The sequence below is a fragment of the Nocardia ninae NBRC 108245 genome, assembly GCF_007990755.1.
Classification (GTDB): domain Bacteria; phylum Actinomycetota; class Actinomycetes; order Mycobacteriales; family Mycobacteriaceae; genus Nocardia; species Nocardia ninae.
In genome coordinates this window covers 1-56,269 of the sequence record NZ_BJXA01000048.1, presented here as the reverse complement: position 1 = coordinate 56,269, position 56,269 = coordinate 1, and the positions used below count along the sequence as shown (strand labels likewise).

At 68.1% G+C, this 56,269-nt stretch carries 56 protein-coding genes and 1 other RNA gene; 27 read left to right on the top strand and 30 right to left on the bottom strand.

The genetic code is table 11. The annotated features are described in order from the left end of the window. Window positions 1–450 precede the first annotated feature (450 nt). Window positions 451–1,785 (top strand): guanine deaminase, encoded by a 1,335-nt coding sequence (gene guaD / locus NN4_RS28615; protein WP_147137994.1) that lies wholly within the window; start codon window positions 451–453, stop codon window positions 1,783–1,785. Between the two features lie 6 nt (window positions 1,786–1,791). On the opposite strand, the gene NN4_RS28610 is transcribed toward guaD, so the two are convergent. After that, window positions 1,792–2,025, bottom strand: coding sequence for a hypothetical protein (locus NN4_RS28610; protein ID WP_246181138.1), 234 nt, complete (start codon window positions 2,023–2,025; stop codon window positions 1,792–1,794). 90 nt (window positions 2,026–2,115) lie between these two features. On the opposite strand from NN4_RS28610, the gene NN4_RS28605 reads away from it, so the two are divergent. Then, window positions 2,116–2,640, top strand: coding sequence for a cupin domain-containing protein (locus NN4_RS28605; RefSeq protein ID WP_147137991.1), 525 nt, complete (start codon window positions 2,116–2,118; stop codon window positions 2,638–2,640). 230 nt (window positions 2,641–2,870) lie between these two features. Here the strand turns inward: NN4_RS28605 and glnA are convergent, their stop codons facing one another. Next, window positions 2,871–4,307 carry a type I glutamate--ammonia ligase gene (gene glnA / locus NN4_RS28600; RefSeq protein ID WP_107655077.1) on the bottom strand — a complete coding sequence of 479 codons (1,437 nt, stop codon included), beginning with the start codon at window positions 4,305–4,307 and terminating at the stop codon, window positions 2,871–2,873. A 251-nt stretch (window positions 4,308–4,558) separates the two neighbouring features. On the opposite strand from glnA, the gene NN4_RS28595 reads away from it, so the two are divergent. Together NN4_RS28595 and NN4_RS28590 are read left to right on the top strand one after the other, a co-directional pair. Further along, window positions 4,559–5,014: an RDD family protein gene (locus tag NN4_RS28595; RefSeq protein ID WP_107655076.1), complete on the top strand. Its 456-nt coding sequence runs from the start codon at window positions 4,559–4,561 to the stop codon at window positions 5,012–5,014. A gap of 324 nt (window positions 5,015–5,338) precedes the next feature. Beyond that, window positions 5,339–5,707 carry a YrdB family protein gene (locus NN4_RS28590; RefSeq protein WP_246181137.1) on the top strand — a complete coding sequence of 123 codons (369 nt, stop codon included), beginning with the start codon at window positions 5,339–5,341 and terminating at the stop codon, window positions 5,705–5,707. 156 nt (window positions 5,708–5,863) lie between these two features. On the opposite strand, the gene NN4_RS28585 is transcribed toward NN4_RS28590, so the two are convergent. Then, window positions 5,864–6,598 (bottom strand): DUF4191 domain-containing protein, encoded by a 735-nt coding sequence (locus NN4_RS28585; protein WP_135235807.1) that lies wholly within the window; start codon window positions 6,596–6,598, stop codon window positions 5,864–5,866. Window positions 6,599–6,675: 77 nt separating this feature from the next. After that, window positions 6,676–7,125: a TY-Chap domain-containing protein gene (locus NN4_RS28580; RefSeq protein ID WP_147137988.1), complete on the bottom strand. Its 450-nt coding sequence runs from the start codon at window positions 7,123–7,125 to the stop codon at window positions 6,676–6,678. A gap of 1,165 nt (window positions 7,126–8,290) precedes the next feature. On the opposite strand from NN4_RS28580, the gene NN4_RS28575 reads away from it, so the two are divergent. Further along, window positions 8,291–9,031 (top strand): DUF2334 domain-containing protein, encoded by a 741-nt coding sequence (locus NN4_RS28575; RefSeq protein ID WP_246181136.1) that lies wholly within the window; start codon window positions 8,291–8,293, stop codon window positions 9,029–9,031. After that, window positions 9,031–10,140, top strand: a complete 1,110-nt coding sequence (locus NN4_RS28570) for a glycosyltransferase (protein ID WP_147137981.1) — start codon at window positions 9,031–9,033, stop codon at window positions 10,138–10,140. The genes NN4_RS28575 and NN4_RS28570 overlap by 1 nt, the downstream gene beginning before the upstream one ends. 276 nt (window positions 10,141–10,416) lie before the next feature. On the opposite strand, the gene NN4_RS28565 is transcribed toward NN4_RS28570, so the two are convergent. Beyond that, window positions 10,417–11,343: a DMT family transporter gene (locus tag NN4_RS28565; protein ID WP_147137978.1), complete on the bottom strand. Its 927-nt coding sequence runs from the start codon at window positions 11,341–11,343 to the stop codon at window positions 10,417–10,419. Window positions 11,344–11,731: 388 nt separating this feature from the next. Here NN4_RS28565 and NN4_RS28560 point away from each other — a divergent pair, with 388 nt between their 5' ends. From NN4_RS28560 to NN4_RS28545, 4 genes are read left to right on the top strand one after another with little or no spacing between them, the layout of a single operon-like run. Next, window positions 11,732–13,402: a CocE/NonD family hydrolase gene (locus NN4_RS28560; RefSeq protein WP_147137975.1), complete on the top strand. Its 1,671-nt coding sequence runs from the start codon at window positions 11,732–11,734 to the stop codon at window positions 13,400–13,402. Continuing rightward, complete coding sequence (locus NN4_RS28555) at window positions 13,399–14,772, top strand: M20/M25/M40 family metallo-hydrolase (RefSeq protein WP_147137972.1); 1,374 nt, start codon at window positions 13,399–13,401, stop codon at window positions 14,770–14,772. Before NN4_RS28560 ends, NN4_RS28555 begins: the two co-directional genes overlap by 4 nt. After that, window positions 14,769–15,647, top strand: a complete 879-nt coding sequence (locus tag NN4_RS28550) for an alpha/beta hydrolase (RefSeq protein WP_147137970.1) — start codon at window positions 14,769–14,771, stop codon at window positions 15,645–15,647. The genes NN4_RS28555 and NN4_RS28550 overlap by 4 nt, the downstream gene beginning before the upstream one ends. A gap of 9 nt (window positions 15,648–15,656) precedes the next feature. After that, a complete protein-coding gene (locus tag NN4_RS28545) occupies window positions 15,657–16,109 on the top strand; it encodes a 6,7-dimethyl-8-ribityllumazine synthase (RefSeq protein ID WP_147137965.1) in 453 nt (150 codons plus the stop codon). 3 nt (window positions 16,110–16,112) lie between these two features. Here the strand turns inward: NN4_RS28545 and NN4_RS28540 are convergent, their stop codons facing one another. Both NN4_RS28540 and NN4_RS28535 read right to left on the bottom strand, forming a co-directional pair. Then, window positions 16,113–17,567 (bottom strand): neutral zinc metallopeptidase, encoded by a 1,455-nt coding sequence (locus tag NN4_RS28540; protein ID WP_186818674.1) that lies wholly within the window; start codon window positions 17,565–17,567, stop codon window positions 16,113–16,115. A gap of 166 nt (window positions 17,568–17,733) precedes the next feature. Next, window positions 17,734–18,678, bottom strand: coding sequence for an endonuclease/exonuclease/phosphatase family protein (locus NN4_RS28535; RefSeq protein ID WP_147137959.1), 945 nt, complete (start codon window positions 18,676–18,678; stop codon window positions 17,734–17,736). Between NN4_RS28535 and NN4_RS28530 the strand changes: the two genes are divergently transcribed. Further along, window positions 18,677–19,063: an HPr family phosphocarrier protein gene (locus NN4_RS28530; RefSeq protein ID WP_147137956.1), complete on the top strand. Its 387-nt coding sequence runs from the start codon at window positions 18,677–18,679 to the stop codon at window positions 19,061–19,063. The two genes, NN4_RS28535 and NN4_RS28530, sit on opposite strands and share 2 nt — an antisense overlap. A gap of 263 nt (window positions 19,064–19,326) precedes the next feature. Here the strand turns inward: NN4_RS28530 and NN4_RS28525 are convergent, their stop codons facing one another. From NN4_RS28525 to NN4_RS28505, 5 genes are all read right to left on the bottom strand, one after another. Continuing rightward, window positions 19,327–19,968, bottom strand: coding sequence for a cysteine hydrolase family protein (locus tag NN4_RS28525; protein ID WP_147137953.1), 642 nt, complete (start codon window positions 19,966–19,968; stop codon window positions 19,327–19,329). A gap of 10 nt (window positions 19,969–19,978) precedes the next feature. After that, window positions 19,979–20,269 carry a YciI family protein gene (locus NN4_RS28520; RefSeq protein WP_147137950.1) on the bottom strand — a complete coding sequence of 97 codons (291 nt, stop codon included), beginning with the start codon at window positions 20,267–20,269 and terminating at the stop codon, window positions 19,979–19,981. 174 nt (window positions 20,270–20,443) lie between these two features. Continuing rightward, a complete protein-coding gene (locus NN4_RS28515) occupies window positions 20,444–23,467 on the bottom strand; it encodes a bifunctional [glutamine synthetase] adenylyltransferase/[glutamine synthetase]-adenylyl-L-tyrosine phosphorylase (RefSeq protein WP_147137947.1) in 3,024 nt (1,007 codons plus the stop codon). 78 nt (window positions 23,468–23,545) lie between these two features. Next, a complete protein-coding gene (locus tag NN4_RS28510) occupies window positions 23,546–24,886 on the bottom strand; it encodes a glutamine synthetase family protein (protein WP_107655058.1) in 1,341 nt (446 codons plus the stop codon). A gap of 94 nt (window positions 24,887–24,980) precedes the next feature. Further along, window positions 24,981–26,510 (bottom strand): alpha/beta hydrolase, encoded by a 1,530-nt coding sequence (locus tag NN4_RS28505; RefSeq protein WP_147137944.1) that lies wholly within the window; start codon window positions 26,508–26,510, stop codon window positions 24,981–24,983. Window positions 26,511–26,715: 205 nt separating this feature from the next. On the opposite strand from NN4_RS28505, the gene panB reads away from it, so the two are divergent. The 5 genes from panB to NN4_RS28480 all read left to right on the top strand — a co-directional run bounded on the left by panB (window position 26,716) and on the right by NN4_RS28480 (window position 30,879). Beyond that, a complete protein-coding gene (panB, locus tag NN4_RS28500) occupies window positions 26,716–27,573 on the top strand; it encodes a 3-methyl-2-oxobutanoate hydroxymethyltransferase (protein WP_107655056.1) in 858 nt (285 codons plus the stop codon). A gap of 15 nt (window positions 27,574–27,588) precedes the next feature. Further along, complete coding sequence (locus NN4_RS28495) at window positions 27,589–28,449, top strand: phosphotransferase (protein ID WP_147137941.1); 861 nt, start codon at window positions 27,589–27,591, stop codon at window positions 28,447–28,449. A gap of 119 nt (window positions 28,450–28,568) precedes the next feature. Then, entirely contained in the window at window positions 28,569–29,018 is a 450-nt protein-coding gene (locus NN4_RS28490; protein ID WP_147137938.1) for a hypothetical protein, read from the top strand. Further along, a complete protein-coding gene (gene pip, locus NN4_RS28485; RefSeq protein ID WP_147137935.1) occupies window positions 29,018–29,995 on the top strand; it encodes a prolyl aminopeptidase in 978 nt (325 codons plus the stop codon). Before NN4_RS28490 ends, pip begins: the two co-directional genes overlap by 1 nt. Before the next feature lie 2 nt (window positions 29,996–29,997). After that, window positions 29,998–30,879 carry a CHAD domain-containing protein gene (locus NN4_RS28480; protein WP_147137932.1) on the top strand — a complete coding sequence of 294 codons (882 nt, stop codon included), beginning with the start codon at window positions 29,998–30,000 and terminating at the stop codon, window positions 30,877–30,879. Here NN4_RS28480 and NN4_RS28475 read toward each other — a convergent pair. Both NN4_RS28475 and NN4_RS28470 read right to left on the bottom strand, forming a co-directional pair. Then, window positions 30,836–32,329, bottom strand: coding sequence for an RNB domain-containing ribonuclease (locus NN4_RS28475; RefSeq protein ID WP_147137928.1), 1,494 nt, complete (start codon window positions 32,327–32,329; stop codon window positions 30,836–30,838). The genes NN4_RS28480 and NN4_RS28475 overlap by 44 nt on opposite strands. 16 nt (window positions 32,330–32,345) lie before the next feature. Next, a complete protein-coding gene (locus tag NN4_RS28470) occupies window positions 32,346–32,678 on the bottom strand; it encodes a hypothetical protein (RefSeq protein ID WP_107655050.1) in 333 nt (110 codons plus the stop codon). 428 nt (window positions 32,679–33,106) lie between these two features. Here NN4_RS28470 and NN4_RS28465 point away from each other — a divergent pair, with 428 nt between their 5' ends. Next, on the top strand, window positions 33,107–33,484 hold the full coding sequence (locus tag NN4_RS28465; RefSeq protein ID WP_135235786.1) for a hypothetical protein: 378 nt from the start codon (window positions 33,107–33,109) through the stop codon (window positions 33,482–33,484). 196 nt (window positions 33,485–33,680) lie between these two features. Here NN4_RS28465 and NN4_RS28460 read toward each other — a convergent pair whose 3' ends face one another. The 3 genes from NN4_RS28460 to rnpB form a co-directional block, all read right to left on the bottom strand. Further along, a complete protein-coding gene (locus NN4_RS28460; RefSeq protein ID WP_147137926.1) occupies window positions 33,681–34,589 on the bottom strand; it encodes a slipin family protein in 909 nt (302 codons plus the stop codon). Between the two features lie 103 nt (window positions 34,590–34,692). Continuing rightward, window positions 34,693–35,142 (bottom strand): hypothetical protein, encoded by a 450-nt coding sequence (locus NN4_RS28455; protein ID WP_147137922.1) that lies wholly within the window; start codon window positions 35,140–35,142, stop codon window positions 34,693–34,695. A 198-nt stretch (window positions 35,143–35,340) separates the two neighbouring features. Then, an RNA gene (gene rnpB / locus NN4_RS28450) (RNase P RNA component class A) lies at window positions 35,341–35,754 on the bottom strand. 76 nt (window positions 35,755–35,830) lie between these two features. Here rnpB and NN4_RS28445 point away from each other — a divergent pair. Continuing rightward, window positions 35,831–36,718 (top strand): alpha/beta hydrolase, encoded by an 888-nt coding sequence (locus NN4_RS28445; protein ID WP_147137917.1) that lies wholly within the window; start codon window positions 35,831–35,833, stop codon window positions 36,716–36,718. Window positions 36,719–36,896: 178 nt separating this feature from the next. Further along, window positions 36,897–37,415, top strand: a complete 519-nt coding sequence (locus NN4_RS28440) for a TrmH family RNA methyltransferase (RefSeq protein ID WP_147137914.1) — start codon at window positions 36,897–36,899, stop codon at window positions 37,413–37,415. A 16-nt stretch (window positions 37,416–37,431) separates the two neighbouring features. Here NN4_RS28440 and NN4_RS28435 read toward each other — a convergent pair whose 3' ends face one another. Continuing rightward, window positions 37,432–38,064, bottom strand: a complete 633-nt coding sequence (locus NN4_RS28435) for a TetR/AcrR family transcriptional regulator (protein WP_147137911.1) — start codon at window positions 38,062–38,064, stop codon at window positions 37,432–37,434. Between the two features lie 40 nt (window positions 38,065–38,104). Here NN4_RS28435 and NN4_RS28430 point away from each other — a divergent pair, with 40 nt between their 5' ends. Beyond that, window positions 38,105–38,806: a hypothetical protein gene (locus NN4_RS28430; RefSeq protein ID WP_147137908.1), complete on the top strand. Its 702-nt coding sequence runs from the start codon at window positions 38,105–38,107 to the stop codon at window positions 38,804–38,806. Between the two features lie 155 nt (window positions 38,807–38,961). Beyond that, window positions 38,962–39,519: an NUDIX hydrolase gene (locus NN4_RS28425; RefSeq protein WP_147137905.1), complete on the top strand. Its 558-nt coding sequence runs from the start codon at window positions 38,962–38,964 to the stop codon at window positions 39,517–39,519. A 253-nt stretch (window positions 39,520–39,772) separates the two neighbouring features. On the opposite strand, the gene NN4_RS28420 is transcribed toward NN4_RS28425, so the two are convergent. The 5 genes from NN4_RS28420 to NN4_RS28400 all read right to left on the bottom strand — a co-directional run bounded on the left by NN4_RS28420 (window position 39,773) and on the right by NN4_RS28400 (window position 42,796). Further along, window positions 39,773–40,240 (bottom strand): hypothetical protein, encoded by a 468-nt coding sequence (locus NN4_RS28420; protein ID WP_147137902.1) that lies wholly within the window; start codon window positions 40,238–40,240, stop codon window positions 39,773–39,775. Continuing rightward, window positions 40,237–41,283, bottom strand: a complete 1,047-nt coding sequence (locus NN4_RS28415) for a YihY/virulence factor BrkB family protein (protein ID WP_147137899.1) — start codon at window positions 41,281–41,283, stop codon at window positions 40,237–40,239. Before NN4_RS28415 ends, NN4_RS28420 begins: the two co-directional genes overlap by 4 nt. Before the next feature lie 60 nt (window positions 41,284–41,343). Further along, complete coding sequence (locus NN4_RS28410) at window positions 41,344–41,832, bottom strand: GNAT family N-acetyltransferase (RefSeq protein WP_147137896.1); 489 nt, start codon at window positions 41,830–41,832, stop codon at window positions 41,344–41,346. Between the two features lie 99 nt (window positions 41,833–41,931). Beyond that, window positions 41,932–42,375, bottom strand: coding sequence for an SgcJ/EcaC family oxidoreductase (locus NN4_RS28405; RefSeq protein WP_147137893.1), 444 nt, complete (start codon window positions 42,373–42,375; stop codon window positions 41,932–41,934). Between the two features lie 13 nt (window positions 42,376–42,388). After that, on the bottom strand, window positions 42,389–42,796 hold the full coding sequence (locus tag NN4_RS28400) for a hypothetical protein (RefSeq protein WP_147137890.1): 408 nt from the start codon (window positions 42,794–42,796) through the stop codon (window positions 42,389–42,391). 130 nt (window positions 42,797–42,926) lie between these two features. On the opposite strand from NN4_RS28400, the gene NN4_RS28395 reads away from it, so the two are divergent. Beyond that, the gene (locus NN4_RS28395) at window positions 42,927–43,847 is read left to right on the top strand and encodes a helix-turn-helix domain-containing protein (RefSeq protein ID WP_147137887.1); all 921 of its coding nucleotides are present in this window, start codon (window positions 42,927–42,929) and stop codon (window positions 43,845–43,847) included. On the opposite strand, the gene NN4_RS28390 is transcribed toward NN4_RS28395, so the two are convergent. The 4 genes from NN4_RS28390 to NN4_RS28375 form a co-directional block, all read right to left on the bottom strand. Beyond that, window positions 43,761–44,465 (bottom strand): S1 family peptidase, encoded by a 705-nt coding sequence (locus NN4_RS28390; protein WP_147137884.1) that lies wholly within the window; start codon window positions 44,463–44,465, stop codon window positions 43,761–43,763. The genes NN4_RS28395 and NN4_RS28390 overlap by 87 nt on opposite strands. A 471-nt stretch (window positions 44,466–44,936) precedes the next feature. Further along, window positions 44,937–46,079: a bifunctional RNase H/acid phosphatase gene (locus NN4_RS28385; protein WP_147137880.1), complete on the bottom strand. Its 1,143-nt coding sequence runs from the start codon at window positions 46,077–46,079 to the stop codon at window positions 44,937–44,939. A 25-nt stretch (window positions 46,080–46,104) separates the two neighbouring features. Then, entirely contained in the window at window positions 46,105–46,842 is a 738-nt protein-coding gene (locus tag NN4_RS28380) for a zinc ribbon domain-containing protein (RefSeq protein WP_135235772.1), read from the bottom strand. 115 nt (window positions 46,843–46,957) lie between these two features. Beyond that, entirely contained in the window at window positions 46,958–47,599 is a 642-nt protein-coding gene (locus NN4_RS28375) for a hypothetical protein (protein WP_147137877.1), read from the bottom strand. A gap of 138 nt (window positions 47,600–47,737) precedes the next feature. On the opposite strand from NN4_RS28375, the gene NN4_RS28370 reads away from it, so the two are divergent. Then, entirely contained in the window at window positions 47,738–48,040 is a 303-nt protein-coding gene (locus NN4_RS28370) for a zinc ribbon domain-containing protein (RefSeq protein WP_147137873.1), read from the top strand. 396 nt (window positions 48,041–48,436) lie between these two features. Here the strand turns inward: NN4_RS28370 and NN4_RS28365 are convergent, their stop codons facing one another. Both NN4_RS28365 and cobC read right to left on the bottom strand, forming a co-directional pair. Beyond that, window positions 48,437–49,558 (bottom strand): Nif3-like dinuclear metal center hexameric protein, encoded by a 1,122-nt coding sequence (locus NN4_RS28365; RefSeq protein WP_147137870.1) that lies wholly within the window; start codon window positions 49,556–49,558, stop codon window positions 48,437–48,439. A 184-nt stretch (window positions 49,559–49,742) separates the two neighbouring features. After that, window positions 49,743–50,783, bottom strand: a complete 1,041-nt coding sequence (gene cobC, locus NN4_RS28360) for an Rv2231c family histidinol phosphate aminotransferase CobC (RefSeq protein ID WP_147137867.1) — start codon at window positions 50,781–50,783, stop codon at window positions 49,743–49,745. A gap of 44 nt (window positions 50,784–50,827) precedes the next feature. Between cobC and NN4_RS28355 the strand changes: the two genes are divergently transcribed. The 3 genes from NN4_RS28355 to NN4_RS28345 all read left to right on the top strand — a co-directional run bounded on the left by NN4_RS28355 (window position 50,828) and on the right by NN4_RS28345 (window position 53,141). After that, the gene (locus NN4_RS28355; protein ID WP_147137865.1) at window positions 50,828–51,346 is read left to right on the top strand and encodes a low molecular weight protein-tyrosine-phosphatase; all 519 of its coding nucleotides are present in this window, start codon (window positions 50,828–50,830) and stop codon (window positions 51,344–51,346) included. Further along, window positions 51,346–52,248 carry an SURF1 family cytochrome oxidase biogenesis protein gene (locus tag NN4_RS28350; RefSeq protein ID WP_147137861.1) on the top strand — a complete coding sequence of 301 codons (903 nt, stop codon included), beginning with the start codon at window positions 51,346–51,348 and terminating at the stop codon, window positions 52,246–52,248. Before NN4_RS28355 ends, NN4_RS28350 begins: the two co-directional genes overlap by 1 nt. Window positions 52,249–52,391: 143 nt before the next feature. Beyond that, complete coding sequence (locus NN4_RS28345; RefSeq protein WP_147137859.1) at window positions 52,392–53,141, top strand: hypothetical protein; 750 nt, start codon at window positions 52,392–52,394, stop codon at window positions 53,139–53,141. Between the two features lie 112 nt (window positions 53,142–53,253). On the opposite strand, the gene NN4_RS28340 is transcribed toward NN4_RS28345, so the two are convergent. Then, on the bottom strand, window positions 53,254–54,171 hold the full coding sequence (locus tag NN4_RS28340) for a cobalamin biosynthesis protein (protein ID WP_147137856.1): 918 nt from the start codon (window positions 54,169–54,171) through the stop codon (window positions 53,254–53,256). Window positions 54,172–55,230: 1,059 nt separating this feature from the next. Here NN4_RS28340 and sigJ point away from each other — a divergent pair. Then, window positions 55,231–56,193 carry an RNA polymerase sigma factor SigJ gene (gene sigJ, locus NN4_RS28335; protein WP_147137852.1) on the top strand — a complete coding sequence of 321 codons (963 nt, stop codon included), beginning with the start codon at window positions 55,231–55,233 and terminating at the stop codon, window positions 56,191–56,193. Window positions 56,194–56,269: the final 76 nt, after the last annotated feature.

Sequence of the window (56,269 nt, the reverse complement as noted above, 5' to 3'; positions counted from 1 at the left end):
TATGCCGAATCGAACTGCGCGACAATTTCTTTTCGAGCTCGCGCACAGCCGACGAGAAACCCGCGGGGAGCGAGGGCGGCACCGCGTTCGCACACGAACCTTCCGCGGCAGGACGGACCACCGCGCGTCGACCACCGCGCGTCGATCACCGCGCGTCGGCCGGTGCGCGCGAACCCGCCGCGCACGCACCGAACAGTCGGCAACTTCACCCAGCACGCGAGAACGCATTGCGCTGCAAGCCCTATTCGTTTACGCCGGTGGCAGGGGCGCCGTTGCGCACCTCCCTGTGCGACCCTCAACCCCAGCGGCGGGACGGACACCGGCGGCAGGGGCAAGGGCCGTTCCGCACGTGCCTGTGCGACCGACTCCAGCGGCAGGCGATCTCCTAGCCCGCGACACACCCGCGCCAAGGCGTTGGTCCGGACGGTTGCGGGTCGATAGCGTCGAGGCATGGCTGAAGACACCCTGCCTGCCGTTTATCGCAGCACCGTGCTGCACTTCCTACGGGATCCCGGGGCCGACGACGATCCTGACGCTTGGGAGTTGTTCGAGGATGGGGCGCTGGCGGTCGGCGCCGACGGCAGGGTGCGTTGGGCGGGTGACTGGTCGGCGTTGCCGGAGCAGCATCGTGGCGAAGTCGTCGATCATCGGGGCAAGCTGATCGTGCCGGGTTTCGTGGACACCCACATCCACTACAGCCAGTACGACATGATCGCGAGCTTCGGCGCGCAACTTCAAGATTGGCTGCAGGAGTACGTCTTTCCGACCGAGCGCAAGTTCGCGGATCCCGATTACGCCGACCGGACAGCGGGGCTGTTCCTCGATACGTTGCTGGCTTGCGGGACCACCACCGCCAGTGTGTATCCCACCGTGCATCCGGCCTCGGTGGACGCATTCTTCGCGCAGGCGCATCGGCGCGGCATGCGGATGACGTGCGGCAAAGTCCTCATGGACAAACAACCGGACGCGCCGGACTTCCTCTCCGATGCCGGTGTGCCGCAGGCCGAGGAGCGGACCCGGCAGTTGATCGCCCGCTGGCACCGCAAAGACCGGCTGACCTACGCGATCACCCCACGATTCGCACCGTCATCCTCGGACGAACAGCTGGCCATGGCCGGTCGGCTGTTGCACGAGTTCCCGGACGTGACGTTGCAAACCCATGCCGCAGAGAGTCGCCCGGAGACTGCGAGCGTGCTGGCTCGTTTCACCGATGCCCGCTCGTACCTGGATGTCTACGACCAGGTGGGCATGCTCGGCCCCCGATCAATCTTCGCCCACTGCGTGCACATAGACGACCAGGACCGCTCACGACTGGCCACCACCGGCGCCGCCATCGCCTTCTGCCCCACCTCGAACCTGTTCCTCGGCAGCGGCCTCTTCGACCTCGCCGCCGCGCGCGACGCGGGCGTCCGAGTGGGCCTCGGCACCGATTGCGGTGCCGGAACCAGCTATTCGATGCTGCGCACCCTCAACGAGGCCTACAAGGTGGTCATGCTGAAGGAATTAACCAAACCACCCCACCGCCGCACCACCCTGTCCGCCCTACGCGGCTTCTACCTCGCCACCCTCGGCGGCGCCGAAGCCTTGCACCTGGACAACCACATCGGCAATTTCCGCCCGGGCAAGGAAGCCGACTTCATCGTCCTCAACTGGACTGCCACCCCCACCCTCGCCCACCGCACCGCCCTCGCCCGTACCTTCCAAGAACGCCTGTTCGCCCAAATGATCCTCGGCGACGACCGCTCCATAGCAGCCACCTACCTCATGGGCCGCCGCGTCCCGTAGCCCCGCCTATATCGACTGGCCCAGCGCACTATCGAACAAATCCCTGGCACGTTGCCGTTCTGCTTCGCCAAGCGATCCATTGCGCCGTTCATGATCCGCGAGGTATTCGTCGAGCAACATCCCGCGAAGTTCGCGCTCGACCGCCCGCCGTCGGTTTGCCTGGGCGGCGCCTTCCGGCAGCGTCGGAATCATCCGCATGGCGGGACCTTCGCCGATCCGATGCTCGGCCTCTTCACTCACTGCTCGAGACTATCAATTGAATCCAATTCTCAACCGCTCCAGTGGAACTCGGCGATCGATCTGTCGGACCTACTGCGTAAGGTCGGCGCGGTGGAGAATCTCGATATCCCAGCGCTGGTGGCCGTGCTGCCCGGCGAGGGGGAAACCGTTCATATTCCGGGCTTCGGCGCCACGTACAAGCTCTACGGCCAGCACACCAATGGGGTGATGTCGATTGTGGAGCATCCGTTCGACGTCGGCACGATCACTCCGCCGCACATGCACAGCAGGGAGGACGAGTACTCGATTGTGCTGGAGGGGCGGATCGGGTTTCGCTCCGACGACACCGAGGTCGTTCTCGACGCCGGCGGGTACATCATCAAGCCGCGTGGCGAGATGCATGCCATGTGGAACGCGAGTGATGTGCCGGGTCGCATTATCGAGATCATCATTCCCGGTGGTTTCGAAACCTACTTCCGCGACCTCGCGGCGCTCATTGCCGACGCCACCGCCACGGACGAGTCGTTCACCGCGCTGGCCACCCGGTACGGATTGACCTACGGACACCCCGACTGGCTCGACGATGTCATCGAGCGCTACCACCTCAACCCGCTCGTCCCCCGCGGCTCGCGCTAGGGCGATCCCCGTCGCCGAAGCGAATCGGGTTCCGCCAGTCCCGCATCGGTGTCGATCAGTCCCCAGCCCCGCGCCACTCCGTCGAACAGCTGCGCGCCGCCGACCAACAATCGTGCGCCACGCCAGTCACATTGGCGCGCGGCCTGTTCCGCATGCCCCCGAAAAACGGGCATCGGCCCACCCGCGGATCGCGGATGGGCCGATGCCGAACGACTCGAAGTACGAACGACTTACACGTCGTAGTACAGCTCGAACTCGTAGGGGTGCGGGCGCAGGTTCACCGGGGCGATTTCCTGTTCACGCTTGATGCTGATCCAGGTCTCGATCAGGTCATCGGTGAAGACGTTGCCTTCGGTCAGGTAGTCGTGATCCTGCTCGAGGCGGTCGATGACCGTGGCGAGGCTGGTGGGGGCCTGCGGAATGTTCTTGGCCTCCTCCGGCGGGAGCTCGTAGAGGTCCTTGTCGACCGGGGCCAGCGGCTCGATCTTGTTCTTGATGCCGTCCAGGCCTGCCATCATCATGGCGGCGAAGGCCAGGTACGGGTTGCCCGAGGAGTCCGGCGCGCGGAACTCGATGCGCTTGGCCTTCGGGTTGTTGCCGGTGACCGGGATACGCACGGCGGCGGACCGGTTGCGCTGCGAGTACACCAGGTTGATCGGCGCCTCGTAGCCGGGAACCAGGCGGTGGTAGGAGTTCACGGTCGGGTTGGTGAACGCCAGCAGCGACGGCGCGTGGTGCAGGATGCCGCCGATGTAGTGCCGTGCCAGATCCGAGAGGCCGCCGTAGCCCGCCTCGTCGTGGAACAGCGGCTTGCCGTCCTTCCACAACGACTGGTGCACGTGCATGCCCGAGCCGTTGTCACCGAAGAGCGGCTTCGGCATGAACGTGACGGACTTGCCCTCCTGCCACGCGGTGTTCTTCACGATGTACTTGAACAGCTGCAGGTCGTCGGCCGCACCGAGCAGCGTGCCGAACTTGTAGTTGATCTCGGCCTGACCGGCGGTGCCGACCTCGTGGTGGCCGCGCTCGAGCTCGAAGCCCGCGTTCTGCAGGTTGGTCGAGATCTTGTCGCGCAGGTCGACGTAGTGGTCGTACGGCGCGACCGGGAAGTAACCACCCTTGTTGCGAACCTTGTAACCGAGGTTCGGGGAGCCGTCCAGGTTCGTCTTCACGCCGGTGTTCCAGGAACCGGAGATCGAGTCGATCTCGTAGAACGAGCTGTTCATCTGCGAGCCGTAGCGGATCGAGTCGAAGATGTAGAACTCGGCCTCGGCACCGAAGTACGCGGTGTCGGCGATACCGGTCGAGCGCAGGTACTCCTCGGCCTTACGCGCGATGTTGCGCGGGTCGCGGCTGTAGGCCTCGCGGGTGAACGGGTCGTGCACGAAGAAGTTGAGGTTCAGCGTCTTGGCGGCGCGGAACGGGTCCAGGCGCGCGGTGCTGAAGTCGGGCAGCAGCAGCATGTCCGACTCGTCGATCGACTGGAAGCCACGGACGGAGGAGCCGTCGAACGCTAGCCCTTCCTCTGCGAGGTCGGTCGTGAAGGCCTTCGCCGGGATCGAGAAGTGCTGCTGCACACCGGGAAGATCACTGAACCGGATGTCGACGTATTCGACTTCTTCGTCAGCGAGATATTTGATGACCTCGTCGGCCGTGCTGAACGTCACTTGTTCTCCTTACGGATCGGTTCCCAGCGAGTGTCGATTGCGTGGGTTCGTCGCGTCCAGACGGTATGGACGCGGTGTTTCCCGGCGGTCAAGTTCGTGTTTCGCCAGTGTTACACGTACGGCTGGCCGGGTGACTAGGCCCACCCGGGCTCGAACAGCATGCTAATCCTGCCATCCGCGCCGAGACGCGCTGACGTGAACTCCCCTTATGCGGTGCCGAGCGGCCGGTCGGTCCCGCATATTGTGGGGGCATGGCACGCATGACGGGATCGTGGCTCTCCGGCCCTTCGGAGGGCTCCGGCGATCAGGCAAACCCCGAGTTCCCTGGCGAACACCTCGGGCTGCCGAAGTCGGGTGCGGGTTCGCTGTCCGGGATGGCGCGTCGGATCGCGGCGCTGTTCGTGGACTGGTTGATCGCGCTCGGCATCGCGGCGCTGATCGTGCGCGGCAGTTCGGCGTCGAGCCTGACGCTGCTGATCTGGTTCGTCATCGGGGTGGCCGCGGTGACGATGTTCGGGTTCACGCCCGGTCAGTACTTTCTGCGGTTGCGGACCGTGCGGATAGACGCGCCGGTGACCGTGGGGTTTGTTCGCGCGCTGGCCAGGCAGGCGTTGCTCGTGTTCGTGGTGCCCGCGCTGTTCACCGATGCCGATGGTCGCGGTATGCACGATCGTGCGACCGGTACTGCGCTCGTCCACTCGCGCTGAGATCGCGCCGGGTTTGTATCTGCGACCGGACACGCTCTACCGGCCGACACCCTGCGGAACATTCGACGCTGACACGCTCTGACCCCCGTCGACATCTAGCGGCGAGTGAACGTGTAGCCGGCACCACCCCGCCGCCACCAGCGCAGGGTTCGAACCTGCGACCGGACACGCACTGTTGCCGACACCAGCGCAGAGTTCGGATCTGCGACTCGGCACGTACCCGGTGCCGACACCCAGCGCAGGTATTGAGCCTGCGACCGGCACATCAACCCAGCGCATGGTTTCGAACCGCCCGCCTGCGTCCGCGCCGGTTACGCTCCGGCGGTGTCACTCAATCCGGCGATGCTCGCGATCCGGTTTCTGCTCGAGCTCGTCGCCATCTCTTCCTTCGGTATTTACGGTTGGCGAGCCTTCGATTCGCCTTGGAAGTTTCTGCTGGTAGTGCTGTTGCCGCTGGCCGCGGCGGCGCTGTGGGGCACCTTCGCGGTACCGGGTGATCCGAGTCGCAGCGGCGAAGCGCCCGTTTCGGTGCCTGGTGCGGTGCGCCTGGCGATCGAACTCGTGGTCTTCTTCGGCGGTGCCGCAGCCCTGTGGGCGGCCGGTCTGCCCAGGTGGGCGCTCATCTTCGGCGGGGTTCTCGTCGTCTACCAAGTCCTCGCCTACGACCGCGTCACCTGGCTCGTCAAGGCTTGACCAAGATCAAGGGGAACTGATGCTGGCATCCGCCGAGTAGCGAACAGCATCAGTTCCCCTTGATCATGAAACAAGCGGCTCCGTCCGGGGGCGCCGCGCCCCAAGCATGCAAAAAGGCCCGCATCCGGACCGGATGCGGGCCTTTTGCGTACGAGCTCAGCGCCTGCGGATGGTGCGCTGCACGCCGCGCATCTTGGCACCGGCGGGCATCGGGCCCTTCGGCAGCGCCGGGCCGGTGCGCGAACTGAGGGCGGTCAGCCTGCCCTCGATGAGGTCCATGCGCTTGGTGTCGATGTTGCGGGGCAGCTTGGTCAGGTAGCGCTGCAGTTCCTTCAGCGGCACCTGACCCTCGTCGTTGCCGATGACGATGTCGTAGATCGGGGTGTCGCCGATCAGCCGGGCGGTGCGCTTCTTCTCCTGCGCCAGCAGCGATTTCACCCGCTGCGGGGAGCCCTCGGCGACCAGCACCACGCCGGGCAGCCCGATGACGCGGTGCACCGCGTCGAGCTGGGTGGTCGCGGCGATGCCGTTGGACACCCGCCACTTGCCCTGCAGGTTGTCCAGCACCCAGGCCGCGGCACCGGCTTGGCCCTCGGCCTTGCCGTAGACGCTCTTCTGCACCCGGCGGCCGAAGATGATGAACGCGGCCAGCGCGCCGAGCACCACGCCGAGCGGGACGAGGAACCAGGTCAGGCCGAAAATCAGGCCGATGACCAGGAAGACAGCGGTGATGCCGAGCAGCGCGCCGATCATCAACGGCAGCAGCAGCTTGTCATCCTTGCGCTGCATCTGGAACGCCTGCCAGAGCTGCTGCCTGCGCTCTTTCGACTGCTGCTTGCGGGCCGCTTTCGCCGCGGCCTTCGCTTCTTTGGTGGGCTTACCTGCTGCCATGCCACTCAGGATAGTGCCCACGTCGTGCGGGTTCTGCCACGCCTGCCTCGGCGGCGTCCATTACCGTCGCGCCGGCGTCAATTCCAACCGCGCCTGGCCATCGATCCGAGCACGGTGAGATCCAGATCACCGGACGCCTCGGTCCACCCCATCGCCCGTAATTCGACCGGTGTCGCCACGCCGAGCGCATCACGGAAGCCGATGGCGACCGAGCGGGCGAATTCGATCAGGCTGCGCGGGGAGATCGGCCAGAACATGGTCCTGGTCCAGTTGTCGACCTCGCGGCGCAGCATCGGTTCGTTCCAGCCCAGCTCGCGTAGTTCCTGTGCGGCGGCGTCCGGAATGGGCTCTGTCAGATAATGATCACCCGCCAGCTCGGCCGACAATTTGATGTCGTACTGCATGAATTGGACGTACCGATTTCCGGGCGCCGCAATGATCAACGTTGCCCGCGAAGGTAGCTCAGACAGACACAGCGCCAGTGCTTGCACGAACTGCTCCCAGTCCGCGGTCACCGGCTCGTTCATTCTTCCCCCGGGCGCTCGCACTGGCCCGATCATACGCCGCCCCGCCTGAGACACCACGTGAATCATGTTGTACCCCCTGATACTTCGCGACGTTCATAGCGGAAGCGAATGGCTCATTGTTCGCTGGTACGAGCCATTTCGATGCGACGGTTACGGTTTACGCGCCGCCGACTCGGACTCGGTCTCCGCTCTCGGCCGCGGCGCTTCCCGAGCTCGACCCTCGTCCGCGATAGCGGGAACACCTGCACGACAAGCTTGCGGCTGGCCGGTTGCAGCGTTGGCCAGCACCGTCTTCGGCCGTAAGCCGGTACGCCGCGCAGGTATCGAACAGGACTTCACGGTGGCGACGCACCGGTCAGTACGCCGTGATGTCCCGTTCGGCGCACAACAAGACGGAACTACTCTCCCAGCGGGACAACGTGGCGACGAACCCCGAGTGAGTACGCCACGATGTCCCACTCGACGCACAGCCGGTCACGCAGCGGGACAACGCGGCGGCCAATCGCGAGTAAGCCCGCCATGGTCTCCCGCTCGGCGTGCAGCGGGGCCGAGCCGATCACCCAGCGGGACATAGCGGCGGCGAGCCGCAAGTGAGCACGCCATGACGTCCCACTCGACGCACAGCGAAGCCGAGCCGGTCACCCAGCGGGACAACGTGGCGGCGAACCCCGAATGAGCGCGCCGCGATGCCCCGCTCGACGCACAGCCGCTCACCCAGCGGGACACGGCGGCGGTCCATCGCGAGTAAGCCCGCCATGGTGTCCCACTCGACGCGCAGCGGGGTCGAACTGCTCACCGAGCGGGACATGGCAGCGACCACCTGCGGGTAAAGCACGCCGTGATGTTCGCTCGGCCGGCGGCGAGACGGAACCGATAACCCAGCGGAACAAAGTGGCGACGAATTGCGGGTGAGCGCGCCGCGATGTCCCACTTGACGCACAGCCGCTCACCCAGCGGGACACGCCGGCGGTCCATCGCGAGTAAGCCCGCCATGGTGTCCCGCTCGACGCGCAGCGGGGTCGAGTTGTTCTCCGAGCGGGAGGTGGTGGCGGTGAACCGCGAGTGAGCGCGCGGGGATGTCCCGCTGGGGCGGGGTGCTGATCCGTTGGGTTTCGGCGGTTTGCTGTTCAGCTGGTGGCTACCGGGTGGTGTTAGTTTGCGGTGCGTGGGTGCGCGGTTGGTGGTGAGCGTTCATGACGTCGCGCCTGCTAGTTCGGCGGAGACGGCGCGGTGGTGTGCGGATGCCGATGGGTTCGGGATTCCGGTGTCGCTGTTGGTTATTCCGGGTCCGTGGCGGGGTGCGGGGTTGGCCGAGCGGCCGGATTACGCGGATTTTTTGCGGGAACGGCGAGCCGGTGGGGACGAGATCATGGTGCATGGGTGGTCGCATCGGGCCGGGCCCGAGGGTGGGTGGCCGCGACGGGCGCTGGGCCGTGCGGTGGCGCGCGGCGCGGCAGAATTCGCCGCGCTCTCCACTGGCGAGGCGGCCGTCAAGCTCCAGGAAGCCAACGCGGTGATGGCTGAATCCGGCCTGTCGACAACGGGTTTCACTCCGCCCGGCTGGCTCGCCTCACCCGCAGCGGAACAAGCACTACGCGAGGCAGGCTTCTCGCACACCACGGACCACTTCGGCGCAAAGGACCTGCGAACCGGTCGCCGCCATTGTGGTTTCGCCCTCTCGCACCGCCCCGGCGGCGGCTGGTCCGAACGCTTCGGCGCCACCATGCTGGTCACCATGGCCCGCCGCAACGCGGCACGCGGCGGACTCGTGCGCCTCGCCTTACACCCGGACGACCTGCACTGCCCCGGCCTCCGCGACGCCACCTTGCGCGCCATCGACGCCGCCCTGCACGCGGGCGCTCGAGCAACCACCTACGCCGACTTGGTCAGAGCGGCGGACAGCTGATGCGAATCGTGCAGATCGCCAACTTCTACACCCCCGCCTCCGGGGGACTGCGGACCTGTCTCGATGAGATCGGTCGGGGGTATCTGGCTGCGGGGCATGATCGGGTGCTGGTGGTTCCGGGGCCGGCGGATGGCGATGAGTCGACGGTGTCGGGGCGGCGGATTACCGTGCACAGTCCGAAGTTCGGGGCGGGTGGGTATCACGTGCTGACTGCTCGGCGAACTCGGGCGATCCTGGATGGGTTGCGGCCGGATGTGCTGGAGTGCAGCGACAAGCTGAGTGTGCGGTGGCTTGCCCCGTGGGCGCGCGGTGTCGGTGTGCCGCTGGTGCTGTTCTCGCACGAACGTATCGACGCCATCCTGCGCACGCGCGTGCCACCTGGTTTCCCGTTGACCGCCGCCGCCGACCTCGCCAATCGCCGCCTCTGCGTGCGGGCCGAGAAGGTGGTGGTCACTTCGAGTTTCGCGACGGCGGAGTTCGCTCGGATCGGGGCCACCAATGTGCGTCGCGTCCCGCTGGGCGTCGACCTGACCACCTTCCGCCCCACCGAAACACCCTGGGCCGCTGGCGATCCGGTACGCCTGGTGCTGGTGAGCAGGCTGTCCAAGGAGAAGCGGGCCGAACGTGCGATCGAGGCGGTGCGGGTACTGGTCGAGTCCGGTCTGCGCTGCGAACTCGCGGTCATCGGCGACGGCCCGCTGCGGCCTCGGCTCGAGCGCCTGGCTATCGGGCTCCCGGTGGTCTTCCACGGTCACCTCACCGATCGCGCCACCATGGCAACCCTGGTGGCCAACGCCGATATCGCGATATTCCCCTCCCCCGCTGAGACTTTCGGCCTCGCGGTCCTGGAATCTCTCGCCTGCGGCACCCCCGTCGTAGTCCCCGACGCGGGCGCCGCGCGTGAACTCGTCGACGCCCGCGGTTCCGGCATCGTCTCCGATGGCACTCCGCAGGGCTTGGCCGGCGGCGTCCGCCAGCTCCTGACGATCCCCGCCCCGCAGCGCCGTCACGCCGCCCGCCTCGCGGCAGAACGTTTCCCGTGGTCAGCCACGGTCACAGGCATGCTCGCCCTGTACGCCGACTATGAATCCCCTGCCCGCTCAGCCTGACCACACAACCATGCTCAGGGGGACACGGCGGCGGCAAAGTCCGAGTAGACCCGCCGCCATGTCCACCCGTGCGGTTCCAGACTCGTCGTTCTCGAATCGGCGGCAGTCCTCCCCGAATCGCGGCGGTCCTCCCCGAATCGCGGCAGTCAGTCCTCCTCGAATCGCGGCGGTCCTTCTCGAAGCGCGGCAGTCAGTCCTTCCCGAATCGCGGCATCGGCGGCATGGTTGTGAATCGAATCTCGGTGCTGCCCTTGGACGCCCACACCGAAACTTCAACTACGAGACCCGTTCACACACCGGCTGATCCGACGGTGACGGGTCCAGTTCGTCATGCAACGTGGGTGAGTTCGCCAGCAACGCGATCCCGGCGATCACCAGCACAGCCGCCAGGATCAGTAGCACCGGACGCGGATGAACAGTCACCGCGAACAGAGTCAGACCTGCCGCGTAACTGAGCACCGGGTCGGTGATCGTCATCGCGGTGAGCGCGGTGGGCAGCGAACCTCTGGCGTACGCCTCCTGCGTGAGCAGTCCGCCAAGGACGGTCGACACCGGAATCCCCAGCAGCGGCCAACTCGGATCAGGGAGCACCGTCGTCGCGATGACCACCAGCACCGCCGTGGTCGAGAAGCAGCAACCCGCCGCCACCGCGACCAACGCCGACCGCAACTGCGTCGACTTCGTCAGACGCGACACGGCGACCAACACGACGATCCCCAGGAACACACCCACACCGACCCCGGGCAGCAACTCCGGCCGCACCTCCGCATGCCCCGGCGCACTCTGTCCGACCAGCAGAATCAACCCCGCACACACGAAAGCGGTCCCCGCCCAATCCCGCCCGAGCAACGCCCGCCTGCGCCGCGCCGCCGCGAACGGCAACGCGAACAGCAGCTGCACCACCAGCAGCGCCTGCACCACCGCGATCGCCCCGACCCGCAGCGCCACCGCATGCACCACGAACCCCGCCACATTCGCACCCTGCCCCGCCAACCACCGCCGATCGGTGACCAACCGACGAGCAATCCCCACGATCACCAGAAACCGACCTTGCCCGGCTTCGGTAGCAGCCTGCCGCGCCGCCCCCTGCTGCAACGCCGCCGACACCGCGAACAGCAACGCCGCGAACAGCGCGAGAGAAATTGTCCCCACCGCGACCACATCGACAGGGCCGCTGTCCTGCACGCCCACAGCCTCCGACATATGGCCCATGCTGGCGGCCCGGAGTGAACACGGCATGGCGCCCGCCCGGCGGATTGGCAACACCTCGGGCGCCGGCGCCAGAGGAGTGCCGACCCCAGCCAGCACGCCCACATCGTGCTTGCCGGCCGCCGAGACTCCAGCAGGCCACCCGAGGTAGCCCGGCATTCCGCAACCGCAACGCGCACAGCCCGACCGGCAACGCCACCCGGCGCGACCGTGTAGCTACTGAGACTCCGCCCCGGACCGAGGTGGCGACCTGGTGGACCGCCGCCCACAGCTGCACCGGCCATCCGACAAACCGCATCGGCTGCGCTCCTCGGGGACCCCCACCAACAGACCACCCCGGTTCCAGGGGCTGGACGGTCGTCCGGGCACACTCGATAGTCCTATGGTGAGCGAACGAACGGTCCTGGTGCGCGCCTTGTGCGGGCTGTTGCTGCTGTTGGCTGTGACCACGCCGGTGACGGCGGGGGCGGAGCCGCTGTCGGAGCCGTTCCAGTGGCGGCAGGCGTTTCTCGATGCGCCGGACGGCACTCGGCTGCACGCGGACATTCTGCGTCCGGCGGGCATCGCCGACGACGTGCGCACGCCAGTCGTCCTCACCGTCAGTCCGTACCGTGCCCACCTGGCGTATCTGAGTGAGCCCCGGCTGCGCGGCGGCCCGTCCACCGACAACCTGCAGGCGGACATGTTCCTGCGCGCCGGCTACACCTATGTGGTCGTCGATCTGCGCGGTTTCGGCGGCTCTACCGGCTGCCCGGATTTCGGCGGCCCCGGCGAACGATCCGACGTCGCGACCGCGGTGGAGTGGGCCGCGAACCAACCGTGGTCCACGGGCAAGGTCGGCATGTTCGGCGTCTCCTACGAGGCGTGGACCGGCTTGATGGGCCTGGCGACGAAGCCGAAGGGCTTGGCGGCGGTCGCGTCGTTCGAACCGGTGGTAGACCCATATTCGTACCTGTACATGCAGGGCATCTCGTGGAAGTTCTCGGGCAAGCCGATCACCGAGAACGGCGTACGCCCAGCCGATCTCGCCGGACTGGAGCACCTGCTGATCGCGTCGACCCCGGCCCGCCCGGAGGATCTACCCGAATACCAAGCCGCTGCGGCCCAACTGCCGATGCAGTGTTACCAGCAGTACCTGGCCGACATGACCAATCACGACGGCAACTCTTCCTTCTGGCGCGACCGCGATCTGGTGGGCCCGTTGCGCGGCAACACTATTCCCCTGTTCCTCGGTCAGGGCTTCGTCGACTACAACACCCGCGCCTACCGCGTGTTCGACCTGTGGAACGGCCTCGGCCCCGGCGACCACAAGGCGTGGTTCGGCCAGTGGGGCCACCGCACCTGCCACGACAAGTGCGGCACACCGCATTTCGATACCGAGCTGCTCGCCTTCTTCGACAAGCACGTCGCAGGCCGCGATGTGCAGGTGCCCGGCCCACGGATCACGGTGGGCCAGTTCGACGGCAACTGGCGCGCCGAAACCGCATGGCCGCCTGCTGATGCCGCCCGCATACCGGTCGAGCTGCGCCCCGGCGGCTACACCGACCGCGGCCTGCTGCCCGGCCCGGACCGCGAATTCTGGTCGGTCTCCGAACCTTTGGCCCAGGCCCAGCACCTGTCCGGCATGCCGTCGGCGTCGCTGCGGGTGAACGGTCCGGCCAATGCCACTGTCGCGGTGGAGCTCTACGACATCGCCCCCGACAACCAGGCCACCGTCATCACCCGCGGCATCGCACCCGTCGGCGGCGACACCGCCGAAGTCCGCCTGCTGGCCCAGGATTGGCCGATCGCGGCGGGCCACCGGATCGGCGTGCGCGTCACCGACGTCGTCGACGACGTCTGGTCACACACGCCCGCCTTCGCCCAGGTCACCGTCACCGAAGCGCGGATCGAGCTCCCCTTGCTGACGGGGACCCGCACGCCGGACCTCGTCGGCGGCATGACCGAGGGCATCGTGAAGTGGCGAAACGAGAAGACCATCCCGCTCGCCCCGGCCATGCTGAACAATGCGACGGTGTCCATGAATTTGCCGAACCGCACCGGTGCCCGATGACGGACCCCGTCGACCACCGCACCGCAGAGCGCCTCGCCGCCGCATTACGGTGCGTCACCGTGTCCACCGACGATCCGAAACACGTCGACGATGCGGCCTTCGTACAACTTTCCGCACACCTCGAGCAATCTTTTCCGCGGGTACACGCTGAGCTCGAGCTGGAGCGATTCGGCTACAGCAGGCTCTACCGCTGGCCCGGCGTCGAGCCCGAGCGCGTCTCCGCGATCCTGCTCGCCCACCAGGACGTGGTGCCGGTGGACGACCCCCAGCGCTGGACCCATCCGCCGTTCGCGGGCGTGATCGATGACGAATTCATCTGGGGCCGTGGCGCGATCGACGACAAGAGCAGGCTGCTGGCGATCCTGGAGGCGGTCGAGTCGGCGTTGGCGGCGGGAGTTCGCCCGCGGCACACCATCTTCCTGGCTTTCGGCCACGACGAAGAGGTGTTCGGCGACACCGGCGCGATGCACATGGCGGAGCGCCTTCGTCGCGACGGCGTACAGGCCGACCTGCTGCTCGACGAGGGCGGCATGATCACCGAGGGCGTCGCCGAGGGGGTCGAGCAACCGGTCGCCAGCATCATGCTCGGCGAGAAGGGTTATGCGACAGTGCAACTGTCGGTCAGCGAGGTCGGCGGACATTCGTCCATGCCGGGCAAGCAGACCGCGGTCGGCCGGATCGCGCGGGCGGTGAGCCGCATCCAGGATCATCCGATGCCGTTGCGGATGACGCCGGTGACCGCCGACATGCTGGCCAGGTTGCGGCACGCGATGCCCGCGTCGCGCAGCAGGCTGCTCGGCCTGGCCGGTCTCGCCGCACCGCTGGTCACCCGGGTGATGGCGATGCGGCCGCAGACCGAGGCGATGGTGCGCACCACCACCGCCCCCACGGTGATCCGCGGCGGCGTGAAGGCGAATGTGCTGCCCCAGCATGCCGAGGCCTTCGTCAATTTCCGCATCCTGCCCGGCGATTCGGTCCAGTCGGTGCTGGCGCATTGCCGGAAGGTGGTGCGCGACAAGGGTGTTCGGATCGAAGCGGAGGGCATGGCGTCCGAGCCGACGGTGCACGCCGCACCGGGGCCTGCGTTCGACGTGATCGCCGACATCGCGCGGGCCATCGTCCCCGGCGTCGTCGTCACCACCGGCATCGTGCCCGGCGCCACCGACTCACGGCACTACCACGACCTCGCGGGCACCCGCTGCAACTTCGCCCCGATCGTGCTCGGCGCACGCGATATCGCATCGATCCACGGAACCGACGAGCGCCTCTCCCTGGTCAACTACGCTCGACTCATCGAGTTCAACCGGCGGCTGATCGCGCAGTTCGCGCAGCCGTCGGGCCCCGCGCCGACCACAGGAGCCGATGCATGACGACCGAGCCGAAGGCCAGTGGCGACGCCGAACCGCAGATCCACACCCGGACCGGCCGATTCGACGGCACCGGCAGCGGCATCGCCTGGCGCGCCTGGCTCCCCGACACCCCCGCACGCGGCGTGATCGTCCTCGTGCACGGCGTCGCCGAACACTCCGGCCGCTACACCCATGTCGGCCGGCGCCTCGCCGCCGCCGAGTTCGCGGTCTACGCGCTCGACCACATCGGCCACGGCAAGTCCGCGGGCAGCAAGGCCAATATCGGTTCGCTGGACGGCGCCGCCGACAACGTGGCCGCCATGCTCGACATCGCGACCCGCGAACACCCCGGCGTCCCCCGCTTCCTGGTCGGCCACTCGATGGGCAGCCTGATCGTGCTGCACCTGGCCACCCGCAGGCCGATCGATGTGGCGGGCATCGTGGTTTCCGCACCGCCGCTGGACATCTCGGCGGGTAACCCCGCGCAACGCGCGCTCGCCCCGGTATTGACCCGATTGACCCCGAATCTCGGTGTGCTCAAACTGGATTCGTCGCAGATCAGCCGCGACCCCGAGGTGATCCGCGCCTACGACAACGACCCGCTGGTGTATCGGGGCAAGCTGCCCGCCCGCACCGCCGCCGAGATCCTGAACACCACGTTCCTCGTCAAAGAGCGGCTGCCGAAACTCACGGTGCCGGTCCTGGCGCTACACGGCACCGCGGACGCGATCGCCGCCCCGTCCAGCACCGATCTGATCGAGCGGGGCGCGGGCTCGAAGGATCTCACCGTGATCCGCTACGACGGCCTCTACCACGAGATCTTCAACGAACCCGAGAAGGACAAGGTGCTCGGCGACGTGGTGGACTGGCTGGAAGCGCACGTTACCGGTAAGTAAGATTCGGGGATGGGAACCACCGGATCCGTCGCGTTCATTCGCGCCAGCTGGCACAGCTCGATCGTCGGCAAGGCCTACGAGGGCTTCACCGCCGAGTACGCCGAGCTCGGCTACGACCCGGCCGCCGTCGAGATGTTCGAGGTGCCCGGCGCGTTCGAGATCCCGCTGCACGCCCAGCGTCTCGCGCGCTCGGGCAGGTACGCGGCGGTCGTCGCGGCCGCGCTGGTCGTGGACGGCGGCATCTACCGGCACGACTTCGTGGCGTCCGCGGTGATCGACGGACTGATGCGGGTGCAGCTGGACACCGACGTACCGGTGTTCTCGGTGGTGCTCACGCCGCACCACTTCCACGAGCACAGCGAGCACGTCACGTACTTCACCGAGCACTTCGTGACGAAGGGCGCCGAGGCGGCCCGCGCGGTGGCGACCACCCTGGCCGCGCTGCGATCGCTGCCGGTGTAGCGCTTACTTGTAGCGCGACAAGCAGGCCTTTTCACCTTCCAGCACGCCGGTGCGGAAGGCCTCCACCCGTTGATATCCGCTCGGTACCACCTTGCCGTTGACGTCGCTGGCGGTGCGTCCCTCGCTCAGCAGTTCGGAGACGGCCTCGTCGAGGTCGCCCGCCGACAGCCGCGGGTCGCTGCCCGGCTCGCTGAGCGCGGTGGTCACCACACCGGACAGGCAGGCGGTGCGCAGCCCCGCGGTCTCCGCGCCGGTCAAACCGAGCTTGCGATCGTGTTGCACCGCAAGGACATACCGCGACACGAAGATGACGAAGGCGTTGTAGTCGCCGTTCACCGCCGCCGAGAGCGGATCCAGGCCGTCCTTGGTCGGCGCACCGCGGCTGGCCAGGGCGGGCACCGCGGTGCCGATCGTGTTCGTGCCGGGACAGTACGAAACCGGTTCGGTGGGAGTGGCATTCGAGCAGTCCCGCACCACCCCCGAGTAGTCGAACCGAGGTGGCGTGCTGAGCGGGAAGATCCTGCTCAGGACCTGGCTCACGCTTTGCAGCGAGGGCACAGTAACCGGAAGCTGCGGCAGGAACTGCTCACCCGGCTCGAACGTGACGGGCAACTTGCCGCGGCGCTGCGCGATCTGCTGCGTGGTGAGCGTCTTACAGCCTTGCGCGCCATCGGAATAACCGATCTGCACGGCCGTCACCCGCTCGAACGCCGACCCGTGCGCATTGCTGGGATCGCTCGGATCCTGGTCCCGGATGGCTACCGTGGCACCGAGGACGGCGTTGAGTCCGTCGGTGGTGTTCAAGGTGAAGTGCGCCGAATCCCCTTCGGCCACATGGCGTAAGAAGACTCCGGCGAGGCAGTCGGCCTGCTGCTCCAGCACCAGCGTCGGTGTCCGCAGACCAGCGAGCCTGGCCTGCCGCTGAATGGCGTGGCCGTATTCGTGCGCGAGCACCATCACCACCGCCATCTCGCCGAACTTCTCCGCCACCGCCGGCATCAGCACGCCGCGGTCCCAGCCGATGGTGTGGTCCGCACTGCAATAGGCGGCGTTCACCACGTGATAGGTGCTCTCGCCGCAGAACTCGATCGCCTGCTGCCGGGGCGCCTTCGCGTCCCAGGAGTAGAACTCCGACACCGGGGTAAAGGCGCCCGGAAAGTTCTCCGGATACGCCGCCGTCCAGAACTCCTGCAGGTCGGCGAGGGAGTTGAGCGCGAGCTTGTCGTACCTGCCGCCGTCACCGTTGATCGCGGTGAGCGGCGCGTCCGGCACACCCTTGCGTGGGCCGTTCGGACCGGTGGCCGTCATCGAACCGGCTACTTCCCAGTCGGTTTCGGTGGATGGCGCAGTGGTGGTCGGGGTGGGCGGGATCTGCACGCCCTGCCCGCAGCCGGCCAGTACCGCGCCGAACAGCGCGAGCAGGGCGACCGCACCGAACCGCAGTCGTTGTGTACTCATCATCCACGGGCCTCCCCGAGTACCGTGCACGCCCGACGCGTGCGAGGGCCCGGAGCAGTACAGCTGTCGATACACCGAGCATTCTCACGATAATCGCCGAGTACCCCGCGCACGTAGCAACCAACGGCCGATCGTTACCCGATCGGCAGTACCCTTGCCCGCGAGCTCAATTCAACCGAGCGCGCACGAGCAAGGCGCGATGATCGGAGCCGGGGACGCTGAACGTCCGCACTTCCTGCGCCGTGGCGTCGGCGAGCAGGACGTGATCGATGCCGATGATCGGGCCCCACCGCCGGTCGTCCGGGAACGTCAGCAGCAGTCCGGCGCCCGCCTGATCGGCCGCGGCGGCGAAGCGACCGTGCAGCAGTTCGCGATACGCCGCGTGATCGCGGGTCGCGTTGAGATCCGCGCCGACGATCGCGGGTCCCTGTTGCGCGTCGAGGATTTCGCGGATCCGCCGCATCTCCGCCAGCCAGTCCGAGAAGTTCATCGGCGGCGGAATCGGGTGGAATGCGAACACCGCGATCGGTCCGCGATCGGGATGCTCCATCGTCGCGGACACCTGGTTCAGGATGAAGCCGTCGTATTTCTTGGTGTCGCGCAACGGGTATCGGCTGTAGATGCCGGTGCCGCCACCACCGTCGGCGGTCGGCTGCAGATACGAATATGGCAGCAGCGCACCGAGTTCCGCCGCGGCCAGCCGGTCTACGGCGGCGTTGGTCAGCTCGTTCACGGTCAGCACGTCGACGTTGTTGTCGCGCACCGCCCGCGCCACCGCGTCGACGTCCGCCTTCCCGAACAGCAGGTTGGACTGCAGCACCGTGACCTCGGGCCCGCTCGCCGCCCGCCCCGCAGGCAGGAACGCGGGTGCCAACGTCCACAGCACCACCCCCACCAGCACCCCGGCTATCCCTGCACTCCGCCAGCCCTTCGCGATCAGGAAGAACACCAGCGCGACGAGCGCGCCCACCATCAGATAGGACGCCCCCGACGCAACCAAGACCAGTAACTTTTGCTGCCAGGCCCCGAAATGCAGCACAACCCCGACGACTCCCGCCGTCAGCGCGCACCAACCCACCCCGAGCACCACCCGCTCCAACCATTTCGGCATGCCCCGACCCTATGCGGGACGTGTGGAGATGCTGTGTGCCGACCGTGCGGTTCTCGTGCGGTTCACGATCGACCGCATAAACTGGGCGCGAACGCTGGAGGGCCCCATGTACGTCGAAGAGTTTCGCATCGCAGGTCCACTCACGGCCGAGAGCGCCGAAGAGCTCCTCGCCGGGATGATCGGCTACACCTCTCGCATCACCGTCAGCTGCAATGGGCGCAGCGTGCATGCACCCTTACTGCCATCGTGCTGGGATGTGCTGCGACTGCGTGCGGGCAGCACGGTGACGGTGACCGCTGAGCACGGCCACCGTCCCGAGCTCGACGAAGACCGGCAGGCGATCCGCGTCTTCGTCGACCGGTTCCAGGAACTCACCAGCGCGTAACCCGCTCTCTGCTCGAGCGTTCCGACTGCTGATCGTGCCGCCGGTACCTCTCGCGCATTCCCCAGGCCACCAAGCCATATTGCGCACCGAGCGGTGCCACCACCGGGGTGCGCGCGATCGACAGCCGCTGGGTGCCGCCGACGACGGCAAGCAAGGGTTGTGTGGCGTTCAACCTGTGCTGGCGGCTAGCCGGCCGTACTTGCCGCGGAGCTGCCGGTCACCGCTCGAGATCAGCGGACGGCCCACGAGGGTGCGGCGGGCGGTCAGCGCGGCGTCATCAGCTCGACCAGGGCGGCGGTATCGGTGGTGAGCGAGCCGCCCGCGAATTCCAATGTCGCGTAGGCTCTTTCGGCCGCCTCGGGATGCCCGGCCCCGCACGCGTCGGTGACTATGATCGGCAGATACCCGAGGTCCAGGCTGTGCCGGACCGTGGGTTCGATGCCGACCTCCATGGCGATGCCCGCGATGGCGTAGCTGTCGATCCCGCAGTCGCGCAACGCGATATCGAGCGGTGTCGCCGCGAACGCGGACATGGTGATCTTGTCGAAGACCATCTCGTCGGCGTCGGGTGTCAGCTCCGGGATGAGCTGGTATTGCGGCGAGCCCTGCGGGAAGCTGGAGCGCAGCTCGTTCGGGTCGTCCACCCGCTGCCATTGCATGGCGGTCCGCAGCTGCGCGACGCCGGACGCGGCGATCGGCAGCGACATGTGCCGGGTGTAGAAGACCCGAAAACCACCGGCGCGCGCGGCATCTCGGAGTTGCACACAGGCGCGCACGATCTTGTCACCGTCGGCGATCTGTCCAACGATGCCCACCTGCATGTCGTAGATCACTACCGCGATCCGCCTGGGATCGCAGGCGTCGGCGACGGTTTGCGGAATGCTGAGGCCGAAGGCATTGCGCACGGCTGCGTCCTTACTTGGTCCGGTCGTAGGGCTCGGCGACGTCGACTTTCGGATCCATCAGCGCCTCCAGCGGCAGCGGCGCCTGGACCGGAACGTAGGTCCACTCCAGGTAACCCGCCTTGGTGAGCGGGAAGTCGGCGACATACTCTTGCGCTTCTTCGACGCTGTCCACCTCGAACACAATCACCACGCCGGGTTCGTCGGCGCGCGCGTAGTTCTCCCGCACGATGCCAGCCTTCCACAGCCGCCACACATTGGCGACCTCCTCGGGCAGGTACGGGTTGATCGTCTCGAGGGTCACGCCTGGCTTGAAACGGTCGAAAAACCGACGAAGGGTGGAGCCTGGTCCCCGCCTTGACCGCCCTCTACGAGTGGGGCGAAAAACGCGCCGAGCGAACAGGTCTGCGCATCGAGCCCGCGCCTTCGGTGCCGAACTAGCTCGCTGAATCCGCACCGATTTTCGGGATGCGCACCCTCATTCCCCGAAGACGCGCTCCACCACCGCTTTCGCCCGCCGCGTCACCCGCATGTAGTGATCGAGGAACTCGCTACCATCGTCGTTCGGCCAACCCGCCACCCGCGCAACAGCGGACAGCAGCCGCCCCGGACCGGGCAACTGATCGGCGGGCTTGCCGCGCACCAGCACCAAAGCGTTGCGCGCCTTGGTCGCGGTGAGCCAGGCGTCGCGCAGCAGCGCGACATCGGCGGCGTCGAGCAGTTCGGTCTGCTCGATGACGTTGAGCGACTCCAGCGTCGAGGTGTTGTGCAGTCCGATGACCTCGTGGGCGTGGCGCAGCTGCATCAGCTGGACCGTCCACTCGATGTCGGCGAGACCACCGCGGCCGAGCTTGGTGTGGGTGGCCGGGTTGGCGTTGCGGGGTAGTCGTTCGGCGTCGATCCGGGCCTTGATCCGCCGGATCTCACGCACCGCCTCGGTCGACACCCCGCCCTTCGGGTACCGCACCTTGTCGATGACGTGCAGGAAGCGCAGACCCAACTGCTGATCACCGGCGACCTGATGGGCCCGCAGCAGCGCCTGCACCTCCCACGGCTGCGCCCACGACTGGTAGTAGGCGGCATAGGCGGCCAGCGTACGGACCAGCGGGCCGTTGCGTCCCTCGGGCCGCAGCCCGGCATCCACCTGCAACGGCGGATCGGTGCTCGGGGCACCGAGCAGCTGCTGCACCTTGTCGGCGACGTGGATCGCCCACTTCACCGCCTTGGCCTCGTCCTCGCCCGGCCGGGGGTCGCAGACGAAGAGGACGTCGGCGTCGGACCCGTAACCGAGCTCCATACCGCCGAGCCGGCCCATGCCGATCACCGCGATATCGGCGGGCGCGGGGCCGCCCCGCTCGGCCTCGCTCGCCCGAATCACCGCTTTGAGTGAGGCTTCCAGCACCGCGACCCACACCGAGGACAGCGCCCGGCACACCTGTTTGACGTCGAGCATCCCGAGCAGATCCGCCGAGGCCACCCGGGCCAGCTCGTGCCTGCGCAGCGAACGTGCCGCGGCGACAGCGCGTTTCGGGTCGTCGTAGCGGGCGGCGGCCGTCATGATGCCGCGCGCGACGTCTTCGGCCTGCGGGCTGAGCAGCAGCGGACCACCGGGCCCGTCGGCATACATGCGGATGGTGTCCGGCGCGTTGATCAACAGATCGGGCAGGTACTCCGAGGAGCCGAGCACGATCATCAGCCGCTGCGCGATGGCGCCCTCGTCGCGCAGTTCGCGCAGGAACCAGATCTGGTCGTCGAGCCCCTCGGACACTCGGCGGTAGGCGAGCAGGCCCGCGTCGGGATTCGGTGTGTCGCCGAGCCATTCGAGCAGCGTCGGCAGCAGCAACGCCTGGATCCGGCCCTTGCGCGAGACCCCGCCGGTGAGGGCTTTGAGGTGTCCGAGGGCATGCTCGGGCGCCTGGTAACCCAGCGCGGCCAACTGCCGGATCGCCGCGTCGGGACTCAGCCGCAACGCGTCGGGCTCCAGCTTGACCACCGATTCCAGCAGCGGCCGGTAGAACAGCTTGGCGTGTAAGCGCCGCACCCGCACGGAGTTTCGCCGGATCTCGCTGGCGAGCACACCGACCGCGTCCTGCCTGCCGTCCGGCCGGATGTGCGCGGCGCGGGCCAGCCAGCGCATGCCCTCTTCGTCGTCCGTGGCGGGCAGGGTATGCGTGCGCCGCAACCGTTGCAGTTGCAGGCGATGTTCGAGCAGCCGCAAGAACTCATAGGAGGCAGTGAGATTCGCGGCATCGTCGCGGCCCACGTAACCGCCCGCAGCCAACGCGGTGAGCGCCTCGACGGTCCCCTGCACGTGCAGCGACTCGTCCACCCGGCCGTGCACCAATTGCAGGAGCTGGACGGCGAATTCGACGTCGCGCAGGCTGCCGTGGCCCAATTTCAGTTCACGCTCGCGCATGTCGGCGGGCACCAGGTCTTCCACCCGGCGGCGCATCGCCTGCACGTCGGCGACGAAGTCGGGTCGCTCGGAGGCGGCCCACACCATCGGCATCAGCGCGGCTCGGTACTGCTCGCCGAGCGCCAGGTCACCGGTCATCGGCCGGTTCTTCAGCAGCGCCTGGAATTCCCAGGTCCGGGCCCACCGCTTGTAATAGGCGACGTGCGACTCCAGCGTGCGCACCAGCGCGCCCGCCTTGCCCTCGGGCCGCAGCGCCGCGTCCACCTCGAAGAAGGCCGCGCTGGCGACGCTCATCATCTCGGCCGCCAACCGGGTCGCGGTGGCGTCGGCGGGTTCCGCGACGAACACCACGTCGACATCGCTGACGTAGTTCAGCTCGCACGCGCCGCTCTTACCCATGGCGATCACCGCGAGCCGCACCGGCACCGGGCCGTCCTTGCAGACCCTCGCCACCGCCACCGACAGTGCCGCGGTGAGCGCGGCGTCGGCGAGCGCGGTGAGATGACGGCCGACCACCTGGTACGGCAGCACCGGTTCGTTCTCGACGGTCGCCGCCAGATCGAGCGCCGCGAGCAACATCAGCTGATCGCGATACCGCTTCCGCAGCAACGCGACCACCTCGGGACCGGACTCGCCGGCTCGGAACAGCAGCGCCTCCGTCCCCGGCTCACCCACCGGCCCCTGCTCCGGCACCGCATGCACCGCGTCGAGCAGATCGGCGATCAACTCATCGCGCGTCGGTAGCCCCTTGCGCAGCAAGACGTGCCAGGCCGCGGGATCCACCACCAGATGATCGGCGAACGCACTGGACGAGCCGACCAGCGCGAACAGCCTGCCGCGCAACGCCGTGTCCGTGCGGATCGCCGAATCCAGTTCGTCCCAGTCGGTTTCGAGCCGCTCGCGCAGCTTGATCAGGGTGTTCAGCGCCAGGTCGGCGTCGGGCGCCCGCGACAACGCCCAGAGCACGGGAATAGCTTCGACGTTGTCCCAGCCCAATTCACGCAGCGAGGCAGCGGCGGTGGGCTCGAGCAATCCGAGCCGACCGACGCCGGGGACAGCGGAGCGGGCAGTCGGGGGCCGGACCATAGCTCTCAAATTACATGGTCAGGACCGACGACTCGCCCGCCGCCGGGCATACATTCGGTTGCGGAAACGCGGCCCTCGCTACAGACCGAGGTATTCCTTGAGTTCGTACGGCGTCACCTGGCTGCGGTAGTCCGCCCACTCCCGGCGCTTGTTGCGCAGGAAGAAGTCGAACACGTGCTCGCCGAGCGTCTCGGCGACCAGCTCGGAGCGCTCCATCGCCTGCAACGCCTCGTCCAGCGTGCCGGGCAGCTCGCGGAAGCCCATCGCGCGCCGCTCGGCGACGGTGAGCGACCAAACGTCGTCCTCGGCCTCCGGGGGCAGCGTGTAGCCCTTCTCGATGCCCCGCAGACCGGCCGCGAGCAGCACGGCGAAGGTCAGGTAGGGGTTGCAGGCCGAATCAGGGCTGCGGATCTCGACCCGGCGCGAGGAGGACTTGTTCGGCGTGTACATCGGCACCCGCACCAGCGCGGACCGGTTCGACCGGCCCCACGAGGCCGCGGTCGGCGCTTCGCCGCCGTGGATGAGCCGCTTGTAGGAGTTCACCCATTGGTTGGTGATCGCGCTGATCTCCGGCGCGTGCTCCAGGATGCCCGCGATGAAGGCGCGCGCAGTGCTCGACAGGTTGATCGGGTCGTCCGGATCGTGGAAGGCGTTGGCCTCGCCCTCGAACAGGCTCATGTGCGTGTGCATCGCCGAGCCCGGGTACTGGGCGAACGGCTTGGGCATGAACGTCGCGCGCACGCCCTCGTCGATGCCGACTTCCTTGATCAGGTAGCGGAAGGTCATCACGTTGTCGGCCATGGACAGCGCGTCGGCGTAGCGCAGGTCGATCTCCTGCTGACCCGGCGCGCCCTCGTGGTGGCTGAACTCCACCGAGATGCCCATCGACTCCAGCGCGTCGATCGCGTGCCGGCGGAAGTTCGGCGCCGAATCGTGCACGGCCTGGTCGAAGAAGCCGCCGGAGTCGGCCGGGATCGGCTGCGAGCCGTCCACCGGGCCGTTCTCCAGCAGGAAGAACTCGATCTCCGGGTGCACGTAGCAGCTGAACCCGACATCGGCGGCCTTGTTCAGCTGACGGCGCAGCACGTGGCGCGGGTCGGCCCAGGACGGCGAGCCGTCGGGCATGGTGATGTCGCAGAACATGCGCGCGGAGTGCTGGTGGCCCTTGCTGGTAGCCCACGGCAGCACCTGGAAGGTGGACGGATCGGGCCGGGCGACCATGTCGGCCTCCGACACCCTGGCGAAGCCTTCGATGGCCGAACCGTCGAAGCCGATACCCTCCTCGAACGCGCCCTCTAGCTCGGCGGGAGCAATCGCGACGGACTTCAGGTAACCCAAGACGTCGGTGAACCAGAGACGTACGAAGCGGATATCCCGCTCTTCGAGCGTCCGCAGCACGAATTCCTTCTGGCGATCCATGTCCGCGAGAGTAAGCACCCGGCGTTAAATCCGTGTTACATACACGCTGAGTGTGCTGTGCTTGTTGCTGGAAAAAGACTTCCGCGCCACTCGATCAGCAGGTGAGACCAGCCTCCGGCTCGGTGAGGTCGATCAGGTAGTCGATCACCGCGTCGTCCACGCAGGACGAGCCACCCGAGAGCGCGATGGTGTGCCTGCTGCCCTTGTAGGTCACCAGGGCGGCGCCCAACTGGTCCGCCAGGTCCACGCCCGCCTGGTACGGCGTCGCCGGGTCGTCGGTGGTCGACACGACCACCGTCTTCGGCAACCCGGCCACCGAGATCCGATGCGGCTCACTGGTGTTCGGCACCGGCCAGGCGGTGCACTGGTCCAGCGGGGCCGCACCGGTGCCGTGCCCGTCGTCCAGGAACGGCGCCGCCTTGCGGTATTCGGTGTCCTGCTTGCCGGTGATTTCCCGGTCGCTGATGCGCGGATCGTCCACGCAGCGGATCGCGGTGAACGCGTCGGTGGTGTTGCTGTAGCTGCCGTCGTCGCGCCGACCGTCGTACAAGTCGGCCAGTTGCAGCAGGGTGTCGCCGCGGCCGTCGCGCAGTTCGGACAGGCCGAGGGTGAGCACCGGCCACAGCTCGTTGGTGTAGAGCGCCTGGCGCACACCGGTGAGCGCGTCACCGTAGTTGAGTCCACGCGGGTCGGTGGTCGATACGGGCTTGTCCCACAACGGGTTCACCAGCGCGCGGAACCGATCCACCGCCTGCGCCTTGTCGGTGCCGAGCGGGCAGTCCGCCTTGCTGGTGCAGTTCGCGGCGTAGGCGTCGAACACCTTCTGGAAGCCCGCCGCCTGCCGCAGCGACTCCTGCACCGGGTCCTGCGAGGAGTCGATGGCGCCGTCCAAGACCAGCGCGCGGACGTGGTCCGGGAACTTCTCGGCGTACGCCGAACCGATCTTGGTGCCGTACGAGTAGCCCAGGTAGCTGAGCTTCGCGTCGCCCAGCGCCGCGCGCAGCACGTCCAGGTCCTGCACCACCTCGCGGGTGCCGACGTGCGCGAGGAAGTCCTTGCCGGTGCGTTCGGTGCAGCGGTCCGCGTACTCGCGGTTCTCGTGCTCCGCCGCGGCGATGCCCTCGGGCGTGTTGTCCTTCGGCGGCTCGGCGCGCTCGGCGTCCTGCTCCTGCGCGGTCTCGCAGACGATGGCGGGCGTCGACGAGCCGACCCCGCGCGGATCGAAGCCGACCCGGTCGAAGCGCTCGGCCAGCAGGGTCTTGTTGCCCAGTGCCGACATGGTCAGCCCGGACTCCCCCGGACCGCCGGGGTTCATCAGCAGCGAACCGATGCGTTTGCCGGTCGCCTTGATCCGCGAGACGGCGATCTGCGCGGTCGGCCCGTCCGGGGCGGCGTAATCGATCGGCACACTGATCCGCGCGCACTGCGTATTGGGCGCGAAACGATCATCCGGCGACCCGAACCCGGCACAGCCACCCCACTCCACGTTCTGCGTGTAGAACTTCGCCAACGCGGCAGGCGGCGTCGGCATCGGCCCCGTCGGATGGCCGTCGATCGTGCACCCCGCCGCCAACGCCAGCACCGCCACCATCAGCGCACCGCGCCCACTGCGAACCAAACCCATCCCCTGATAGTGGCAGCTCGAGTGCTCGGCGCGCGCAACGCACCGGTCAGCGGCCCGCGAATGTGGCGCCATGATCGCCCCGCTGTGACCAATTGCATCGGTCGAGACCCTTAATGCGGTCCGGTGACAGCTGGCACACTGGATTTCGTCAGACAACCCGGGGACCCGGATGGGCCCCGAGGCGACACAGACGAAAGGGACGAAGATGTCCGTATCCGATTCGGAAACCCCTGCCTACGGTGCGGCACCCACCGAGCCCAAGAAGGCTATGCGCAAGACCCGGGTGCACCACTTGCAGCAGATGAAGGCCAACGGCGAGCGCTGGTCCATGCTCACCGCGTACGACTACTCGACCGCCAGGCTGTTCGAAGAAGCGGGCATCCCCGTGCTCTTGGTCGGCGACTCCGCGGCCAACGTGGTCTACGGCTACGACACGACGGTCCCGATCACCGTGGACGAGCTGCTCCCGCTGGTCCGCGGCGTGGTGCGGGGCGCGCCGCACGCCCTCGTGGTGGCCGACCTGCCCTTCGGCACCTACGAGTCCTCGCCGCAGCAGGCGCTGGCCACCGCGACCCGGTTCATGAAGGAGGGCCAGGCGCAGGCGGTGAAGTTCGAGGGCGGTGAGCGGGTCGCCGAACAGATCGCCCTGATCACGTCGGCCGGTATTCCTGTGATGGCGCACATCGGGTTCACCCCGCAGAGCGTGAACACCCTGGGCGGATTCCGCGTGCAGGGCCGCGGCGACGGCGCCGAGCAGCTCATCGCCGACGCCATCGCGGTGCAGGAGGCGGGTGCGTTCGCCGTGGTCATGGAGATGGTCCCGGCCGAGCTGGCCGCCCAGGCCAGCCGCAAGCTGACCATTCCCACCGTCGGCATCGGCGCCGGCGTGGAGACCGACGCACAGGTACTGGTCTGGCAGGACATGGCCGGTTACACCAGCGGCAAGACCGCCAAGTTCGTCAAGCGCTTCGGCAATATCGGCGACGAGCTGCGTGCCGCCGCGACGGCCTACGCTGAGGAGGTACGCCTGGGCACCTACCCGGGCCCCGAGCACAGTTTTTAGTTCTATGGAGTGACGATGACCGGCCGAGCAGTGCACGCGCCAGCCGCGCTGCTCGGTCAACCGGCCGACGCGCTGATCGATTGGGCCGTCGGCGTCCTGAAAGCCCGGGAAGTCGAGATCACCGGCGCCCCGACGGAGATGCGGCGGCGCGCCTGGTCGTTGATCGTCCGCATCCCCACCGCGGCGGGCCCGATGTGGGCGAAAGCCAATGCGCGCGCCTTCGCCCACGAGGGCCCACTGCTCCAACTCCTCGCCCGTCTGCGTCCCGGCAGCGTGCTGGAACCCCTTGCGGTGCAACCTGATCACGGTTGGTTGCTCAGCCCGCACGGCGGCGACACCGCCCCCGACACCGATGCGGAATGGTCCGGACTGATCGGCTCCTACGTCGAGCTCCAGCATTCGCTCGCCCCGCACGTCGCCGACCTGCTCGCCACCGGCACTCCTTACCTGCCACCCAGCCGCCTCGGCACCATCTACCGGCACTTCGAGCCACGCATCCCGGGCCTCGGGCACCGCATCGAGGAGGCCGCCGCCGAACTGGCCGGCTACGGCAGGCTCAGCCTCGAGCACAACGACGTCCACCCCGGCAACGTCTTCGCCGGCGTCACGCCCGGCTCCGGCCGGTTCTTCGACTGGGGCGACGCGGTGATCACCCACCCGTTCCTCGCCCATCGCATTCTGCGCAGCCGGCACCGCGCCGAGTACTTCGCGCACTGGCGCCGGTTCGAGCCGATCACCGAGGCGGAGAGCACCCTGGCCGAGCAGCTCGCGCCGTTGATCGCCCTCAATCCCTGGCGCACGATCGACACCTCCACGCCCCGCTTCGCCCGTATCGTCGAAGCACTGCTCGACGAGCTGCGCACGAACTTCCGGTAGCCGCAGCAGGCGGCCGTGCCGCTGCCTCCCGCGTGCGGCCGCGACAACACGGCCGGGCCGTAGCGGCGAAACAATGGCAGACTCGATGCGGACATTCGCGATGAGAAGCAGAGGAACCGATGCCGCACAGCCGTTGGATTTCACGCAGCACCCTGCTGCTGGCGGGAGTTTTCGCCGCCGCAGCACTGACCGCATGCGGGACCGAGTCGAACCCGGCGCCGACCGGGAGCTCGGGCTCGACGACGGCATCGGCGACAACCACGCCGAGCGGCACACCCGGTACGAACAAGCCCGGCACCCCGGAGATCTCCGACGCCGCGGCCGCGCAGCTCTGCGACATGATCAGGCCGGAGCTGTCGAACTGGCGGGTGCAGGGTCCGACGCTCGGCAAGATCGGCCTCAACGCGATGGTGCACGAGTGGGCACTGCGCAACGGCGGCATCAACGGCGCGGTGCTGGCCGACAAGCCGGTCATCGACCGGCTCACCACCAAGAGCTGCCCCGACGTGCACAAGCAGGCAATCGAGGCGCTCGGCGTCCCCGATCTGGCCGCGGGCCTCGCATTCTGATGGGCGGCGCACAGTTGCGGACGCTGTACCCCGAGATCGACTGCCACGACTCCGGCAAGCTCGACGTGGGCGACGGTCAGTCGATGTACTGGGAGGTCAGCGGCAACCCCGACGGCAAGCCGGTGGTCCTGCTGCACGGCGGCCCCGGCGGCGGCGTCTCGCCGGTGCACCGGCAGTTCTTCGATCCGGCCGCGTACCGGATCGTGCTGCTCGATCAGCGTGGCTGCGGACGCTCCACCCCGCACGTCGCCGACGGAGCGAGCCTGGCAACCAACACCACTCAGCACCTGATCGCCGATATCGAGGCGCTGCGTACCCATCTCGGCATCGACCGCTGGCAGGTGTTCGGCGGCTCGTGGGGTTCGACCCTCGCGCTCGCCTACGCCGAGACGCACCCGGACCGGGTGACCGAGCTGGTGCTGCGCGGCATCTTCCTGTTGCGCCGCAAGGAGATCGACTGGTACTACAACGGCGCCGCGGGCTACGTGTACCCGGCCGAGTGGGAGAAGTTCCTCGCACCGGTGCCGGAGTCCGAGCGCGACCAAGACCTGGTCGAGGTCTATCACCGGCTGCTGCACTCCGCCGACGAGGAGGTCGCGCTCGCCGCGGCCGTCGCCTGGTCCACCTGGGAGGGCGCGACGAGTTCGCTGCTGCCGCAACCCGATCGGGTCGCCGAGACCGCCGAACCGCGGTTCGCGCTGGCCTTCGCGCGGATCGAGAACCACTACTTCCGCAATCACGCGTTCCTCGACGAGGGGCAGCTGCTGCGCGATATCGACCGCATCACCCACATCCCCACGGTCATCGTGCAGGGCCGCCACGACATCGTCTGCCCCACGGTGAGCGCCTGGGACCTGCACAAAGCGATGCCCGGCTCGCAGCTGCACATCGTCGAGGACGCCGGGCACGCGTCCTACGAGCCCGGCATCACGCATCATTTGATCGAAGCCACCGATAGATTCGCGAAGGCGGGATAACCATGACGGCCACAGCAGGCGAGGCCATCGTCGCGGCACTCAGCGACAACGTGGATCGGCTGCTGGCCGAGGAGCCCGAGGTGCGCGCCGACGCGCCGGATTCGGTCCACCAGATGCGGGTGGCGACCCGGCGATTGCGCAGCGTGCTGCGGTCCTATCGCGGATTGTTCGAACGGACGCCTGCCAGGGCGATGGGCGAGGAGCTCAAGTGGCTCGCCGGTGTCCTCGGGGTCGCCCGCGATGCCGAGGTGCGCGCCGAACGGTTCGAGACACTGCTGACCAAACACGGTCAGCAGTCGGATCATTCGGCCGCCGACGTCGAGTTGGTGACCGCGCGACTGGTCACCGCGGAGAACAACAGATACGCCGCGGCCCACGCCGACGTACTGCTGGCGCTGGACAGCGAGCGCTACCACGAGCTGCGCGACGAGCTCACCCAGTGGCGCACCGAACCACCGCTGCGTTCCGCGCGCGGCAAGGTGCCCGCCGCGGACTTCTTCGGCGTTGTCCTGGAACGTGATCGGGAACGCGTGCAGGGCCTGATCCAGCAGGAAACCACCGTCACCCCGGCCGAACGGGTCGAGCTGCTGCACGATATCCGCAAGAGCGCCAAGCGTTTACGGTACTCGTGCGAGGCCGCCAAAACCGTCATCGGCGCCGACGCCAGCGACCTCGGCAGCCGCGCCAAACGGCTCCAGACGGTACTCGGTGACCACCGGGACGCCGTCGAATCGCAACATGCGATCTACGGTATTTCCGCCGATGCCGGTGCCGCAGGCGAAGATACGGCGCTCTACCGAATCCTGGCGGGTGCCGAGGACACCGCGGCCCGCCAGGCACTCAGTCGTTACCCCGACGCTGCGGCGGTGCTGTCGGGCGAGTAGCCGTCTCATCCGCGCCCTGAACCGGGTAGGCGAAGGTGATCTTGCGGGCAACAGGGTCGGCTGAGACCAGGCGGACGCGGACGGTGGCGCCTTCCGGGGGTTCGCCCGCGCACGGTCCGAGCACGGGTGGGTCGGCGATGAAGATCTCCGCGGCTCGGTTGCCGTTGGCTTCGCGTACCACCACCGCGTCGAATTCGGTGCCTGCGCGTTCGGCGAGCAGGGTCGACTCGGTGAGATCGATGCAGGCGCGTTCGACCTTGCCCGCGATCGCGTCGCTACGTCGCATGCTGTCGGCGGTGTCCGCCAGTCCGTCCCGAACCCATTGCGGCACTTCGGTGCCCGCGCACCGGGCCAGGCAGATCTCGGTGCTGAAGCGGTCGGTCAGCCTGCGCAGCGGCGCGGTGACGTGTGCGTACGGTGCGCGGATCGCGCTGTGCTCCAAGCTTTCCGGGGTGGCGGCGACGGTGTCCTCGGTCACCACGGTGTAGGAGGCCCCGCGCAGCAGGCTGGTCGCCTCGGACATCAGCACCAGCGCGGCCGGCGTATTCGGATCCAGCCGGGCCAGCATCTGCCCGACCGAGAATTCCTCGGGCCACTCGACACCCAACGCGGCCGCGGTGCGATGCATCGACGCTATCGCCGACTCGGCGGGCGGCGGCATGGTGCGCAGCAGCGCGGGCGCGCCCGCGTCGAGCATGATGCGCGCCGCGCACATCCCGGTGAGCAAGGAAACCTGCTCGTTCCAGTCGTCGGCGGCGGTCCGCGGTTCGACGATCAACCGCCAATGCCCGTCGGACCGGTCGTCCCGGACGATGCTCTGCGCGGGCAGTCGCAACCCGATCGCGCCGCGCCGCAGTCCGGCCTCGATGCGCCGCTTGCCGAACTCCGGCAGGGCCGCGATCGAGGGGTGCAGCCGACCGGCGTCGGCGTCGGCCTGAACTCCGGCGTAGTCCAGCCTGGCGCGCGAACGCACCAGCGCCCGCGCTACCGAGAATCGTTGCGGTTCAGCGTTTTCGTCGAGTTCGATGGTCCACAGCGCGGCAGGCCTGCGCTGCTCCGGCAGCAGGCTCGCGGTGCCTTCCGACAGCACCGGCGGGTGCAGCGGGACGGTGCCGTCGGGTAGGTAGTAGGTCTGCCCCCGCGCGCCGGACTCTTTGGCCAGCGCGCCATGCGGATCGATCACGGCGCCGACGTCGGCGATGGCGTAATGCAGGAGAAAGCCGGTGCCGGTGCGCTCGAGATGCAGGGCCTGGTCCAGATCCATGGCCCCTGGTGGGTCGATCGTCACGAACGGGATGTCGGTGCGATCGGCCCGGTCGCCCGCGAACGCGTCGGACGCGTCGCGGGCTTCCGTGCTGGCCTCGGCGGGGTACGCCGAGGCCAGGCCGAATTCGGAACGGATGGCGCCGAAATCTACCGGCGCCGAGACGATCCGCTGATGCAATTCCACGCTGTCGGTGCCAGACCTACTGCAGCGCCAACATGGTGCCGTTCAACGAATCGAGCGGCCCGTACACGGTGAAGGTGACATGTCCGCCCGGGACCGACGCCGACACTGCGGCCGCCGCGTCCAGCGCCTGGCCGAACGAAGGGGCCGAAGGATGGGGCAGACCCGCCAGGGTCTGTCCGAAACGGTTCTGGGCCACCCAGACCGTGTCAGCCGGGCTGAGGTCGACCTGCACCCCACCCGGCAGCGGCGTCACCGCTACGGCACCGGCGGACCCGGCACCCATCATGGCGAAAACCGAAGCAGCCCCGGCGATCAACGCGCCGGCGACCAGTGAGCGAACAATCCGCATAAAGTTGAGACCTGCTTTCCCGCATTCGAAGTGTGAAGGGCTCGTTGCGGCCACGCAACGGGCCGTGCCAACGCGCACTACTTTATGACGTCGATCACGGTCCGGCTAGTTAGCGGCGGGTACGCGCGGCGAGTTCGCCTGCCGGGCAGCCCCGCGACGTGGCTGCTAACGTGGGCCGCCGTAGCGGGTCTCACACTTTGCCCGCACATTCCGAAATGTCCCGTACGTCGACAATTGGGAGTTCCACAGCTATGTCATCGATTCTGTTCGACTACCTGGTCCCGCTCATCGGGTCGGACCAGGCAGCGTATTGGGCCCAGGTCTTCGTCATCGCACCGGTCTGACCACAAGTCTTCTGCCACAACCTGTCGCCTCCCGTTCACCGGACGGGAGGCGACTTTGGTTCCGGACCGCTAGCATCCCGCTCCGTGATCAGAACTACCGCCGCTCTCGCGGCCAGCGCCACCCTCTGTGCCCTACTGCTCACCGGCTGTGGGGACGACAAAGCCAGCAGTGCCACCCCCGCTGCCACTTCCGCCGCGCAGTCCAGCGGCGATGCCCAGGTCGTCGACAACGTCAAGGCAGGCGCGTTCGTCGTCAGCTTCCGCGGCGCGTTCCCGAAACTGGCCGACGGCAAGGACGACACGAAGATCGCCAACATCCTCAGCGACACCTGCAAGGAGATCAAGGCGAGCAAGCCCGAAGACGAGGTCGTCAAGAGCATCACCAAGCGCGCCTCCGGCAAGGTCGAGGCGACCACCGAGGAGGCGAAGGCCATCTACCAGATGGCCAGGATGATGTGCTGAGCTACCGCTGCTTCAGCCACGGCAGATAGCCGGGCAGGTATTTCAGCACGTAGCCGATCGTGATCATGCTGATGATGGCGATGACGGGAATGAGCACGGACATCGGTCCGGTCCTTACGTTGTGCTACCGGTGCGGGTCGTACGGCGCCGCCGTAAACGGCGTCGGCTGTACCCGTATCGGTATACGCCGGTCGGGTTACTCGCGTGGGTTGTTCGCGTGCGCCGTCGACGATTCGTCCGGCGGATCCAGTTGCTTCGGTTGCTCGCTCGCGGCCAGCGCGGCGGGCTTGTCGTCCGGTCCGGCTACTGCCGCCTGATCCGTTGACGACCGAGCCGGCGCGGCGGCCGGTGCCGTGCTGCGTTCCAGGAAGCGCAGCAACTCCACCGGGAACGGCAGCACCAGGGTCGAATTCTTTTCCGCGGCAACCTGAACGACGGTTTCGAGCAACCGCAGCTGCAACGCCGCGGGCGACTCCGACATCTGCGCGCCCGCCTGCGCCAGCATCTTCGACGCCTGCAACTCGCCCTCGGCGGAGATCACCCTGGCACGGCGTTCGCGTTCGGCCTCGGCCTGGCGCGACATCGAGCGTTTCAGCGAATCCGGCAGTGCCACATCCTTGATCTCCACCCGGTCGATGTGCACGCCCCAGCCGAGCGCCGGGCTGTCGATCATGATCTCCAGGCCCTTGTTCAGCTCCTCCCGATTGGACAACAGGCTGTCCAGATCGCTCTTGCCGATGATCGAGCGCAGCGACGTCTGCGCCACCTGTCCGACGGCGAACAGATAGTTCTGCACTTCCACCACCGCGAGCACCGGGTCGAACACCCGGAAGTACACGACGGCATCCACCCGCACCGTCACGTTGTCGCGCGTGATGCCCTCCTGCGCGGGCACCGGCAGGGTGACGATCTGCATCGAGACCTTGCGCATCCGGTCGATGAACGGAATCAACCAGCGCAGCCCGGGATCTCGCGTCGCGATTACCCGCCCGAATCGAAAGATCAGCCCCCGTTCGTATTGCGCGACTACGCGCGCGCTCGCGGCGGTGAGCACACCGAGCCCACCCGCCCCTAGCAGACTGCCGAGAACCACCAGAGTTTCCATGCCTGGCCCCGAATCACGCCCTTGTGCAGCAGGAGCGGGCGCCTGGGCGCTCCGGCCCCGCGGCTATCTCCATGATGGCACCGCGGGGCCGGTCCCGGACTGCCTACTTGACGATCAGTCGCTTGATGGCAGTGCCACCTTCGAGGCTCTGCTCGTTGTCGCCGGCAACCAAGGTGCCGATGACCCGCACTTGCTGGCCCGCGGCGGGGGTGAACGGTTCGGACTCGGGGATTTTCGTGGCGGTGAGGGTGGCGGTCTGGCGTTGGTCGTCGCACGTCGCCTTGGTCTTGGCACCTACCGTCTGTTCCGCGCCCTCCGCAGTGCCGCGCACGAACACCTGCAGTGTCACCGCCTTGCTCTGCGGCTCACAGGTGTAGGTCACCGCGATATCCACATCGCTGCCGTTGACGGTGGCGGCGGTGATGTCGATGTTGCTGGGCGGCGGTGGTGGCGGCGTGGGCGCGGTGGTCGTTGGATCCGCGCCTGCGACACCCGCGCAGGCCACCGTGGCCAGAGCTGTTGCGTAAGCGAGGATTCCCGCACGGCGCAGCATGGTGTGAACGTTGATGACGATCTCCTTGCAGTCGATCCTGCGGCGGCCCCGATTCGGACATGCCGCACAAAACCTCGACCGACAATGTACTGGTATCGCGCGCATCCGGCGCACGCCAATCCTTCGGCTACAGCATGGATCTCAGCCGTTCACGTAGCGTTCGCCCGGCGACTACCGGCGTCGCGGGATCCGGCAGGGCGGACGAGTTGGCCTGTAAGCCGGATCCTGTCCCCGGTTCGCACCGGGGGGCGACCATCCATCTGGACACACCGTCGCCGGGTGCCTCGAGCGGTCCACCCGCAGGCTCGGGCGAGCAGCCCTCGAACACCTGCGCAGCCGCACCGCGAACGATGCGACCTTTGACCTTGCTCCGGGCGGGGTTTACCAAGCCGCCCCGGTCACCCGGGGCGCTGGTGCGCTCTTACCGCACCGTTTCACCCTCACCACACGGCCCGGAGGCCGTGGGCGGTCTGTTTTCTGTGGCACTGTCCCGCGGGTCGCCCCGGGTTGCCGTTAGCAACCGCCCTGCTCTGTGGAGTCCGGACTTTCCTCGGCTCCGGGCGGCGGCACAACCGTGCCCGTTCCCGATGCCGCGGTCGCCCGGCCAACTCGTCCGCCGTACCAGAGTACTGGTCGCCGCGCACACCCCCAGGGTGCGGGCCCCGCCGACGCAGTACGGTTGGGTGCCATGGAACGTGTCGAGGTCGGCTTCCCCTCCGGAAGCGAGCAGTGCGCCGCCTGGCTTTACCGTCCGGATGGTGCGCCGAAGCCCCGCCCGCTCGTCATCATGGGACACGGCCTGGGGGCGAACAGAGAGATGGGACTCGACCGGTACGCGCGGCGCTTCGCCGCCGCGGGCATGGCGGTCCTGGTATTCGACTACCGGCATTTCGGTGCCAGCCAAGGCGAGCCACGCCAGGTGATCCGGATCGGGCGCCAGCGTGAAGACTGGCGTTCGGCGATCGCCTACGCGCGCACCATCCGCGGGGTCGACGCGACCCGGATCGCGTTGTGGGGCACCTCGTTCAGCGGCGGGCACGTGCTCGCGGTCGCGCCGGACGACGACTACCTGGCCGCGGTGGTCGCGCAGGTGCCGTTCACCAGCGGGCTGGCGTGCGCGTTGGCGAAGGGGCCGATCAGCATGACCAAGGTGACCGCCATCGCCGCCACCGATCTGCTGATCGGGCCGATCCGGCGCAAGCACGTCGGCATCCGGTTGGCGGGGCGGCAGCGGACGGCGGCTTTGATGAGCGCGGCCGACGTGCCCGAGGGCAACGGCAGGCTGGCCGAGGAGAGCGAGCACTACAAGCCGAAGGTCGCTGCCCGCGTGGCATTTTCGGCGCTGTTCGACTCGCCGGGCAAGCGGGCCAAGTCGTTGAAGATGCCGGTGCTCTACGCGTTGTGCGACAACGACTCGATCACGCCGATCAAGTCCGCGTTGCGTGCGGCGGAGCGAACCAAGCACGCGGTGGTGAAGCGTTACCCGGTGGGGCACTTCGACATCTACTTCGATGACGTTTTCGAGAAGGCGGTGTACGACCAGACGGAGTTCCTGGTCTCGATCCTGCGGCCGTAGGTGGTGGTCGGCGGCGGGCAAGTCGCCGACAATCGCTCGGTATCCGGCGGTGTGCGACGGTGCCGTATCGTAAGAAGTAGCTCACGTCTCTTGTCGTCGACGATGGCCCCGGTGCGCCGCGAAGCATCGCCTCTATGAAAACTGTTGTGCCCCACGGGAAGGCCCTTCCCGTCCGCCGGTGACGGCCGCGCGGGTCAAGTCCCGCCCCGACCTGCGCCGCGAACGCAGGCAACGCGCGCACGGCTGCTGGAATCATCTGATCATCGCGCCGCTGTGGCCCAAGCACGGCGTGAACCTCGGCACCATGCTGCGCACCTGTGACGCCGTCGGCGCGTGCATGGCGGTACCGCGGCTGCCGTGGATTCCCGACGCCCTCGCCCACGGGAACACCCTTCGGAAACCCCAATGCGTGCACTGGATCAACGGTCGCGTCGACCGGTGGCTGGCGCGTCAGCGCAGCGGCGGATCCGCCATTGTCGGGGTCGAACTCACCGATGAATCCATCCGGTTGGCCGACCTTCCCGTCGCCCGGCGCCGGACCGTCATCGTGCTCGGGCACGAATCGACCGGCATCCCGGCGGAGGGACTGGAACTGCTCGACGCCGCCGTGGAGATTCCCATGGTCGGCACCGGGCACAGCCTCAACGTCGCCGTCGCGGGGTCGCTGGTGTTGTACAAGCTGGCGGGGCTGTGTTGACGGAAGCGCTTTGCGTTCAGCGTGCTTCAGATTCGCCGAGGAGTTCGCGGGTCACCACATCGGCCCACCACTTTTCGACTCGCTCCGGTGACCAGCCGCGTTCGATGGTGAGTTCGGTGTAGACGTCGATGTTGCAGATCGCGGCGTAGACGTCGAGGGCGGTGGGGAGGTCCAGGCGCAAGGTCGCCGACGGCCAAGCGGACAGGACCTGGCGGTGCGCATCCTCCGCGCGGGCGCGGGCGTCGCGGTAGGCCTGGGCCAGTTCGGGTTCCGTGCGCCCCGCCTCGCGCAGCAGCACGATCACCTCGCCCGCGCGCTCGAACAGCCGGCGATCGTAGGCGGTCATCGCGGCGAGTTGCCGGGGTGGTTCGGGGGCGGCCTCCAGGTCGGCGAGCAAACGGGAGATGTCGGCGGACAGATCGGCGGCGTCGGCCAGTGCCCAGGTCAGACCGTTCTTGTTGCCGTAGGCCGCGTAAACGGTCGGCACCGAGACGCCGGCTTCGCGCGCCACGTCACGCACGGTGGTGGCGGCCCAGCCCTTAGCGACGAACAAAGCTCTTGCGGCGCGGGCGATTTCGGCGCTGGTCTGCTGCGCCTGTGCGGTGCGGCGCAGCGAGTCGTAGTGGCGTCGAGCCGGTTCTTCGGTCACGGGGGTTCCTCTTTCGTTTTTCGCTGCTTATATTCAATATATGACAGATAAGACAGAGAACGTAGCCGCCTGGCCGTTCTCCCGGATCGGCGGCTTCGCCGGCCTCGGCTTCGCACTGATCATCGTCGGCGCGAACCTGATCCTGGAACCGGCAGGCATGCCCCCAGTCGGCGCCGACATCAGCGACGTCAACACCTTCTTCACCACGAAAGCCGACTTCGCCCAGCTCTCTTCGGCCCTGACACCAGCCGCCTGGGTGTGTGCCACCGTGTTCGGCGCCGCCGCCGTAGCCACGATCTGGCCGCGCGAGCGCGCCGTCGGCTCGGCCTGGTCGCTGGTCGGCTTCGCTGGCCTACTCCTACAGAACGCGACCTTCCTCTGCGTCGTAGCCATCCGCCTGGCACTCAGCGCCACCACCGACCACACCCCCACGGCCACCGCGGGCCTGTGGGCGTTTCACAACGCCCTATTCGTCCTCAACGGCACCTTCCTCGCCACCGCCCTGCTCGGCCTGTCCCTCGGCGGCCTGCGCACGAGCCTCATCCCCCGCTGGCACGCACTCCTCGGATTGACCGCAGCCGCAGGTCTATTCACCTCCGCCACCCTCACTCCCCTGGTAATCGACCACCCCAGCCCCCTCGCCCTACTCAGCCTCGTCAGCTGGCTCCTCTGGGTGGTCTGGATCGTGGTCTACGGCATCACCCTCCTCCGCCTACAACCCACCCATCTCAACACCGCCTGAACCCCAAACCGCACACCGTTTTTGGCAGCCGCACACCCGGTGTACTGGGTGTGCGGCTGCCAAAAACGGTGTGCACCGAGGTCACCATGGAGTAGGTCGCGGTCGGACGAACGGTGGCCCGATGCTGTCGGTGTCCAGCGCTACGGTGCGCGGTTATGGACGCTGCTACTGCTGTCATCGCCGAGATCGTGGCCGGGATCGAGCCGTTCGATGCGCTCGAACAGCAGCACATCGATGAAACGCTGGCGTGGTTGGCGTCGACCGATGACGTGTTCCGCCGCGTCAAACCGGCGACGCCACCGCGACATCTGGTCAGCTACGTGGTGCTGGTCGACCCGGCGGCACGGGCGGTGCTGCTCGGCCGTCATCGCCTCGCCGGGTTGTGGCTACCGACCGGCGGGCATGTCGACCCAGGTGAGCATCCGCTCGAGGCGGCGCGGCGCGAAGCGTTCGAGGAGATCGGCCTCCGTGCCGACTTCACGGTCGTCGGCACCGATCCCCTGTTCCTGACGCTCACCGCCACCGTCGGCCTGGACAGCCACGACGACGTCAGCCTGTGGTACCCCGTCCGCGGCACCCAATCCGAGCACTACCCCCTCGACCGCCGCGAGTTCAGCACCGAACGCTGGTGGAACATCGACACCTTCGCCCTCCCCGACACCGACCCCCACTTCGGCCGCTTCCTCGCCAAACTGGACGCCGCGCTCAGCTGACGCACACGGCGCCGATCCGACCGACCTACGCACCCGCCTCGCCCAGCTGCGCGCCACCTGGGCCACCGGAGTGCGCGCCCTATCCTCGCCTACAGGCGTGCGTCGCGTGACGGATCAGTGCGCTCTCGCCCGACCAGCGCCCAGGCCAACCAGAGCACCCGGCCGACCAGAGCACCCACTGGCCCATTGCACCGCCCACCCACATGCGCGCCGGACCGGCCACCGAGCGGGCGCGCTGAGACCACGTCTACCTTCAGCGGCGGCGCAGGACCCGCCACAGGATGAATGCGGCCAACGCTGCGAGTACAGCGGGGATGGGCCTGCGGCGGGCGGCGGCGGCTAGGCGGCGACCCTGTCCCGCAACGGGTTCGGGGTCCGTTGGGCTGACCTTGTCGGTGGCGACGCGGGCACGTTCGGTTGCTTCGCCGGTTCGCTGGGCGGCCTGGCGGATCGCTTCGGCGGCCTTTTCCTTTGCCGCAGCGGCCTTTTCCGCGGCTTCCCGCTCCGCTACCGCGGTGGCGGCTTCGGTGTCTCGGGCGGCTTGGGCCGCCTGTTCTTGGGTCCGTCGTGCTAATTCGGCGGCTTTCTGTTCGGCGATCCGGCGGACTTCGGCGGCTTTCTCGGCGGCGAGGCGTTCGGCTTCGGTTGCTTTTTCGCGGGCCGCGTCGGCTACCTCGTGGAACTTGTCGGTCTCGTGGTCCGGATGGTCGGGCTGGGTCATGATTTCCTCCTGTCAGCGGCGGAGTCGTCGGCTGACGTGGCTGTTGCCCCGCGTGTGTCGGCGGCGTCGCGCTCGTCCTCGGACATCGCGCGGGTGTCGCGTGGCGGCAGGAAAGGCTCTTGGTCGGGCGGCAGGCCCTGTTCGATGCGGCGGCCGCGGGCCAGTTCGGCATCGAATTCCGCGCCGAGCAACACCGCGACGTTGGACAGCCACAGCCACACCAGGAAGACAGCGACGCCGCCGAGCGAGCCGTAAACCTTGTTGTAGGAACCGAAATTGGCTACGTAGACGGCGAATCCGGCGGAGGCGGCGATCCACAGCAGCACGGCGAGCACACTGCCGGGGCTCAGCCAGCGGAAGCCGGGTTGCTGCGCGTTGGGGGAGGCCCAGTACAGCAACGCGAACGCCAGACTGATCAGCACCGCCAGCACCGGCCATTTCGCGATGTCCCACACCAGCACACCGGCCGATCCGACACCGAGCCATTGCCCGATGCGGTCGGCGATGCCGCCCGTGGCCACCACGCCGATCAGGCACAGCGCGAGCAACACCACCATCGCGGCGGTCAGCCCGACGCGCACCGGAATCGTCTTCCAGAACGGCCTGCCCTCTTCGACGTCATAGATCGCGTTGGACGCCCGCATGAAGGCGGCGATGTACCCCGACGCCGTCCACAGCGCGGTCCCGAGCCCGATGAGGGCCAACGGCCCCACCAATTGTCGTGACCCTTGCAGTTGTTTGATCGCGTCGACCAGCAGAGCGGTGCCACTGCTCGGTCCGAGCTCTTGAATGGTGTCGATCAACGATTGCGTGGCGGACGGACTGAGCGCCCCGAGCAACGCGGTGAGCACGATGAGCCCGGGGAAGATCGACAGCACGCTGTAATAGGTAAGTGCCGCAGCCCAATCCGTGACATTGTCGTCCAGGAATTCCGTCACGGTCCGGCGCAGGACCCCCCACCACGACCGCCAGTTCAGCACCGACGGCCCTTTCGACCAATCCACCAGACGGTGTGCGCGCCGCGCAACGCCCTGCTTCGCCATGCCCGTCACCTCTCGATCGGGGAGCGAATACCCGGGGGTCGGGCAGGCAAACTCAGCGCGCTAAAGCTTGTGCACCATCTCGTATTCCAGCGTCGGCTCACCCGGCCGGACGAAATCACTGGCCCCGGTTCGTACGAATCCGTTACGTAGATACAGCCGTTCGGCCGCCACGTTCCCGTCGGCGAACTCCAGCCGGACCTCGGTGTGCCCGCCCGCGGCGGCCCAGTCCAGGACGGCGCGCACGAGCAGATCCGCCACGCCGGTGCCGCGCGCCTCGGGCGCCACCCACATCGAAATCAGATGTATGCCACCGCGTTCGGGGTCGGGCATACCGCCGACGGTGCCGAGCTCGACACCGTCAGCACTGGCGACGAACTGCGCCCGATCCGACAGGGCAGCTCGCCAGTCCGCCTCGGTGCGCTCCTGCGCCTCCGCCAGTGTCGACCCGAAGAACTGCGGCGTGTCGGCCAGTGCCCGCAGTCGAACCCGCCGGAACACCTCCCACTCATCGGCGCTCAACAGCCGGATGTCGATCGTCGATAGGTTCATCCTCGAATGGATACTCGCCCCGCAACCGGCGGCGCAAACCCTTTTGTCCAGCCCAGCGACCCGAACAATGATGTTCGAACTAGCTCGTGCGCGCACCAATCAATCCGCGCTCGGCCCGCCCAGCTGCATGATCCGCGTGTTTTGGAATGTCGTGAACAACCACTCCCCCGCGCACCTGACCGCGACTCTGGTCTGCACGGATAAATCTTCAGGCCGGCAACCATCCATACCGGGCCGCAGCACACAGACCCCGTTGGTCACCATGACAGCAACGTCCGGCGTCGGAAACCGAATCGTGATGGTTTCCGGGTCGGAGAGTCGCGTCCCCTGCATGAATCCGTCGAAGCCTTCCTGCATCACCGCAGCGAGTTCCGCTCTGCCACGGATGAATTCGCCGATCACCGAGATGAAGTCGGCGTCGGGCGTGAAGGTGGCCGCGAAGGCGGCACCGTCACCGGCGGCCCAGGCGGCGGCCTGGGCACCCAGAAGGCGCAAGAGCTCCGCCTCGTCGGCGGTCCGCGGATCGGAGTTCGGAGTCAGCATTGAATCAATCCCTTCAGTAGCCGGCCCGGCGCACGCCGACGAACTCGACCGCGGCGAAGACCGCGACCACCGCCGCACCGGCGAACAGAAATGCGATACCGAGACCGGTGAGGTCGATCAGGCCGGATAGCGCGAGCGCCACCATTCCGACCGCGGAAACCGCGTTCACCGCGACGACGGCGCAGGCCTGATGAAACGGTATCTCCAGCGACCCCGCGATGAGCAGCAACGCAAGCGCACCGCCGAGCATGGCGACACCGAACGGAATCGACCAGGCGGTGGGCAGGCCGAGCGGATCGCGCAGCACCGCCGCGCCGGCCAGCATGACGACCCCGAAGGCGCCGGTGCTCCAGCCGTCCACGCGCAACGCGGTGCGCAAGTAATCGATGCTCGGCTGGGTGGTCAGGTAGCCCGTGCTCATGTTCTGCTCCGGTGGGTCGAGTCGACGGAGCCGATCGGCTCCCAAACCCCACCTTGCCGACGTGAGGTGATCGTCTCAATGACCTCTGAGGTCATGGCTGCGCGACGTGCGCGGTGATTAGCCTGCTCAGGTGGCACAACCTCAATGGGAAACTCGACCGAGGGTCGGCGTGCTGCTGCGCGAGTGGCGGCAGCGGCGCAGGCTCAGCCAGCTCGACTTGGCGCTGGCGGCGGACACCTCGGCCCGGCATCTGTCGTATGTGGAGACCGGGCGCGCCAAACCGAGCCGGGCGATGGTGCTGCGCCTGAGCGAGGCCCTCGAGGTGCCGCTGCGTGAACGCAACACCCTGCTGCTGGCCGCCGACTACGCGCCCGCCTACCGGGAGAGCAACCTCGACGACGTGAGCCTGACTTCGGTGCGGGCCGCGCTGACCACGATGCTCACCGCGCACGAACCGTATCCGGCGGTGGTCGTCGATCGACTGTGGAATGTGGTCACCGGCAATGCGGCGATGGGCGTTCTGCTGCAAGGGATTCCGGACAAATTGCTGTTGCCGCGCCCGAATGTGTATCGCCTGGTGCTGCATCCGGAGGGGCTGGCCGCACGGCTGGCCAACCTGAGCCAGGTCCGGGAGTTGTTCCTGGAGCGCCTGGCCAGGCAGGTCGGCGCGAGTGGCGACCCGCAGCTGTCGGCGCTGTACGACGAGGTGCGTCGCTATCCGCGACTACTCGACCCGCCGGATGAGCCGAAAGTCGATGCGGCACAGCCGAGCCCGTTCGAGGTGCCGATCCGGATCCGCACGCCGATGGGCGAGCTGTCGATGTTCAGCACGATGGCCACCTTCGGCGCACCGGCCGATGTGACCCTCTCCGAGCTGGCGATCGAATTGTTCTACCCCCTGGACGAATTCACCGCGGCCGCGCTGCGTGAGCTGGCGGCCGCGGCGAATGCCGAACGGCCTGAACTAGATCGGCTGGAAGCCGGCCCCGACGCCACCTTGGGCGTTGATGGCGGCGAGGATGACCACGATCGGCTGGAAGAACGCGGGTGAGTGCAGCGGGTTGGCGGCCGTGGTGCACGGCACGTCGAAGCCGACCGGACCGATGCCGGTGAGCCGTCCCTGGTTCATGCCGACGAGCCGATCGCCGACTACCACCGGGCCGCCGGAATCGCCCGGCTTGGAGCAGTATTGGTTGATGGTGGTGCCGTCCAGCTCGCCCCACACGACACCGCAGTCCGAGCCACTGGAGCGGCCGCTCGAGCACACCGTGGCACCGGGACCCGGCGCGTCACCGAGGCCCGCGATGGTGGTCGGGCCGATGCTGCGCACCGGGGTGACCCGCTCCGGGTTGAGTTCCAGGACCGCGTAGTCCAGTCCCTTGCCGTCATCGGAGAACGCGACCTTACCGATGACTCCGGCATCTGGCGTGTGCTCGGCGATCAACCGGGCACCGGTGGGCGCGCAGTGGCCCGCGGTGATGCCGACGAGCCGGCCCGCGTTGTCATGCCCGATCGCGGTCAACGAACATACGGAGTTGTTCTCGAACGCGATGCCCGAGCTGCCGCCGAGCACGGCACTGGGCGCGGCAGACGCGGTGCCCGCGGCACCGGCGATCACCGATGCGACGGCGGCCGTCGCGGCTGCCAGCGATCTGAGTTTCGTTGTCACTTCTCTCCTTTTCGAAAAAGCGAGCACGCGACTATCGCCGTGCTCGCCCGGACCGGGGAGGGAACCGCCCCCGACACAATCTGCGGTCGCCATATCAGCAAGTGGGAGTGCCTGCGCAGCGGAGTCAAATCGACGCTGGTTACCTGCTGGTCGACTCAGCATCGACACGGGTAGGCCGGTCCGCAACACACCTGTGCGCCGCACCACAGTGCGGACGCGCGTGAGACTCACACCACATCTTTTCGTGGCGGCTCTGAAAAGTGTTCGCCCGAACTGACTTTCACCCTCACCCACACCCAGCTGCGGCCGAATTGCCCGACCGACGAGACTCAACTGTTATACGCCGCCAACCGCCGCACCGCGAATCCGAACAGAACCATCCCGATGCGCGATGTCCGACATGCTGTGGCAGATGATGGCAGCACAGGATGACCGTCGCCGAGCTTCCGGCGACGGACGGATGAACAGTTGCTACAAGTACGAGGTGTCGTTCACCAGACGCACGGACGACCCGCCGTCCGGATAGAACTCCGCGATGCACAGCGATGCCAGGTCCAGATGCAACCGGTACAGCAGTGACGGCCCGACCCCCAGCGCCAACTGGAGCAGCGTCTTGATCGGCGTCACATGACTGACCACGACCAGGTTCGCGCCGGGATACAACCCCACCAGATCACGCCGGACCGCGTCGACCCGCTCGCGGACCTGGTCGAAGCTCTCCCCACCGGGCGCCGGCAGCGACGCGTCGCCGAGCCAGCGGGCGTGTAGCTCCGGGTCGCGTTCGGCCGCCTCCAGGAAGGTCAGGCCCTCCCACTCGCCGAAGTCGGTCTCGATGAGGCCGTCCAGGACGGTGAGCGGTGCGTCCAGCGCGGTGGCCGCGGCCTCGGCGGTCTCCCGGGCCCGGCTCAGCGGCGAGGACAGCACGGCGGAGATACCACCTTTGGCCGCAAGCATTTTCGCGGCACGCGCGGCTTGCTCCCGGCCGAGCTCGGTGAGCGGCGGATTACCGCGACCCGAATAGCGCCGTTGCACAGACAGTTCGGTCTGGCCGTGGCGCAACAGCAGCAGCCGGGTCGGGCGACCGGTGGCACCGGTCCAGCCGGGCGCGGGTTGCGCCGCAGCCGCCGAAACCACCGGATCTTCAGCAACCGGTGCGGCCGTGGGCTTTTCCGCCTCGCGGGCGGTGCGCACCTCGTCCACCAGGGTGGCGTCGTCCATCGCCTCGTTGGCGAGCCGGTCGGCATGCGAGTTCTCGGCCCGCGGAATCCAGGTGAAGCTCACTCGCTCGAAGCCCGCGACCAGCCTGCGGGCCCGGTCGGCGAGCGGAATCATGGCCGCGTGCTTGATCTTCCAGCGGCCCGACATCTGCTCGACGACCAGTTTGGAGTCCATCCGCACCGCGACGACACTGGCGCCGAGTTCGGCCGCCGCCTCCAAACCCGCGACCAGGCCACGGTATTCGGCGACATTGTTGGTGGCGATGCCGATGAACTCACGACGTTCGGCGAGCACCCGCACATGATCGGCGGCGAAGACGACCGCGCCGTAGCCCGCCGGTCCCGGATTGCCCCGGGAGCCGCCGTCGGCCTCGACGATCACCTCGCGCTCGGTCACCGCGCTGCCCGCGCCGGTCGAGCGGTCACAGCCCCGATTCCTTGGTGCGCACCAGGATCGCACCGCACTCCGGGCACCGCACCACCAGGTCGGGGGCGGTCTTCGCGATCCGGGCGATCTCGCCGCGATCCAGTTCGATCCGGCACGCGCCGCAGCGGCGGGCCTGCAGCAGCGCCGCGCCGACACCGTGCTGGCCACGCTGCCGGTCGTAGATCGCCAGCAGGTCGGCCGGGAACAGCGAGATCAGCTTGGACCGGTCCGCGTCGCAACGCCCCTGTGCCACCTCGAGATCGGCGAGGGCCTCGTCACGCTGGGTTTGCGCGTCGGCCAGTTCCTGCTCGGTCTTGTCCAGCCGGGCGCCCGCGTGCTGGTAGTCGTCGGCCGACGCCTCCCGCTTCTCCATCACCTCGAGCAGCTCGTCCTCGAGCACCGAGCGCCTGCGCTCCAGGCTGCCCAGTTCGTGCTGGATCTCTGAAAGCTGTTTGGCGTTCACCGTTCCGGCGCTCAGCATGCCCTTGTCGCGCTCCTCGCGCTTACGGACGGCGTCGACCTCGCCTTCCAGCTTGCGGATGTCGCGGTCGAGGTCGTCGAGCATGATCTGCACGGCGACGGCGGCGTCCTTGTGCGCGTTGCGCTCGGCCTCCAGCCGGGCCACCTCCTGCTGTTCGGGCAGCACGGTGCGGCGGTGCGCGATCCGCGTCAGCTCGGCGTCGACAGCGGCGAGCTGTAGCAGCTTGGCCTGGATGGGTGGTTCGACATTCAACGCGGACAAACTCCTGGACGCTGTGGATGGGTCGGTGTTCAACCGTACCCCGCCGGACTGTTCCCGCTGACCGACGCCGCACCAATTGGTGCCGCCGCCCCTGGGCTAGCCGGCGTCAGGCCGGGGCGCGGGTCTTGATGGCGTCCCTGGAGACGAAGACGTCGTACTCACCGGGGACCGCGATCACCGCGTTGCCGTAGGCCGAGCGCACGAACGGCTCGGTAAACCAGCGACCCTTGCGCATGTCATCGAAGAAGTCCCGGTCGCCGCCGTTGAGGAAGATCTGGTTCTGCGAGGTCGCGACACCGTCCAGGCGCTGGCCGTACAGCCTGCTGATCTTGTATCCGGAGTGGAAACCGAGCGCGTTCACCCACGGTTCCAGCTCGACGATGCCCGCTTGCAGCACCCACGTATCGCCCTCGACCTGGTACTTCAGCCGCTGCTCGTCGTGCTGGTCGTCGCCGTAGAGGGTGAGCTCGATATCGAGCAGGTGCTCCTGCCCCTCCACCTCCTTGGCCACCACGTGCGCCGCTTTGATCTCTCCGGTCAACCCGAGATAGGTCTGCATCAACGTCGCCAGCCAGAGCAGCACCACCGCGACCACCAGCAGCACCAGCCCGCTGCCGCCGCGCGTGATCAGTGCGCGGAAGCCGACCCGGCGGGCCCGCAGCAGCCCGGAGATGAGCAGTGCGATCGCGATCAGGATGATCAAGATCAACCCGATCTGCACGAAGCCGAAGTTCACCGGGAAATTCATGCGGTAGTTGTACCCCTGAATCACCGGTCGACTCGCGGAAACAACCGACCGCACAAACCAATCCAGTAGACACGCGCCGACACGCCGAAGCGGCGGTAAGGTCGATGGGGTCAAAGTTCGATACTTCGGGGGTTTTCCATGGTGATCTTCGGTTGGCGTCAGTACGCGCATCGGCTCGCCGTGCTCACCCTGGTGTGCGGCAGCTGCGGCAACCCCGCAGCCCACATACTGCGGAAACTGGTCACCAAATTCACGCTGTTCTTCGTGCCACTGATCCCGTTGAGCACCAAGCACTCCCTGCAATGCACCTGGTGTGGTGCCGAGTCGAAGCTCACGAAGCAGCAGGCCACGGAGTTGGCGGGGCGGGCGCAGACGGAGAACGTGCACAGTGGGCAGCCTGCGGATCCGTCCTGGCACGGACAGCCGCCGCGCAACTACTGATCGGGTCAGTACGCGGGCGTTTGCTGATGGGCTCAGCTCGGCGCAACTACTGATCGGGCCTTGCTGGTCGGCCCAGGTTGGCGCACTGCTGACCAGCGTAGCCCCGCGCGATTGCGGGCCAGCCCGACTCGACGTGACTGCGGACCAACCCGGCACAGCGCGACCACTGGTCGACCCCGCCCGGCACCACCTCTGGTCAGCTCAGCCCGGCGCCACCCTGGTCAGCTCAGCCCGGCGCGACTGCTGATCGAATCAGCTTGGCGCAACTATCAATAGGCCGCGGCTCGGCGCTAGTGCTGGTCGGTCCCAGCCCGGCGCGGCTACTGATCAGCTCAGCTCCGCGCGACCAAACTGATCAGCTCAGCTCAGGTCAGGTCCGCGCAAATACTGCCCAGCTCAGCTCCGCGCGCTGACCGTCCACGGGTCGGTCCGCAGCGTCGACACGCGCGTCTCGAGGCCGGGCAGGCCGGCCTGCACGACCCGTTCCGCCTGTGCGCACCAAGGGAATTCGGTCGCCCAGTGGGCGGCGTCGATGAGGGCGGGGCCGCCCTTGCGCAGGTGTTCGTCGACGGGGTGATGGCGCAGGTCCGCGGTGACGTACGCGTCGACGCCGCGGCGAGTCACCGCGTTCAGGTAGGAATCGCCTGCGCCGCCGCAGACGGCGACCGTGTAGATGGAGCGGTCCGGGTCGCCTGCGGCGCGCACGCCCCACGCGCTCGGCGGCAGTGCCGCGGCGACTCGATCGGTGAAGGCGCGCAACGACTCCGGTTCCGGCAAGGTGCCGACGCGGCCGATGCCGACCGTCGACGGCAGCGAGGCGCGTTCGGTGATGTGATACGCCGGGTCCTCGTAGGGGTGGGCGGCGCGCAGGGCGGACAGGATGGCGGCGCGGGCGGCGGGCGGCGCGATCAGCTCGAGGCGCTCCTCGTCGACCCGCTGGAGTTCACCGAGCACGCCGACGGCCGGGGTTGCCTCCGCCATCGGCCGGAACTGGCCGACCGCGGGCACCCGGAGTGCGCAGTCGCGATAGTCGCCGCTGCTGCCTGCGCCCGCCATGAACAAGGCGGACAGCACTGCGTCGGCGTGCGACGGAGGCACCTGCACGACCCAGTTGTCGATGGGGGCTTCGGGTTTCGCATCGATCGGGCCGGTGACGGTGAGGCCGATCGCGGCGGCCAGCGCGTCGGAGACGCCCGGGTCGGCGGAGTCCGCGTTGGTGTGCGCGGTGAACAACGCGCAGCCGGAACGGATGAGCCGGTGCAGCAGTGCACCTTTCGGAGTGTCGGCCGCGACGGTGTCGACGCCGCGTAACAGCAATGGGTGGTGCACCACCAAAGCCTGTGCCCGCCAGTCGATCGCCTCCTCGACCACGCCCGCGGTGGCGTCGACCGCGAACAGCACTCTGGTGACCTCGTCGGCCGGATCACCGGCGACCAGCCCGACCGAATCCCACGACTCCGCCAGTTTCGGTGGGTATGCCGCGTCGAGCACTTCGATGAGATCCGCCAGTGTGGTCATCGTTCACCCTCCTGTGGTCCGTCCATGAACTGTCGCATTCCCTCCCGAGCCGACCCCCGCAGCGGCCCAACCCGGCAGCCGCACGACTTTTGATGTGGCGCATACGGAATTGCATGCGATTCCGTGTACGCCACATCAGAAGGTGTGCGGCTGTGCTCATGTGGTCGGGGGTGGGCCTCGGTGCTCACCAGAGGTCCGCCGTTCGTATGGCGGTGACGAGTCGGTCTACCTCGGTGGTGCCGCGCACCGCGACGCGGAGATGGTTCGGCCCGAGACCGGGAAAAGTATCCGCGCGACGGACGGCAATGCCGTTGTCCGCCAGGTACTTCCGGAGCAGCTCACCATCGGGAACGCGGAGCAACAGGAACGGCGCCTCGGCCGGCGTGTGCACATGCACGCCCAGTTCGGTGAGCCGCTCGATCATCGCGGCGCGTTCGACGGCGATCGCCTGGGCGCGCTGCTGTTCCTCTGCGACCGCATGCGGCTCGGCGGTGGCGGTGATCGCCTCCAGTTGCAGGGTGCCGAGCGGCCAGTGGGCACGGCCGTGATTCAGGCGCGCCAGGAGTTCGGGGGCACCGAGGAAGTAACCGCAGCGGAGCCCGGCGAGCGCCCAGGTTTTGGTGAGGCTGCGCAGAACGAGCAGATCGGGTGCAGAGTACCCGGCGAGCGATTCGGGCTCCCCCGCCACCGCGTCGGCGAACGCCTCGTCGACCACGAGGGTCCGGCCCGGCCTGCGCAACGCGCGGATGGTTTCAGCCGGGTGCAGCACCGAGGTCGGGTTGGTCGGATTGCCGAGCACCACGAGGTCGGCCTCGGCCGGGACAGCGGCCGGGTCGAGCCTGTACGGCGGCGCTAGCAGCACCCTGGTCACCGCGACACCGGCCGCGCGCAGCGCGAGCTCCGGCTCGGTGAACGACGGGTGGAGCACGGCGGCCAGCCGGGGTGTGAGCCGCGGCAGCATGGCGAAGCCCTCGGCCGCACCCGCCAGCAACAGCACCTCGTCCGGGCGGCGCCCATGCCTGGCCGCAACGGCACACCTAGCCGTGTGATCTTCCTCCGCACTCGGGTAGCGCCCGAGCGTGTCCAGCCGGGCCGCGAGCCGCTGCCGCAACCAGTCCGGCGGCGCGCTGCCCTGCACGTTCACCGCGAAGTCGAGCATGCCGGGGCGCGCGTCCACGTCGCCGTGGTGGCGCAGTTTCGCGTGATCGACGCTGTCCTCGGACACGAGAGCACACCCTACGTGGCGGGCCCGTAGGTCGACCGGCCAGAATGGCTGTCGTGGGTGAGCTGCACGTCTCGTTCGTCTGTACCGGCAACATCTGCCGTTCTCCGATGGCGGAGAAGATCTTCGCCATGCATTTGTCCCGCGCGGGACTGGCCGATCGGGTGCGGGTGAGCAGCGCGGGCACCGGCGCCTGGCACGTCGGCGACGACGCGGACACCCGCACCACCGCCACCTTGCGCAAGTACGGCTACACGACCGGGCATATCGCCGCGGCCCTCGGCGCCGACCATCGCGACGCCGACCTGCTGATCGCGCTCGACACCTCGCACGAACGCGAACTGGCCCGCCTCGGTGTGCCGTCGGATCGGCGCAGGCTGCTGCGCAGTTTCCACCCGGCCGCCGACGGGCCCGACGTGCCCGACCCCTACTACGGTGACACGGCCGACTTCGAACTCGTCCGTGACCAGATCGAGGCCGCGATGCCCGGCCTGCTCGACTGGGTGCGCGACGCGCTCGGCCTGCCCGCCCAGCCGCCCGACCCGCTGCTCGATCGGCGAATCTGATGCGCAGGCTGACCTTTCTGCTCCGCCCGAGCTGGGTGATCCTCGCGGCCGTGGTCGCCGTGTTCGCTTACCTGTGCTTCACGGTGCTCGCGCCGTGGCAGCTCGGCAAGAACACCAGCACCTCGCACCGCAACCAGCTCATCGCCGACTCGGTGCGCGCCGACCCGATCGACATCACCACCGTCCTGGACAGCTCCAGTGCCGACGACGCGCACACCGAATGGCGCAAGGTCACCGCTTCCGGCGCCTTCCAACCGGACTCGACGGTGCTGGTCCGGCTGCGGCATCTCGACGGTGCCCCCGGCTACTCCGTGCTCGCCACCTTCCGGCTGGACGACGGTCGCCTGCTGCTGATCGACCGCGGACTCGTCGCCGCGGTGGACGGTTCCCGCCCGCCGCCGATCCCCGACCCGCCCGCCGGGCCGCAACGTCTCGAAGCCCGGGTCCGGATGTCCGAAGGCATCACCCCCGGCAAGGACCCGTCGATCCAAGACGGCTACCGGCAGGTGTACTCGATCGACACCACCCAGGAAGCCGCCGTCCTGCAGCAACCCCTGACCCCGATCCCCACCGGCGAACGCGGCGGCTACCTGCAACTCGACGACAACCAGCCCGGTGCCTTCAAACCCACCCCCCTCCCCCAACTCGACGCAGGCCCCTACCTCTCCTACGGCCTGCAATGGCTGGCCTTCGGCATCATGGCGCCCCTGGGCCTCGGCTACTTCGTCTACGCCGAGATCCGCGAACGCCGCCGGGAAAAGACAAGCACCGCAACCGAACCGGTTGCCGCCAGCCCCCCACCCGATACCACGTCACCCGAAACCCCCACCGCCGCATCGGCCCCCGCCAAACCGACAACCGAAGCGCGCCTGGCAGACCGCTACGGCCGCGGCCGCGACTGACCCAGCCGCACAGCTCAGCTGGCCCGAGGTGGACTACGCCGCCGCCAGGGAGTTCTGTGTACCGGCACCGAGGCAGCGTCGGGGCCGTGCTGTCGGTGGGCCAGCCTAGGCTGGCCCACCGAACACGAGTCAGGAGAAGAACATTGGGGAAGCTAAACCGGCCCGGACACCCCGACGATCTACCGGATGCGCACCTACTGTGGAAGCGGTGGGCGGGCGTCGCGGTCGCGACCTACAACCGCGAGCGGGAGAGCGAGCCGGCGCACCATCGGTCGGGATACTGGATCGACGACGGCGGCTTGCACTGGGACGACTCCGGTTGCACCTGGTGGGTGCTGAAGTGGTTCGGTGCTGGCCGCGCCGTACTCGTCGGGGAAGACGAGTCGAGCAAGGTCAAGTGGTACGAGCCCGCGATCGACCTACTGGCCGGAGCGCCGGAATGGCTGCCGCGCCGATACCTGCAAGGCCTGATCGATGACCACATGGTCGGCTGCGTCTACTGGTTCGAGAACGGGGCCTGGCACCGGGCGCCCTACCCCGACGATCTGGCCGACGACGGACTCGACTGCGGCGTCTCGGCTTTCACGACGCGCGAGGGGGCGCTCGACAAGATCTCCGGCTGGCTGGAGTTCTCCGATGCCGACGCAGGCATGCCGGAGCTGTGCGCGGAACTGCTCGACGCCGCCGAACGTGGCGCGATCACCGAGCGTCTCGTGCGGTCCTACGCGGAGGGGATGACACGGCTGGAGGAGCTGTACTACCCGGAGGAGGAGTACCCCAGGGACGACTGCCCACCGCGCAACGACGACGACATCGCCGCCATGTTCGCGCTGGCCAGGCGTGCCGGTCTCGACACCGCCACCTGGACCGGCACCCTCGGCGTTCGAGACTGATCGGACGAACCGAAGGCTGACGCCGGGCCAGCGCACCGAGAACGGCTACTGCAACCGCCTGTACTGTCGACCGGCACCCTCGGCGTCCGAGACCGATCGGACGAACCGACGGCTAACGCCGGGCCAGCGCACCGAGAACGGCCACCGCTACTGCAGCCGCCTGTACCGCCTCCGAAAGGCGTACTGCGCGATGCAGATCCGCGACGGTGGGGGCGGGTCCGTCGCCGAGCGTGGGGCGTTGTTCGACGCCGTGCGGGTATTCGGTGCGGCCGCCGAGCCGGATGCCCAGGGCGCCCGCCGTCGATGCTTCGACCACTCCGGCGTTGGGGCTGGGGTGTTGCGCGGCATCGCGGCGCCAGGCGCGCAGGGCGGTGGCGGAGCGGCCACCGACCAGCGGGGCCAGCGCGACGGTGAGCAGACCGGTGAGGCGCGCGGGGAGCAGGTTGGCCAGGTCGTCGGTGCGCGCGGCCGCCCAGCCAAAGTTGCGGTAGCGGTCGTTGCGGTAGCCGATCATCGCGTCGAGGGTGTTGATCGCGCGGTAGCCGAGCAGGCCGGGCACACCGGCGAGCGCACCCCAGACCAGCGGGGCCACCGTCGCGTCGGAGGTGTTCTCCGCGATGGATTCCAGTGCGGCGCGGGCCAATCCGTCGGCGTCGAGCACCTCGGGGTCGCGGCCGCACAGCGAAGGCAGCAGCGCGCGAGCACCGTCCAGATCGCCGGCCTCCAGCCGATCGGCCATTTCGCTACCAGCCTTGGCGAGGCTCCGTCCGCCCAGCACCGTCCAGGTGGCCAGCGCGGTCGCAGGCAGTCCGAGACCACGAACCCCCACACCGACTCCAACCACCGCCCCCACCAGCACCACCTCATGCAGCACCCCCGCACGACGCCGATCGTCATAAGTCACCGATTCGAGCGCGCTTGCCACCGAACCGAATCCAGCCACCGGATGCCACCGCCGCGGATCCCCCAACACCCGATCGAGCACAAACCCCAACACCAACCCCCCAGCGGTAGCGGTCCCCTTCTGCACCCGCCGAGCCTATCCGCTCCCTCCCCAGCCCACGATCAACGGGACACAGCGGCCCACCTCCCTCGGCCAATTCCGCCCCCACGTCCCGTCGATCACGAGCTACCCCGCCAAACGGGACACCACGACACACCCACCCCGACGTTCGCCGCCACCATGTCCCGTCGATCATGCGTACCCCCGCCCAACGGGACGTCACGGCGCGCCCACTCGACGTTTGCCGCCAACATGTCCCGCCAAGCACGAGCAACCCCGCCAAACGGGACACCACGACGCGCCCACCCGACCTTCACCACCACCAGGTCCCCTCGATCATGAACTGCCCCGCCCGACGGGACACCATGGCGCGCCCACCCGACGTTCGCCACCAACATGTCCCGTCGCTCATGCGTACCCCCGCCCGACGGGACACCACAACGCACCACTCAAGTTTTGCCGCTAGCAGGCCCGTCGACGATGCGCTCCCTCGCCACCAGGACTTCACGGCACACCCACCCATCGAACGTTCGCCACCACCATGCCCCGCCGAACACGAGCTACCCCGGCCAACGGGACACCACGACGCATCCACTTCGGCGTTCGCCGCCGCCACGTCCCGCCGACCATGAGCTATCCCGCCGAACGGGACACCACGGCGCGCCCACTCGACGTTCGCCGCCACCACGTCCCGCCGAGCACCAGCTATCCCGCCGAACGGGACACCAGGGCGCGCCCACCCGACCGTCTGCCGCCACCATGCCCCGTCGCTCATGCGTAACCCCGCCTAACGGGACGTCACGGCGCGCGCGCCTACTCGACGCTTGCCGCCAACATGTCCCGTTCGGCAGCCGCGCTGCACGATTCGGCGACGGCGGCGCCTGGGTGAGCCGGCACGAGAGGCCGCTGGGTACACCGGCTCGATCATGCGGAACTCGGCGTGTCAGTGATGCGAACCTCGTCGGTGGCGGGCATACCGTGTCGGCGATCTAAGGCGTGTCACACTCTGATCCGCTGCGTCGTCAACCTGATGACGCATCCATGAAACCGCGCCCGGCGGGGCGGAACGACCGAACGGCGACAGCAGTGACTTCCGATCAGCCTTCTACTCCCGAGCCCCTCGATCAGGCCGAGCTGGCCCGGCGGTTCGAGGAGCATCGGCCGTATCTGCGCAGGCTCGCCTACAGCACGCTGGGCAGCCTCACCGACGCCGACGATGTGGTGCAGGAGGCGTGGCTGCGGCTGCAACGGCAGCACGAGGCGGGCACGGCGGGACAGATTGAGAATCTGCGGGCCTGGCTCAGCACCGTGACAGGCCGTCTCGCGCTGGATCAGCTCGGGTCGGCCAGGGTTCGCCGCGAACAGTATGTCGGCGAATGGCTGCCCGAACCCGAGGTGACCAGCTGGGACGATCCGGCAGACCGGATCACCCAGGACGAACGTGTCACTACGGCACTGCTGGTTGTCCTCGAGTCGCTGTCGCCCGCCGAGCGCACCGCATTCGTCCTGCAGGACGTGTTCGGAATGACCGGCCCCGAGGTCGCCGAGGTGGTCGGCCGCACCCCGGCCGCGGTGCGACAGCTCGCCTCCCGCGCCCGCAAGCACGTCGAGAACGGCACGCCGCGCTTCCCCGCCTCGCCGGACGAACAGGAGAAGGTCGTCTCCGCCTTCGCGGTCGCCTGGCGCTCCGGTGATCTCAGCGCGCTGCTCGGCGTGCTCGACGCGAACGTCAGCCTGACCGCCGATGGTGGCGGCAAGGTCCCCGCGATCCGCCAGCCGGTGCATGGAGCCGAGCTCATCGCGAAGATGCTGCTCGGCTGGTACCACGCACCGTCCGCCGCGGGCGGGTGGGGCCGCGCGGTGCTGGTCAACGGCGCGCCCGGCCTGGTCGTGTTCGACGGCAACCACATCGGCGTGTTCGACTTCGTCATCGATGCCGGCCGCATCGTCGCCATCAACGTCATCCGCAACCCCGACAAGCTGCACGACCTGCCCACCGAGGGCGAACCCGACTGGTACCTCGGCGCAAACCGCGCTGAGGAGGAGTAGCCCGAACCCCGGGTCGGTTCCGAACACGCCGAGCTGGCTTGTCGTTGTGCTATGACAACTCGGCGGCAGCGGCGGC

Coding starts and splice junctions, on each gene's coding strand:
- NN4_RS28460 (WP_147137926.1), bottom strand. CDS start 34,589: ATGGAAACTCTGGTGGTTCTCGGCAGTCTGCTAGGGGCGGGTGGGCTC.
- NN4_RS28415 (WP_147137899.1), bottom strand. CDS start 41,283: ATGGCGAAGCAGGGCGTTGCGCGGCGCGCACACCGTCTGGTGGATTGG.
- NN4_RS28375 (WP_147137877.1), bottom strand. CDS start 47,599: ATGAATTTCCCGGTGAACTTCGGCTTCGTGCAGATCGGGTTGATCTTG.
- NN4_RS28445 (WP_147137917.1), top strand. CDS start 35,831: ATGGAACGTGTCGAGGTCGGCTTCCCCTCCGGAAGCGAGCAGTGCGCC.
- NN4_RS28355 (WP_147137865.1), top strand. CDS start 50,828: ATGGCTGTCGTGGGTGAGCTGCACGTCTCGTTCGTCTGTACCGGCAAC.
- NN4_RS28530 (WP_147137956.1), top strand. CDS start 18,677: ATGCCCCGACCCTATGCGGGACGTGTGGAGATGCTGTGTGCCGACCGT.
- panB (WP_107655056.1), top strand. CDS start 26,716: ATGTCCGTATCCGATTCGGAAACCCCTGCCTACGGTGCGGCACCCACC.
- NN4_RS28595 (WP_107655076.1), top strand. CDS start 4,559: ATGGCACGCATGACGGGATCGTGGCTCTCCGGCCCTTCGGAGGGCTCC.
- NN4_RS28560 (WP_147137975.1), top strand. CDS start 11,732: ATGGTGAGCGAACGAACGGTCCTGGTGCGCGCCTTGTGCGGGCTGTTG.
- NN4_RS28550 (WP_147137970.1), top strand. CDS start 14,769: ATGACGACCGAGCCGAAGGCCAGTGGCGACGCCGAACCGCAGATCCAC.
- NN4_RS28430 (WP_147137908.1), top strand. CDS start 38,105: ATGACAGATAAGACAGAGAACGTAGCCGCCTGGCCGTTCTCCCGGATC.
- NN4_RS28540 (WP_186818674.1), bottom strand. CDS start 17,567: ATGAGTACACAACGACTGCGGTTCGGTGCGGTCGCCCTGCTCGCGCTG.
- NN4_RS28545 (WP_147137965.1), top strand. CDS start 15,657: ATGGGAACCACCGGATCCGTCGCGTTCATTCGCGCCAGCTGGCACAGC.
- NN4_RS28580 (WP_147137988.1), bottom strand. CDS start 7,125: ATGAACGAGCCGGTGACCGCGGACTGGGAGCAGTTCGTGCAAGCACTG.
- pip (WP_147137935.1), top strand. CDS start 29,018: ATGGGCGGCGCACAGTTGCGGACGCTGTACCCCGAGATCGACTGCCAC.
- NN4_RS28370 (WP_147137873.1), top strand. CDS start 47,738: ATGGTGATCTTCGGTTGGCGTCAGTACGCGCATCGGCTCGCCGTGCTC.
- NN4_RS28350 (WP_147137861.1), top strand. CDS start 51,346: ATGCGCAGGCTGACCTTTCTGCTCCGCCCGAGCTGGGTGATCCTCGCG.
- NN4_RS28425 (WP_147137905.1), top strand. CDS start 38,962: ATGGACGCTGCTACTGCTGTCATCGCCGAGATCGTGGCCGGGATCGAG.
- NN4_RS28410 (WP_147137896.1), bottom strand. CDS start 41,832: ATGAACCTATCGACGATCGACATCCGGCTGTTGAGCGCCGATGAGTGG.
- NN4_RS28470 (WP_107655050.1), bottom strand. CDS start 32,678: ATGCGGATTGTTCGCTCACTGGTCGCCGGCGCGTTGATCGCCGGGGCT.
- NN4_RS28365 (WP_147137870.1), bottom strand. CDS start 49,558: ATGACCACACTGGCGGATCTCATCGAAGTGCTCGACGCGGCATACCCA.
- NN4_RS28510 (WP_107655058.1), bottom strand. CDS start 24,886: ATGGATCGCCAGAAGGAATTCGTGCTGCGGACGCTCGAAGAGCGGGAT.
- NN4_RS28570 (WP_147137981.1), top strand. CDS start 9,031: ATGCGAATCGTGCAGATCGCCAACTTCTACACCCCCGCCTCCGGGGGA.
- NN4_RS28400 (WP_147137890.1), bottom strand. CDS start 42,796: ATGAGCACGGGCTACCTGACCACCCAGCCGAGCATCGATTACTTGCGC.
- NN4_RS28535 (WP_147137959.1), bottom strand. CDS start 18,678: ATGCCGAAATGGTTGGAGCGGGTGGTGCTCGGGGTGGGTTGGTGCGCG.
- NN4_RS28515 (WP_147137947.1), bottom strand. CDS start 23,467: ATGGTCCGGCCCCCGACTGCCCGCTCCGCTGTCCCCGGCGTCGGTCGG.
- NN4_RS28490 (WP_147137938.1), top strand. CDS start 28,569: ATGCCGCACAGCCGTTGGATTTCACGCAGCACCCTGCTGCTGGCGGGA.
- NN4_RS28405 (WP_147137893.1), bottom strand. CDS start 42,375: ATGCTGACTCCGAACTCCGATCCGCGGACCGCCGACGAGGCGGAGCTC.
- NN4_RS28455 (WP_147137922.1), bottom strand. CDS start 35,142: ATGCTGCGCCGTGCGGGAATCCTCGCTTACGCAACAGCTCTGGCCACG.
- NN4_RS28495 (WP_147137941.1), top strand. CDS start 27,589: ATGACCGGCCGAGCAGTGCACGCGCCAGCCGCGCTGCTCGGTCAACCG.
- NN4_RS28480 (WP_147137932.1), top strand. CDS start 29,998: ATGACGGCCACAGCAGGCGAGGCCATCGTCGCGGCACTCAGCGACAAC.
- NN4_RS28565 (WP_147137978.1), bottom strand. CDS start 11,343: ATGTCGGAGGCTGTGGGCGTGCAGGACAGCGGCCCTGTCGATGTGGTC.
- guaD (WP_147137994.1), top strand. CDS start 451: ATGGCTGAAGACACCCTGCCTGCCGTTTATCGCAGCACCGTGCTGCAC.
- NN4_RS28420 (WP_147137902.1), bottom strand. CDS start 40,240: ATGACCCAGCCCGACCATCCGGACCACGAGACCGACAAGTTCCACGAG.
- NN4_RS28505 (WP_147137944.1), bottom strand. CDS start 26,510: ATGGGTTTGGTTCGCAGTGGGCGCGGTGCGCTGATGGTGGCGGTGCTG.
- NN4_RS28585 (WP_135235807.1), bottom strand. CDS start 6,598: ATGGCAGCAGGTAAGCCCACCAAAGAAGCGAAGGCCGCGGCGAAAGCG.
- NN4_RS28555 (WP_147137972.1), top strand. CDS start 13,399: ATGACGGACCCCGTCGACCACCGCACCGCAGAGCGCCTCGCCGCCGCA.